Source organism: Flavobacterium sp. 22659, assembly GCF_052044235.1.
Lineage (GTDB): Bacteria > Bacteroidota > Bacteroidia > Flavobacteriales > Flavobacteriaceae > Flavobacterium > Flavobacterium johnsoniae.
On sequence record NZ_JBQEMU010000011.1, the window covers coordinates 91,564 to 149,234 of the forward strand.

Annotated in this window: 52 protein-coding genes and 3 tRNA genes (2 of these 55 only partly in view); 25 read left to right on the forward strand and 30 right to left on the reverse strand. The window is 34.2% G+C overall.

Translation table 11 applies throughout. The features are described 5' to 3' along the window. Nucleotides 1–35 (forward strand) — tRNA-OTHER (locus ACTJIW_RS12855); it begins 86 nt to the left of the window's first position. 147 nt (nucleotides 36–182) lie between these two features. Further along, nucleotides 183–563: a hypothetical protein gene (locus ACTJIW_RS12860; protein ID WP_012023800.1), complete on the forward strand. Its 381-nt coding sequence runs from the start codon at nucleotides 183–185 to the stop codon at nucleotides 561–563. Between the two features lie 119 nt (nucleotides 564–682). Here the strand turns inward: ACTJIW_RS12860 and ACTJIW_RS12865 are convergent, their stop codons facing one another. Next, nucleotides 683–907, reverse strand: coding sequence for a PG1828 family lipoprotein (locus tag ACTJIW_RS12865; RefSeq protein WP_012023801.1), 225 nt, complete (start codon nucleotides 905–907; stop codon nucleotides 683–685). 350 nt (nucleotides 908–1,257) lie between these two features. After that, the gene (locus ACTJIW_RS12870; protein WP_440714456.1) at nucleotides 1,258–2,487 is read right to left on the reverse strand and encodes a 3-deoxy-D-manno-octulosonic acid transferase; all 1,230 of its coding nucleotides are present in this window, start codon (nucleotides 2,485–2,487) and stop codon (nucleotides 1,258–1,260) included. A 135-nt stretch (nucleotides 2,488–2,622) separates the two neighbouring features. On the opposite strand from ACTJIW_RS12870, the gene ACTJIW_RS12875 reads away from it, so the two are divergent. From ACTJIW_RS12875 to ACTJIW_RS12895, 5 genes are all read left to right on the forward strand, one after another. Then, complete coding sequence (locus tag ACTJIW_RS12875) at nucleotides 2,623–3,756, forward strand: DegT/DnrJ/EryC1/StrS family aminotransferase (RefSeq protein WP_073407838.1); 1,134 nt, start codon at nucleotides 2,623–2,625, stop codon at nucleotides 3,754–3,756. A gap of 34 nt (nucleotides 3,757–3,790) precedes the next feature. Continuing rightward, nucleotides 3,791–4,807 (forward strand): UDP-glucose 4-epimerase GalE, encoded by a 1,017-nt coding sequence (gene galE / locus ACTJIW_RS12880; protein WP_440714455.1) that lies wholly within the window; start codon nucleotides 3,791–3,793, stop codon nucleotides 4,805–4,807. Between the two features lie 87 nt (nucleotides 4,808–4,894). Next, nucleotides 4,895–5,800 (forward strand): DMT family transporter, encoded by a 906-nt coding sequence (locus ACTJIW_RS12885; RefSeq protein WP_440714454.1) that lies wholly within the window; start codon nucleotides 4,895–4,897, stop codon nucleotides 5,798–5,800. 49 nt (nucleotides 5,801–5,849) lie between these two features. Beyond that, nucleotides 5,850–6,044, forward strand: coding sequence for a hypothetical protein (locus ACTJIW_RS12890; RefSeq protein ID WP_149208433.1), 195 nt, complete (start codon nucleotides 5,850–5,852; stop codon nucleotides 6,042–6,044). Then, a complete protein-coding gene (locus ACTJIW_RS12895; RefSeq protein WP_440714453.1) occupies nucleotides 6,029–6,355 on the forward strand; it encodes a hypothetical protein in 327 nt (108 codons plus the stop codon). The genes ACTJIW_RS12890 and ACTJIW_RS12895 overlap by 16 nt, the downstream gene beginning before the upstream one ends. Before the next feature lie 97 nt (nucleotides 6,356–6,452). Here ACTJIW_RS12895 and fabD read toward each other — a convergent pair whose 3' ends face one another. Together fabD and ACTJIW_RS12905 are read right to left on the reverse strand one after the other, a co-directional pair. Then, complete coding sequence (fabD, locus tag ACTJIW_RS12900; RefSeq protein WP_073407835.1) at nucleotides 6,453–7,325, reverse strand: ACP S-malonyltransferase; 873 nt, start codon at nucleotides 7,323–7,325, stop codon at nucleotides 6,453–6,455. Nucleotides 7,326–7,397: 72 nt separating this feature from the next. Continuing rightward, entirely contained in the window at nucleotides 7,398–7,760 is a 363-nt protein-coding gene (locus tag ACTJIW_RS12905) for a DUF983 domain-containing protein (protein ID WP_012023807.1), read from the reverse strand. A 96-nt stretch (nucleotides 7,761–7,856) separates the two neighbouring features. On the opposite strand from ACTJIW_RS12905, the gene ACTJIW_RS12910 reads away from it, so the two are divergent. Then, nucleotides 7,857–8,717, forward strand: a complete 861-nt coding sequence (locus tag ACTJIW_RS12910) for a helix-turn-helix domain-containing protein (protein ID WP_440714452.1) — start codon at nucleotides 7,857–7,859, stop codon at nucleotides 8,715–8,717. Nucleotides 8,718–8,869: 152 nt separating this feature from the next. Here ACTJIW_RS12910 and ACTJIW_RS12915 read toward each other — a convergent pair whose 3' ends face one another. The 5 genes from ACTJIW_RS12915 to ACTJIW_RS12935 form a co-directional block, all read right to left on the reverse strand. After that, on the reverse strand, nucleotides 8,870–9,403 hold the full coding sequence (locus ACTJIW_RS12915; protein ID WP_073407833.1) for a YceI family protein: 534 nt from the start codon (nucleotides 9,401–9,403) through the stop codon (nucleotides 8,870–8,872). A gap of 275 nt (nucleotides 9,404–9,678) precedes the next feature. Next, on the reverse strand, nucleotides 9,679–9,909 hold the full coding sequence (locus ACTJIW_RS12920) for a (4Fe-4S)-binding protein (RefSeq protein ID WP_440714451.1): 231 nt from the start codon (nucleotides 9,907–9,909) through the stop codon (nucleotides 9,679–9,681). 165 nt (nucleotides 9,910–10,074) lie between these two features. Next, a complete protein-coding gene (locus ACTJIW_RS12925; RefSeq protein WP_440714450.1) occupies nucleotides 10,075–10,791 on the reverse strand; it encodes a pirin family protein in 717 nt (238 codons plus the stop codon). Nucleotides 10,792–11,477: 686 nt separating this feature from the next. Then, nucleotides 11,478–11,837: a hypothetical protein gene (locus ACTJIW_RS12930; protein WP_440714449.1), complete on the reverse strand. Its 360-nt coding sequence runs from the start codon at nucleotides 11,835–11,837 to the stop codon at nucleotides 11,478–11,480. 6 nt (nucleotides 11,838–11,843) lie between these two features. Then, the gene (locus ACTJIW_RS12935; RefSeq protein ID WP_121362238.1) at nucleotides 11,844–13,325 is read right to left on the reverse strand and encodes an XRE family transcriptional regulator; all 1,482 of its coding nucleotides are present in this window, start codon (nucleotides 13,323–13,325) and stop codon (nucleotides 11,844–11,846) included. 197 nt (nucleotides 13,326–13,522) lie between these two features. Between ACTJIW_RS12935 and aceB the strand changes: the two genes are divergently transcribed. Next, nucleotides 13,523–15,124, forward strand: coding sequence for a malate synthase A (aceB, locus tag ACTJIW_RS12940; protein ID WP_440714448.1), 1,602 nt, complete (start codon nucleotides 13,523–13,525; stop codon nucleotides 15,122–15,124). 327 nt (nucleotides 15,125–15,451) lie between these two features. After that, nucleotides 15,452–16,732: an isocitrate lyase gene (gene aceA / locus ACTJIW_RS12945; RefSeq protein ID WP_440714447.1), complete on the forward strand. Its 1,281-nt coding sequence runs from the start codon at nucleotides 15,452–15,454 to the stop codon at nucleotides 16,730–16,732. Nucleotides 16,733–16,919: 187 nt separating this feature from the next. Here aceA and ACTJIW_RS12950 read toward each other — a convergent pair whose 3' ends face one another. Genes ACTJIW_RS12950 through purT form a run of 3 tightly spaced genes read right to left on the reverse strand, consistent with a single transcriptional unit; the run spans nucleotide 16,920 to nucleotide 18,978 of the window. Beyond that, nucleotides 16,920–17,495, reverse strand: a complete 576-nt coding sequence (locus tag ACTJIW_RS12950) for a Crp/Fnr family transcriptional regulator (RefSeq protein WP_066032734.1) — start codon at nucleotides 17,493–17,495, stop codon at nucleotides 16,920–16,922. Next, a complete protein-coding gene (locus ACTJIW_RS12955) occupies nucleotides 17,495–17,815 on the reverse strand; it encodes a DUF6370 family protein (protein ID WP_440714446.1) in 321 nt (106 codons plus the stop codon). The genes ACTJIW_RS12950 and ACTJIW_RS12955 overlap by 1 nt, the downstream gene beginning before the upstream one ends. A 2-nt stretch (nucleotides 17,816–17,817) precedes the next feature. Continuing rightward, complete coding sequence (gene purT / locus ACTJIW_RS12960; RefSeq protein ID WP_440714445.1) at nucleotides 17,818–18,978, reverse strand: formate-dependent phosphoribosylglycinamide formyltransferase; 1,161 nt, start codon at nucleotides 18,976–18,978, stop codon at nucleotides 17,818–17,820. A 579-nt stretch (nucleotides 18,979–19,557) separates the two neighbouring features. On the opposite strand from purT, the gene ACTJIW_RS12965 reads away from it, so the two are divergent. Next, nucleotides 19,558–20,343 carry a hypothetical protein gene (locus tag ACTJIW_RS12965; RefSeq protein ID WP_440714444.1) on the forward strand — a complete coding sequence of 262 codons (786 nt, stop codon included), beginning with the start codon at nucleotides 19,558–19,560 and terminating at the stop codon, nucleotides 20,341–20,343. A 40-nt stretch (nucleotides 20,344–20,383) separates the two neighbouring features. On the opposite strand, the gene ACTJIW_RS12970 is transcribed toward ACTJIW_RS12965, so the two are convergent. The 5 genes from ACTJIW_RS12970 to ACTJIW_RS12990 all read right to left on the reverse strand — a co-directional run bounded on the left by ACTJIW_RS12970 (nucleotide 20,384) and on the right by ACTJIW_RS12990 (nucleotide 26,314). Beyond that, complete coding sequence (locus tag ACTJIW_RS12970; protein ID WP_440714443.1) at nucleotides 20,384–22,252, reverse strand: peptidase U32 family protein; 1,869 nt, start codon at nucleotides 22,250–22,252, stop codon at nucleotides 20,384–20,386. Nucleotides 22,253–22,411: 159 nt separating this feature from the next. Beyond that, nucleotides 22,412–22,993, reverse strand: coding sequence for a hypothetical protein (locus ACTJIW_RS12975; RefSeq protein ID WP_440714442.1), 582 nt, complete (start codon nucleotides 22,991–22,993; stop codon nucleotides 22,412–22,414). A 143-nt stretch (nucleotides 22,994–23,136) separates the two neighbouring features. Continuing rightward, complete coding sequence (locus ACTJIW_RS12980) at nucleotides 23,137–23,592, reverse strand: ferritin-like domain-containing protein (protein ID WP_440714441.1); 456 nt, start codon at nucleotides 23,590–23,592, stop codon at nucleotides 23,137–23,139. A 360-nt stretch (nucleotides 23,593–23,952) separates the two neighbouring features. Continuing rightward, nucleotides 23,953–25,143, reverse strand: coding sequence for a pyridoxal phosphate-dependent aminotransferase (locus ACTJIW_RS12985; protein ID WP_012023823.1), 1,191 nt, complete (start codon nucleotides 25,141–25,143; stop codon nucleotides 23,953–23,955). 73 nt (nucleotides 25,144–25,216) lie between these two features. After that, complete coding sequence (locus ACTJIW_RS12990; RefSeq protein WP_012023824.1) at nucleotides 25,217–26,314, reverse strand: fatty acid desaturase family protein; 1,098 nt, start codon at nucleotides 26,312–26,314, stop codon at nucleotides 25,217–25,219. Between the two features lie 107 nt (nucleotides 26,315–26,421). On the opposite strand from ACTJIW_RS12990, the gene rsmG reads away from it, so the two are divergent. Then, on the forward strand, nucleotides 26,422–27,051 hold the full coding sequence (rsmG, locus tag ACTJIW_RS12995; protein WP_440714440.1) for a 16S rRNA (guanine(527)-N(7))-methyltransferase RsmG: 630 nt from the start codon (nucleotides 26,422–26,424) through the stop codon (nucleotides 27,049–27,051). A 59-nt stretch (nucleotides 27,052–27,110) separates the two neighbouring features. Here rsmG and ACTJIW_RS13000 read toward each other — a convergent pair whose 3' ends face one another. The 3 genes from ACTJIW_RS13000 to pruA all read right to left on the reverse strand — a co-directional run bounded on the left by ACTJIW_RS13000 (nucleotide 27,111) and on the right by pruA (nucleotide 30,379). Then, nucleotides 27,111–27,683: an SMI1/KNR4 family protein gene (locus ACTJIW_RS13000; RefSeq protein ID WP_440714439.1), complete on the reverse strand. Its 573-nt coding sequence runs from the start codon at nucleotides 27,681–27,683 to the stop codon at nucleotides 27,111–27,113. Nucleotides 27,684–27,768: 85 nt separating this feature from the next. After that, a complete protein-coding gene (locus tag ACTJIW_RS13005; RefSeq protein ID WP_440714438.1) occupies nucleotides 27,769–28,500 on the reverse strand; it encodes a hypothetical protein in 732 nt (243 codons plus the stop codon). Between the two features lie 253 nt (nucleotides 28,501–28,753). Continuing rightward, entirely contained in the window at nucleotides 28,754–30,379 is a 1,626-nt protein-coding gene (gene pruA / locus ACTJIW_RS13010; RefSeq protein WP_012023829.1) for an L-glutamate gamma-semialdehyde dehydrogenase, read from the reverse strand. Between the two features lie 191 nt (nucleotides 30,380–30,570). On the opposite strand from pruA, the gene ACTJIW_RS13015 reads away from it, so the two are divergent. The 4 genes from ACTJIW_RS13015 (at nucleotide 30,571) to pdeM (ending at nucleotide 36,652) form a co-directional block, all read left to right on the forward strand. Next, nucleotides 30,571–31,626: a ligase-associated DNA damage response exonuclease gene (locus ACTJIW_RS13015; RefSeq protein ID WP_440714437.1), complete on the forward strand. Its 1,056-nt coding sequence runs from the start codon at nucleotides 30,571–30,573 to the stop codon at nucleotides 31,624–31,626. A gap of 161 nt (nucleotides 31,627–31,787) precedes the next feature. Then, nucleotides 31,788–33,389, forward strand: a complete 1,602-nt coding sequence (locus ACTJIW_RS13020; RefSeq protein ID WP_149208413.1) for an ATP-dependent DNA ligase — start codon at nucleotides 31,788–31,790, stop codon at nucleotides 33,387–33,389. Nucleotides 33,390–33,553: 164 nt separating this feature from the next. Further along, nucleotides 33,554–36,013, forward strand: coding sequence for a ligase-associated DNA damage response DEXH box helicase (locus tag ACTJIW_RS13025; protein WP_440714436.1), 2,460 nt, complete (start codon nucleotides 33,554–33,556; stop codon nucleotides 36,011–36,013). A gap of 6 nt (nucleotides 36,014–36,019) precedes the next feature. After that, nucleotides 36,020–36,652: a ligase-associated DNA damage response endonuclease PdeM gene (gene pdeM / locus ACTJIW_RS13030; RefSeq protein ID WP_440714435.1), complete on the forward strand. Its 633-nt coding sequence runs from the start codon at nucleotides 36,020–36,022 to the stop codon at nucleotides 36,650–36,652. A gap of 1 nt (nucleotide 36,653) precedes the next feature. Here pdeM and apaG read toward each other — a convergent pair whose 3' ends face one another. From apaG to map, 6 genes are all read right to left on the reverse strand, one after another. Continuing rightward, nucleotides 36,654–37,040 (reverse strand): Co2+/Mg2+ efflux protein ApaG, encoded by a 387-nt coding sequence (gene apaG, locus ACTJIW_RS13035; protein ID WP_012023834.1) that lies wholly within the window; start codon nucleotides 37,038–37,040, stop codon nucleotides 36,654–36,656. A gap of 77 nt (nucleotides 37,041–37,117) precedes the next feature. Continuing rightward, the gene (locus tag ACTJIW_RS13040; protein WP_073407812.1) at nucleotides 37,118–38,377 is read right to left on the reverse strand and encodes a DUF5103 domain-containing protein; all 1,260 of its coding nucleotides are present in this window, start codon (nucleotides 38,375–38,377) and stop codon (nucleotides 37,118–37,120) included. 78 nt (nucleotides 38,378–38,455) lie between these two features. Further along, nucleotides 38,456–41,356, reverse strand: coding sequence for a DEAD/DEAH box helicase (locus ACTJIW_RS13045; protein WP_440714434.1), 2,901 nt, complete (start codon nucleotides 41,354–41,356; stop codon nucleotides 38,456–38,458). A 121-nt stretch (nucleotides 41,357–41,477) separates the two neighbouring features. Next, nucleotides 41,478–42,251, reverse strand: coding sequence for a class I SAM-dependent methyltransferase (locus tag ACTJIW_RS13050; RefSeq protein ID WP_012023837.1), 774 nt, complete (start codon nucleotides 42,249–42,251; stop codon nucleotides 41,478–41,480). Nucleotides 42,252–42,291: 40 nt separating this feature from the next. After that, nucleotides 42,292–42,696: a GxxExxY protein gene (locus ACTJIW_RS13055; RefSeq protein ID WP_440714433.1), complete on the reverse strand. Its 405-nt coding sequence runs from the start codon at nucleotides 42,694–42,696 to the stop codon at nucleotides 42,292–42,294. Nucleotides 42,697–42,765: 69 nt separating this feature from the next. Further along, nucleotides 42,766–43,584: a type I methionyl aminopeptidase gene (gene map / locus ACTJIW_RS13060; RefSeq protein ID WP_012023838.1), complete on the reverse strand. Its 819-nt coding sequence runs from the start codon at nucleotides 43,582–43,584 to the stop codon at nucleotides 42,766–42,768. 200 nt (nucleotides 43,585–43,784) lie between these two features. On the opposite strand from map, the gene ACTJIW_RS13065 reads away from it, so the two are divergent. After that, complete coding sequence (locus ACTJIW_RS13065) at nucleotides 43,785–45,038, forward strand: DUF445 domain-containing protein (RefSeq protein WP_012023839.1); 1,254 nt, start codon at nucleotides 43,785–43,787, stop codon at nucleotides 45,036–45,038. Between the two features lie 164 nt (nucleotides 45,039–45,202). On the opposite strand, the gene gpmI is transcribed toward ACTJIW_RS13065, so the two are convergent. Together gpmI and ACTJIW_RS13075 are read right to left on the reverse strand one after the other, a co-directional pair. Next, nucleotides 45,203–46,720, reverse strand: coding sequence for a 2,3-bisphosphoglycerate-independent phosphoglycerate mutase (gene gpmI / locus ACTJIW_RS13070; RefSeq protein WP_440714432.1), 1,518 nt, complete (start codon nucleotides 46,718–46,720; stop codon nucleotides 45,203–45,205). Nucleotides 46,721–46,861: 141 nt separating this feature from the next. Then, a complete protein-coding gene (locus ACTJIW_RS13075; protein ID WP_440714431.1) occupies nucleotides 46,862–49,288 on the reverse strand; it encodes a DUF5916 domain-containing protein in 2,427 nt (808 codons plus the stop codon). A gap of 302 nt (nucleotides 49,289–49,590) precedes the next feature. On the opposite strand from ACTJIW_RS13075, the gene ACTJIW_RS13080 reads away from it, so the two are divergent. Further along, the gene (locus ACTJIW_RS13080; protein WP_012023842.1) at nucleotides 49,591–50,316 is read left to right on the forward strand and encodes a murein L,D-transpeptidase catalytic domain family protein; all 726 of its coding nucleotides are present in this window, start codon (nucleotides 49,591–49,593) and stop codon (nucleotides 50,314–50,316) included. On the opposite strand, the gene ACTJIW_RS13085 is transcribed toward ACTJIW_RS13080, so the two are convergent. After that, complete coding sequence (locus tag ACTJIW_RS13085) at nucleotides 50,305–51,885, reverse strand: L,D-transpeptidase family protein (RefSeq protein WP_121362216.1); 1,581 nt, start codon at nucleotides 51,883–51,885, stop codon at nucleotides 50,305–50,307. The two genes, ACTJIW_RS13080 and ACTJIW_RS13085, sit on opposite strands and share 12 nt — an antisense overlap. Nucleotides 51,886–52,302: 417 nt before the next feature. Here ACTJIW_RS13085 and ACTJIW_RS13090 point away from each other — a divergent pair. After that, nucleotides 52,303–52,375: transfer RNA gene (locus tag ACTJIW_RS13090), tRNA-Gly, on the forward strand. Between the two features lie 95 nt (nucleotides 52,376–52,470). After that, nucleotides 52,471–52,543: transfer RNA gene (locus tag ACTJIW_RS13095), tRNA-Gly, on the forward strand. 111 nt (nucleotides 52,544–52,654) lie between these two features. Here ACTJIW_RS13095 and pepE read toward each other — a convergent pair. After that, complete coding sequence (gene pepE, locus ACTJIW_RS13100) at nucleotides 52,655–53,362, reverse strand: dipeptidase PepE (protein WP_012023844.1); 708 nt, start codon at nucleotides 53,360–53,362, stop codon at nucleotides 52,655–52,657. A 166-nt stretch (nucleotides 53,363–53,528) separates the two neighbouring features. Between pepE and ACTJIW_RS13105 the strand changes: the two genes are divergently transcribed. From ACTJIW_RS13105 to ACTJIW_RS13125, 5 genes are all read left to right on the forward strand, one after another. Then, entirely contained in the window at nucleotides 53,529–54,296 is a 768-nt protein-coding gene (locus ACTJIW_RS13105; RefSeq protein ID WP_440714430.1) for a carboxypeptidase-like regulatory domain-containing protein, read from the forward strand. Then, nucleotides 54,283–55,011 carry a carboxypeptidase-like regulatory domain-containing protein gene (locus ACTJIW_RS13110; protein ID WP_012023846.1) on the forward strand — a complete coding sequence of 243 codons (729 nt, stop codon included), beginning with the start codon at nucleotides 54,283–54,285 and terminating at the stop codon, nucleotides 55,009–55,011. The genes ACTJIW_RS13105 and ACTJIW_RS13110 overlap by 14 nt, the downstream gene beginning before the upstream one ends. Beyond that, the gene (locus ACTJIW_RS13115) at nucleotides 55,001–55,750 is read left to right on the forward strand and encodes a hypothetical protein (protein WP_012023847.1); all 750 of its coding nucleotides are present in this window, start codon (nucleotides 55,001–55,003) and stop codon (nucleotides 55,748–55,750) included. Before ACTJIW_RS13110 ends, ACTJIW_RS13115 begins: the two co-directional genes overlap by 11 nt. Next, nucleotides 55,750–56,256, forward strand: a complete 507-nt coding sequence (locus ACTJIW_RS13120; RefSeq protein WP_440714429.1) for a DUF6702 family protein — start codon at nucleotides 55,750–55,752, stop codon at nucleotides 56,254–56,256. The genes ACTJIW_RS13115 and ACTJIW_RS13120 overlap by 1 nt, the downstream gene beginning before the upstream one ends. Before the next feature lie 66 nt (nucleotides 56,257–56,322). After that, on the forward strand, nucleotides 56,323–57,671 hold the 5' portion of the coding sequence (locus tag ACTJIW_RS13125) for a M1 family metallopeptidase (RefSeq protein WP_440714428.1). It continues 889 nt past the right edge of the window; 1,349 of the gene's 2,238 nt are visible here — the first part of the coding sequence; the start codon lies at nucleotides 56,323–56,325; its stop codon lies off the right edge, out of view.

Below are 57,671 nucleotides of genomic sequence, written 5' to 3' on the forward strand. Positions count from 1 at the left end.
CAATGTTCGTGCGGGTTCAAGTCCCGCTCTGAGTACTAAAGCCTCTTCTTTTGAAGAGGCTTTTTTTATTGTGCAAACTCAATAGTTTGAAATTAATTTGTAAAGAATTAATTTTAAAAGAATCTGAAGATTTGAGGAGGCTTAAAGTCTAAAATCAACAATCTAAAATTTAAAATAAAAATATGGGTGCTTTTGTAATTAGCAAGCGGTTTAATGATGAATATAAGTTTGTGTTTACATCTAGAAAAGGGAAAGTTATTTTTACGAGTTTAAGTTATGAGTTGAGGTTTGAGTGTGAAGAGGATATTGAGAAATTTAAATCGACAATTGAGCTTGCTAGGTTTTTGAAGTTTAAAGGCTCAGGAGGGAAGTATTTTTTTAAATTGATGCTTGGTGATGTTCATTTTGCGACAAGTCGAAAATATACTACAGAATTGCTTCTTCAGAAAGGGATAAAGGAAATTGTAACGTATGCTTCAAGAGCTGAGATTCTTGATTTTTCTTCAAGTGAGTCTATTTTTGAAGATGAGGAGGTTTTTGAGGAGGAAGAAGTGGAAGAGTAGATAATAAAAAAAAGCGTTCATGAAAATGAACGCTTTTTTTATGGCTCAATATTGAGATTTGGCCAAAAAAAAAACCATCGATTTCGATGGTTTTAAAATTTTTAGAACTTAGGTTCTAATTATTTTTTTACTTCTTTAGCAGCATCTTCTACTTTTGCAGCAGCAGAATCAACTTTAGCAGCAGCAGAATCAACAGTTGCAGCAGCAGAATCAACTACAGTAGCAGCAGAATCAACAGCAACAGCAGTAGAATCTACAGTTTCAGTAGCTGCAGCGTCAGCTTTTTTACAAGATACAACAGTTAAAACAGCAACAACAGCTAAACTTAAAAATACTTTTTTCATCTTACTTTATTATAAAAGGTTAATTATTAATTCGTGGCAAAGATATAAATTTTTTAATATGTAAAATATTTTTTCACTTTTTTTTTAAAATATTTTCCTCTGCTCACGTTTATCTTATTTATCAAATAATATGCCAAATTTATAAAATTATCTTAAATTATCTAATGTTTTGTGTAAATAATTATTTGTTGAATATTCTGTCGAAAATTTGGCTGTTTTGATTGCCTCTGTTGCGTTTTATTTTGCTTTTTAAGGATAATTCTGTTTCCTTGTGTAATGAAAAAATGGTTCTTAAAATGAACTTTAATTAAATTACAGCTTCAAAACTTCAAAATTAAAGACCAGAATATTTATGAAACTATTTTCATAATCGTATTTGTGGCTCCTTTGTTGTTCTGAATAAATGACTTACAAATATGACTTTTTTCTGTTAGCAATTTCGGATCGTTAATTAAGCGGTCTAAAATCTCTTTTAGTTCCAGGAAGTTTGTTATGGAAATACAGCCTCCAAGTTCAACTAAAGATACAGCTTCTGCAAAATTTGAATAATTAGGTCCAATAACTATTGGGATTCCAAATGTTGCAGGTTCAAGAATATTATGGATTCCGGGATTTCCAAATCCTCCGCCTACGTAAGCGATTGTTCCGTAACTGTAAATTTTAGTCAGAATTCCAATTGTGTCAATTATAAAGACATTATAATTAGATAAATCTTTGTTTTCTTTCTCAGAAAATAAAATGGTTGACTTTGTAATTTGTGATTTAAGATTTGAAATTTGATCTGTCTTTATATTATGCGGTGCAATGATAAATTTTACATTTTCCGGTGCCTGATTAATATATTCTATTAATAAAACTTCGTCTTTCGGCCATGAACTTCCAATTACAATAGTCAGCTGATTGTTTTTAAAATTTTCAACATAGTCCAGGGTATTGTCTCTTTCCAAGATGGCATTTACCCGATCAAAACGAGTATCGCCGGAAACAATTACGTTTTTAAAACCAATCGCTTCGATTTTTTGTTTTGACCTTTCATTTTGAACAAAAAAGTAAGTGAAGGCGTTTAGGGCTTTTCTGTAAAATCCGCCATACCATTTAAAAAACATCTGGCTGTCTCTAAAAATACCTGAAATCAAATAAGTTGGTGTTTTGCTTTTTTCTAATTCGTTTAAATAATTCAGCCAAAACTCATATTTAATGAAAAAAGCAAATTCGGGATGAACTAATTTTAAAAATCTCTTTGCATTGCTTTTAGTATCAAGCGGTAGATAAATTGTCACATCGGCAACTGTGTTATTTTTACGCACTTCGTATCCAGATGGTGAAAAAAAGGTTACAATAATTTTGTGAGATGGATATTTTTCTTTGATTTTTTCAATTACTGGAAGCCCTTGTTCGTATTCGCCAAGTGATGCCGAATGAAACCAAATAGTTTTATCGTCTGCTTTGATTTTTTCTTCTAAAACAGAAAATACATTTTTTCGGCCTTCCACAAAAAGCTTAATTTTCGGACTAAATAGCGCTATGATTTTTAAGAAAAATCCTGCGATGTAAATGGTTAGATTGTATAAAAAAAGCATGTAATTTTTTTTGCAGCTAAATTACATTTCTTTCGACTATTTTCATTGGTTTGAAGCTATTAATAACTATTTTTGTTCCTCCTTTTAGAGATTTCTGTCTAAAATAGAGTCTTTAATTTTAAACATTATTCAAAAATGAAAAAAATACAAATGGTTGACTTAAAGAGTCAATACGAAAAAATAAAATCTACTGTAGATGCTTCTATTCAAGAAGTTTTAGACACAAATACTTATATTAACGGGCCATTAGTTCATCAGTTTCAAAAAAATCTTGAAGACTATTTAGGAGCAAAACATGTGATTCCATGTGCAAATGGTACAGATGCTTTGCAGATTGCAATGATGGGATTAGATTTAAAACCAGGTGACGAGGTAATTACTGCCGATTTTACTTTTGCAGCAACTGTTGAGGTAATTGCTTTATTGCAATTGACTCCGGTTTTAGTCGATGTTGATCTGCATAATATGAACATCGATATTGATGCAGTGAAAAAAGCAATCACGCCAAAAACAAAAGCAATTGTTCCAGTTCATTTATTTGGACGTGCGGCGAATATGGACGCGATTATGGAAATTGCTGCAGAACATAATTTATATGTAATTGAAGATAATGCACAGGCAATTGGAGCAGATTATATCTCTAAATCTGGAACAAAATCAAAAGTAGGAACAATTGGCCACGTTGCAGCAACTTCGTTCTTCCCGTCTAAAAACTTAGGATGTTATGGAGACGGAGGAGCAATTTTTACAAATGATGATAAATTAGCACACATCATCCGTGGAATTGTAAATCACGGAATGTACGAGCGTTACCATCACGATGTTGTAGGTGTAAATTCTCGTTTAGACAGTATTCAGGCTGGAGTTTTAAATGCAAAATTGCCGCTTTTAGATGAATATAATGCAGCACGTCGTTTAGCAGCAACAAAATACAATGCAGCTTTTGCTGGAAATGCAAAAATTATTACTCCGGATTTTGATGCAAACGAAAATGATCACGTTTTTCATCAATATGTGTTGAGAATTTTAGATGCTGATAGAAATGCTTTAATGCAGCATTTATTAGACAAAGGAATTCCATGTGCAATTTACTATCCAATTCCATTGCATTCTCAAAAAGCATACTTAGATCCTCGTTATAAAGAAGAGCAGTTCCCGGTAACTAATCAATTGGTACAGGAAGTAATTGCTTTACCAATGCATACTGAGCTTGACGACGAACAAATTAAATTTATTACCGATTCTGTTTTAGAATTTTTAAATAAATAATAAAAGCCAAAATAACCACAAAACAACCCAATAAATGAAAGTATTAGTAACAGGAGGATTAGGATTTATCGGTTCTCACACTGTAGTCGAATTGCAAAACGAAGGCTATGAGGTAGTGATCATTGATAATCTTTCTAATTCTTCAGAAGATGTTTTAAAAGGGATTACCGCGATTACAGGAAAAACGCCTTTATTCGAAAAAATTGATTTAAGAGAAAAAAGCGCCGTTCGGGATTTCTTTAAAAAACACAATGATGTTACTGGTGTGATTCATTTTGCAGCTTCAAAAGCAGTTGGTGAAAGTGTTGAACAGCCTTTGTTGTATTATGAAAACAACATTAGCAGTTTAGTTTATCTTTTACAGGAATTACAGCAAAAACCTGAAGCAAGTTTTATTTTCAGTTCTTCTTGTACGGTTTACGGTCAAGCCGAAAAAATGCCAATTACAGAAGATGCTCCGGTACAAACTGCAATGTCTCCTTACGGAAATACCAAACAGATGGGAGAAGAAATTATTGCTGATGCTGCAAAGGTTACTAATATCAGCGCGATTTTATTACGTTATTTCAATCCGGTTGGAGCACATGAAACAGCTGAAATTGGAGAGCTTCCGTTGGGAGTTCCTCAAAATTTAGTTCCGTTTATTACGCAGACTGGAGTTGGTTTACGCCAGGAATTATCGGTTTTTGGAAATGATTATCCAACACCGGACGGTACTGCGGTTCGCGACTATATTCATGTTGTCGATTTAGCAAAAGCGCACGTAATTGCTTTACAGCGTTTATTTAATAAAAAGAATGCAGCAAAAGTAGAAACCTTCAATTTAGGAACAGGAAAAGGAAGTTCTGTTTTAGAAGTCATTCATAGCTTTGAAAAAGTCAGCGGTAAAAAACTGCCTTATAAAATGATGCCTCGTCGTGAAGGTGATATTACTGAAGCTTATGCAAATACAGATAAGGCAAATAATGTCTTAGGTTGGAAGGCAGAACTTAGTTTAGACGAAGCAATGGCAAGCGCCTGGAAATGGGAACAAAAAGTGAGGAATAAATAAATTCTTTATTAGTTAAAATTATAAAATTTTAAGATCCCAAATTATAGCAGTATAGTTTGGGATTTTTTTTTTAACGTATTAATTATCATGAAACAAAGTTTAGACTATAAACTAATATTTGCCTTAGCGGCTGTTGGAATTATTTGGGGAACTACCTTTTTGGGTATTAGAGTTGCGGTTGAAACTATTCCGCCTTGGTTTGTAACCTCAATTCGTCAGGGATTGGCGGGAATAATCATGATGATGATTTTATTGTTTAAAAAAGAATTGAAATGGATTGGGTGGGAAAATTTAAAACACCAGCTGGTTCCTTCTATTTTGATGATTGTAATTGCAAATGGTTTTACAACTGTTGCTGAACAGACTGTGCCAAGCGGACTGGCTTCGGTAATTAGTGCTATGGCTCCTATACTTATTTTTCTGGGCAGTATTTTATTTAAATTACAAAAACCAAGTTTAAGAGGATTTATTGGAGTCATAATAGGATTTTCGGGAGTCGTTTTTATATTTAAAGACGGACTAGGATCTTTTTTAGATGCCGATTACAGAATTGGAATGATGTTTATGGGATTTGCAATTACTGCCTGGGCGGCCGGAACAATTTATACCAAACTTCATGGGAATAAATCTAAAAATATAGTTCTTAATTTATTTTACCAGTTTACAATGGCTTCGTGTATTCAGATTGTTTTGGCATTTATTTTTTCGCCCACTATTGATGTGAATTTATGGAGTACTAAAAGTATTTTTGCAGCATTGTATTTGTCAATTTTTGGATCTGTAATTGCTTTTTTTAGCTATAATTACGCTTTGAAACACGTTACTCCGGTTCAGGTTTCTATTTTGGCGTATATCAACACCATAATTGCGGTATTTTTTGGCTGGCTGATTTTGGATGAAAAAATCACCATTGATTTTATAATTGCAACAATCCTGATTATTTTGGGGGTTTTTGTTATTAATTACAAAAAGAAGGAGAAGAAAACTTTATAAATTTGATTTAGTTTATTTTGTAAATTTGTAAGATTAAAATGTAGGAATAATGAGTTCGGATAAAGAAAATAAAAAGAATAACAAGGTCGAAGAGCCAAGAGTAGAATACGAAGTTCAAAAACCAAAATTTAAAGGTATAGATCGTGAAACTTTTGATTTTGATGCTGAATTTGCAAAAGGATTAACGCCAGAGGAAGCAAAAGAGGAAGCAAAAAGGAGAATTAGAGAATGGTGGGGAAAATAGAAGTTGTTTTTACTCCATCAGTAATTAGTTATCTTGATGATTTGGTTTTAATCTTGTATAAAAAGGAATATTTTGGTTTTATAGAATCAGCTGAAGAATATGTTGATAATATTTATGACGCAGTTCCTGAAAAGATTAGAAAATCTCCACATAAGAAAACCTCAAAATCTCTTAAGCATTTAGGCTCAGAATATGTATTTTATAAACCCAACGCCAGAACAACTTGGTATATATTTTTTGAAAAGAGTAATCAAAATTATCTTATTACTGGAATCCTAAATAATTACAGCGAAGAAGCAAAGGAATTATAAAATAAAATCCTCATAAACTTATCAAAGTATATGAGGATTTATTGTTTTTTATACAGTTAACAACTGAAAACTGTCACTGCGACTGAACACTTAAAAATTAAGCATTAGCAACAGCAGCTTCTTTGTCAATTTTATTAATCAATCCAGTCAAGACTTTTCCAGGACCAACTTCAGTAAATAAAGTAGCACCATCAGCGATCATTTGCTGAACAGACTGAGTCCATTTTACAGGAGCAGTCAATTGAATGATTAAGTTCTTTTTAATTTCATTAGCATCAGAAACTGCATTTGCAGTAACGTTTTGATACACTGGGCAAATAGGAGCAGAGAAATTAGTTGCTTCAATTGCGGCAGCCAATTCTTCTCTTGCTGGTTCCATCATTGGTGAGTGGAAAGCTCCTCCAACAGGTAAAATTAAAGCACGTTTTGCTCCTGCAGCTTTCATTGCTTCGCAAGCTTTTTCAACAGCAGTAGTTTCACCAGAAATTACTAATTGTCCAGGGCAGTTATAGTTTGCTGCAACCACAACACCATCGATAGAAGCGCAAACTTCTTCAACAACATTATCAGCTAAACCTAAAACAGCAGCCATTGTAGATGGAGTGATTTCGCAGGCTTTCTGCATTGCAAGAGCACGTTGAGAAACTAATTTTAAACCATCTTCAAAAGATAAAGTTCCGTTAGCAACCAAAGCTGAAAATTCTCCTAATGAGTGCCCTGCAACCATTTCCGGTTTGAAATCTTCTAAAGTTTTCGCCAAAATAACAGAATGTAAAAATACTGCAGGCTGTGTAACTTTAGTTTCTTTTAGTTCTTCGGCAGTGCCTTCAAACATGATATCTGTAATTCTGAAACCTAATATTTCATTAGCTTTTTCGAATAATTCTTTGGCTAAAGCCGAATTTTCATAAAGGTCTTTACCCATTCCTGTGAATTGTGCACCCTGACCCGGAAATACGTATGCTTTCATTTGTCTAATTTAATTTTTACTTTTTTTAAAATTGAAAATTAGTTTCAATTGGAAGGCAAAAGTACTATTTTTTTAGCTCGAATAATCCTTAAACATATAAATCCATGCTAATCTTGAAAATCTAAGATTAAAAGGAGTAAGCAAAGTAATGGTTACGGCAATAATTGGAAGGATTCTTAAATCGAAATTTGTTTCAAAGAAAAACTGTGCAATACAATACGTTGCAATTCCCTGAGCCACGGTTAATCCATAGTTTACGTACATGGCACCAAAGAAATAACCAGGCTCTTTTTGGAATTTGTAATTGCAATGACTGCAGTATTCATTCATTTTTGGAAAACTGAAATTCAGAAAAATATTCTTGTCTGTAAAAACTTTTCCTTTATGACAAACAGGACATTCGTTTTTTAAAATATGAGTTAATGCGCTTGACATGATATTGTTGATTTTTGTTTATACAAAGGTAATTCAGAGCATTATAAAAGTCTTTTTAGTATCTTCGCTTATTATAGCACAATAAAGACATTTTTTATGAAACGATATCCCATTTATAGTGTTCAGAATTTTAGCTGTAACGATATTCACCGCGATTTTTACGTCAATACTTTTAAAGAGCATTTAAAAAGTCACAGTTTTGTCGAAGAACCGCACCGTCATGACTCGTATTTAATGGTCTTTTTTACAAAAGGTTCGGGATTGCACGAAGTCGATTTTGACCAATTTGAAATCAAAAGAGGAAGTCTTTTTGTGCTGCAGCCGGGACAAATGCACCATTGGAATTTATCTGAAGACATTGAAGGTTTTGTAATTATCTTTTCGCAGGAATTGTACAATTTGTATTTCGGACAAAAAAAGATCAACGATTATAATTTTTACCATTCTATTCAAAACCGACCAGAAATGGTTTTTGAAGAAAAAGAAATCCCGAAAATCCAGCCTTATTTCGATTTATTGATTCAGGAAAATAGCCAAGACAACAAATATCAATTAGATAAATTGTTGAATTTGTTAGATTGTATCCATATTGAAGTAGCGAGAAAATATGGTGAAACGTATTCACATCAAACGCATTCATACAATATCAAAATCAACAAGTTTGAATCACTTTTAGAAGAATATTTTAGAACCGAAAAACTACCTTCATTTTATGCAGAGAAATTAAATATAACGCTAAAACATTTAAACAGAATCTGCAACGAAATTCTCCAAAAAACAGCAACAGAAGTAATTACAGACAGAGTGATTCTGGAAATAAAAAGAATGCTGATCGATAAGCAATTAGCTGTAAACGAAGTCGCATTCAAAGTCGGTTACGAAGATTACTCGTATTTCTCCCGCTTCTTCAAAAAACAAACTGGAATGTCGCCGACTGAATTTAGAAATGTAAAGTAAGAAAGAGCTTCGACTTCGCTCAGCCTGACATATGATATCTTTAAGAATACGANTGAGCGAAGTCGAAGCCCCCGTTCTCAAAAGCAAAAAAGCCTGTACCCCGAGAAGGTACAGGCTTTTTAACCAACCAAATTAAAACCTATTATAAAGTATTAGGCTTGTTTTACAAATTGTAATTCAATGTTCAAGCGAACTTCTTCGCCTACCAAAACACCACCCGTTTCAAGAGCTGAGTTCCAGTTTAAACCCCAATCTTTACGATTTATTTTTCCTTCTATGCTTAAACCTACTTTTGTATTTCCCCAAGGATCAGTCATGATTCCACTAAATTCAACTGGGAATTTTACTGTTTTAGAAACACCTTTAATGTCTAAATCTCCAGTTAATTCATATTCACCATCATTGATCTTTTTGAAAGCAGAAGATTTGAAAGTTAATTTTGGATGATTTTCAGCGTCAAAGAAATCGCCACTTCTTAAATGTCCGTCGCGATCTGCATTTGCAGTATCTACTGAAGCGATATCAGCAGAAAAACTGAAATCTGCGTTATCAAAACTTTCACCTTCTGTGATTGCAGAAGCATCATAAGTTCCAAATTTTCCTGAAACATTCGTAAACATCATGTGTTTAACTTTAAAACCAATTTCTGAGTGAGTTGGGTCAATTGACCATTTTGTAGTTGCCATAATTTTATTTTTTAAATATTTTAAATAATTAATTTCATTTTGATAGGACAAAGTTACGGTGAGAGTTGTCCTGGAGCACTTAATCTAGATTAAGAAATAAAAAAGATGATTGTTTTTGCCACAGATTACACAGATTAAAAGGATTAAAAAAAATATATTGCCACGAATTACACGAATTTCCACGAAATAAATTGAATCAAAATTTGTGAAAATTTGTGGCGAAAAAAATCAATTTAATCCTTTTAATCTGTGGCGAAAAAACTAATGCTTAAAGCTTAGCTTTTGTTATTCATATAAAATGTCAGCGCTCCCGACGGACATTTATTAACAGTAGAAATTATTTTCTCAGTTGTAGATTGTTCTGGAGTAATCCACGGTTTTTCTTTTGGACGAAATACATCTGGATTGTTTTTGACACAATTTGCCGAGTGAATGCATTTTCCAGATTGCCACACAATCGTAACTTCTCCGTTTGTATATTCTTTAATGAGGTTATTTGGATTCATGGTTTAAAATTTTAAGGATGAATTTAATTTTAAAGTCAGACCAATTTTCTTATTTATAAAGTTAGTCTTTCTTTTTTGAAATGGGAAAAAAAAAAGAAACGATAATAATCTGATTTTCAGATTTATTATCGTTTCAAAGTACAGGTATTAATTTTTTTGTTTGAATTAATAATTCATTGGAATGTCCATTAATAAAAATTCAGCGTCTGTATTTGCTTTAATATTCAAAGTGTCAGTTCCTGAAATTCCAACCGCATCACGAGAATTTAATTCCTGACCGTTGATGGTAACATTTCCTTTCAAAACGAAAGCATAAACTCCGTTTCCTTCTTTTTTGATTTTATATTCAGCAGTAACTCCAGAATCGAAATTACCCATATTGAACCACGCATCCTGGTGAATCCATACTCCTTCGTCATCAGCATTTGGAGATAAAACTTGTGCTAATTTATTATGTCTGTCAGCAACATTTAAAGTAATCTGCTGGTAACGTGGTGTAACATTTCTTTTGTTCGGAAACAGCCAAATTTGTAACAATTTAGTCTGCTGATCTGCGTTCGGATTAAACTCACTATGCTGAATTCCTGTTCCTGCACTCATAACCTGAATGTCACCATTTTTGATTACTTCAGTATTTCCCATGCTGTCTTTGTGAGCCAAATCACCTTCTAATGGAATCGTAATAATTTCCATATTATCGTGAGGGTGAGTTCCAAATCCCATTCCCGCTGCAATTGTATCGTCATTCAAAACACGAAGTGCTCCAAACTGAATTCTGTCTGGATTGTACCAGCTCGCGAAACTAAAGCTATGATAAGCGTTTAACCATCCGTGATTCGCATTTCCTCTTGTGTCTGCTTTGTGCAATACTATATTTTCCATGATTTTGTCTTTTATTGATTTTGATAGTACAAAGATACAGCCGATGTAAACGAAAAGCACTTAATGTAGATTAAGAAAAGATTCTAAGGTTTTAAGGTGCTGAGATACTAAGTTTTTTCTGGAGCAGAAAGAATCGTTTTCAAAAGACGTTTAGTCCCGCTATCCGTTACAATCTTTTGTGGTGAACCCCACCACAAAAGGATTTCCACTTCTATCGGGGCTATGCGGGAAGTTTCATTTTTATAAGAAGGTTCAAAGGTGCAGAAGTTTAAACGTTTTACCTCAAAGGAGCCACATGGTTTGTCATTTCGACGAAGGAGAAATCTTCGCAAGTAGCTCTACAAAGATTGGAAATTATAAAGTTTTTTTATCTCAAAGTACCAACATGATTTGTCATTTCGACGAAGGAGAAATCTTCGCAAGTAGCTCTACAAAGATTGGAAATTATAAAGTTTTTTTTATCTCAAAGTACTAGCATGATTTGTCATTTTGACGAAGGAGAAATCTTCGCAAGTAACTCCGCAAAGATTGAAATTATAAAGTGATTTTTTGCTTCAAATTAATCGTATGGTTTGTCATCCTGAGGAACGAAGGATCACACAAGAAATTCCGCCTGCATAATCGCCAATCTTTGTTGACTTCCGAGTGTGATCCTTCGTTCCTTAGGATGACAAGATTGCGCTGAATTATTTAATCTTAATTAATTTCCCTTTCCCAACTACTTCGTCAAGATAATTCGAAGCAGAACTTTGCTTATCATGCATATAAAATAGAATCGTATCTTTTTCGATTTGATCTTTTGGAATACTTATAACTAAATCAGTATTAATGAAATTATCCAATAGTATTACATTGCCATAAGAAACTTTTCCTTTCGGTAGATATTTGTTGTCAAAGGCAAAAATGCTGTCCTTAAAAGTAATTTTATCTTTTTGGATGTAAGCATTGTCTTCTTCAATTAAATAATTGTAACGGCCGGTAAGTTTATCTGTTTTTTGAGTGAAGTTGATGAAAAACAGGGTGATTAGTAAAGTAAAATATTTCATGGCATTCTAACTATATTGATTCATAAACTGCTGTACAACAGCATCGGTATTCTCATGGCGTTTTTTTCTTTCTAAAACAATTGGCGGTGCTGCTCTTTCCAGACAATCCTGAACAGCACAGGTTTCGCAAGTTACACCAACAATTCGTTTCACCAAAGGTTTTCCGTCAATGACCTTGAATTTCTTTTTCATTGTTGGATTAATCAAAATTCCGACAGAAATACTTCGAATGGTATCATGCAGAAAAGGATCTTTTGTAGCCGATGAAAATACTAAATATTCGTTTCCGCTATTCGCATAACTTGAAATTTGCGCATCAAAAAAATGAGATTTATTTTGTTTGATGGCTTCGTCTATTGTTTTAACCGAAACCCATCTTCTACAATAATGCTCGTTGGTTTCGTTGGCGTGCGGTTCTTGCTGATGTGTAATGTGTAATTCTTTATTAATTTGGTAAACATCAGAACCAATTCGGTGTGATAGTCTTAAAAAGAATAAATTCTTCAGTTGAAAATCTTTTGGTAATAAATTGGTCAATCGCTGATAAAAAGATTCAGGCGAAACCTCAAAACTTTCAATTAATTGAACAAATTCTTCCGGTTTCGGATTCTCATTTTCTAAAAAAGAATTGATTTTATCCACCACTAATTTTCTTGGCAGTAACAAAGCACCAGCAAAATAAGAAGCATAAAAGTTGTGCAAAACCTGATCAAAATTTTCAAACTTAATCCAGCTGAAAGTCAATAAACGATCAGAGATTTTTAGGTAATTATAAGCTATTTCTTTAGCTAAAATAAATGCTTTCTGCGGAGCGTCAAGTTCTGTAGAAAGTAATAAAGTTTTGCTTTTTGGAACATAAATCGAGCGCAAATCGCCCAAAGCTTCCTGATCTGTAAAAACGATTTCTTTGATATGGTATTCGTATTCTTCTTTTAAAATCGCTTCCAATTCTTCAACGCTGATTTTAGAATCCAGGTTGATTTGAAACGACTTCGAAAATGCAATTACTTTTTCTTCTAAATCTTCAAAATAATTACTGTGCGCTTCCTGATACGAACGCAAAGCGGCTAAAAAGAAACTTTCGCGACTTAAATTATAATGCTGTGCAATTTCGATAATGGTGCTGATAAAAGCATTGACTTTTGCAGGTGCATTGGCAATAATATCAATTAAATCGGCTTCTTGAATTCCGAAAAGCTCTAGCGGAATCTCTTTTAAAATGCCTGATTTCAAGATTTCGCCAATTGGAGCGAGGTTGTTATCAAGTTTTAAAGACACCATTTGGTCATAAGTCACGTCCAAATGTTCGCAGAGCAATAAAATTTTATCTGTTTTTGGATATTTCTTCCCCTTTTCAATCTCGTTTAAATACGATTTTGAAAGATTTGTCAATTTGGCCAAGCCAAAAAGAGACAGATTTTTTTGCGTTCTGACTTGCTTCAATTTTAATCCGAAGATCAGCTTTATATAGTCTTTTTCGATATCCATGAACCAAATATAGGTATTCTAAAAATAATCGCCAAAAAATTATTTTTTATTTTTAGCGAACGTTCGCTTGTTTTGTAAAAAACTTTTTTCTAATATTGTGGTGTAGAAAATATTAATTATCAGTTTGTTATGGATTTGTGTTTTTGAAAAACATAGAATCGATTCAATTACTGCTAATGAAATTAAAAACCACAGCTATGAAAAACCAATTAGAAATTACCGAAACGGCAATGGAATTTTTAGCCGAAAAGAAGCTTCGTTATCCAAAGATCTGGACAGAAGAAGCCATTGTTTTTATAACTGAATTGCATAGAAAATTCGAATCACAGCGAAAACTATTGCTTTTACAGCGTGAGCAGAAACAAGTCACTTTTGATCAGGGAATTATGCCGGTTTTTATTCCAGAAACCAAAAGTGTGAGAGAAGGCAGTTGGAAAGCTGGAGAAATTCCGAAAGATTTACTGGATCGAAGAGTAGAAATTACTGGGCCGGTTGACCGCAAAATGATTATCAATGCGTTGAATTCGGGAGCAAAAACTTTCATGGCCGATTTTGAAGACAGCACTTCGCCAACCTGGCAAAATCTTATGGATGGTCAAGTAAATTTAATAGATGCGGTAAACAAAACAATTACGTATACTGATTTGGTGAAACAGAAATCGTATCATTTAAATGAAAAAATTGCCACGCTAATTGTGCGTCCAAGAGGTTTGCATTTGCCAGAAAAACATGTTCTAGTTGAAGGAAATGAGGTTTCGGGTTCTTTGGTAGATTTTGGTTTATATGTTTTTCACAATCATAAACGACTATTAGAAAACAATTCAGGACCGTATTTCTACATACCGAAATTAGAGCATTACCTGGAAGCGCGCTGGTGGAATAATGTAATCGATTTTACGGAGGATTATTTAAAACTGAACAGAGGAACGATAAAAGTGACGGTTTTAATTGAAACGATAACGGCAAGTTTTCAGCTGGATGAAATCATTTACGAATTGAAAGAACATATTGTTGGCTTAAACTGCGGACGCTGGGATTATATTTTCTCATACATCAAAAAGTTTAGAAAAAATCCAAAATTCATTGTACCAGATCGCGATCAGGTAACTATGACTTCGCCTTTTATGAATGCTTATTCAAATCTGGTAATTCAAAGATGTCATAAACGTGGAATTCATGCAATTGGAGGAATGGCAGCACAGATTCCGATTCGAAATAATGAAGAAGCCAATGCAGTCGCTTTCGCAAAAGTAAGAACCGATAAAGAGCGTGAAGTTAAAAATGGACACGACGGAACTTGGGTAGCGCATCCAGATTTAGTTTCAATTGCAAAAGAGATTTTTGATAAAGGAATGCCAACTCCAAATCAGATTCATGTAAAAAGAGAGCATCGAAAAATTACAGAAGCCGATTTGATTGAACCACCAATTGGGCTGATAACCGAAAACGGTGTTCGCAAAAATATCAATGTTGGAGTTCTATATCTGGCTTCATGGCTAAACGGACAAGGCGCCGCCGCTTTGCATAATTTGATGGAAGATGCTGCAACGGCCGAAATTTCAAGATCGCAATTGTGGCAATGGCTTCAGAATAAAGTGATTTTAGATAATGGACGAAAATTAGATTTGGCTTATTATCATGAATTGGCTTTAGATGAATTCAGAAAAATTAAGGAAGAGCTAGGAGAAGAAAATTATGAAAAACAACAATTTCCATTAGCCGAAAAAATGCTGGAAAGACTGGTTGTAAACCTGCATTTTGTGGATTTCCTTACTCTTCCATGTTATAAATACTTATAAATTTTTTAAAATCTGCTCAATCTGCCAGATCTGCGGGCTAATATTTTTTTCTCGCAGATTTAGCAGATCAGGCAGATACAATGAAAATCAAACTTAGACTTAAATTGTTTAAACACATAGAAACATAGATTTTATTTTTTCTGTAAAAAGAGAAAAGAAAAAAACTAGTTTTTCATGCATAGGTAACTATGTGTATTGAAACAAGTGAAACGCCTTTAACCACAAAGTATAACTATGTTTCTATGTGTTTAAAATCTTGGTTCAAACTGAAAACTGAGAAACGAGACTGAAAACTTTATTAACGAACCACTTTAACTAAACTATATTATGAAAACAACAGAAGACAGAATTCAGGAATTGATTAACGATTGGATTACGAACCCGAGATGGAAAGGAGTTGAGCGTCCTTACACTGCAAGCGAAGTAGTAACACTTCAGGGGTCTTATAAAATTGAGCATTCTATTGCCAAAATGGGTGCAGAGAAATTATGGAGAAAGTTAAAAAGTCAGGATTATGTTGCAGGTTTGGGAGCGTTGACTGGAAATCAGGCGATTCAGGAAGTCGATGCGGGTTTAGAAGCAATTTACTTAAGTGGATGGCAGGTTGCTGCTGATGCAAATCTGGCGGGAGAAATGTATCCTGACCAATCGCTTTACCCGGTAAACAGCGTTCCGATGGTGGTAAAAAAGATCAACAACGCTTTATTGCGTGCTGATCAGATTCAGACTGTAAATAATATTGAAGATAGAAAAGATTATTTAGTTCCCATTGTGGCTGATGCCGAAGCAGGTTTTGGCGGCAATTTAAATGCTTTCGAATTAATGAAATCTATGATTGAAGCAGGAGCTTCCGGAGTTCATTTTGAAGATCAATTAAGTTCTGCTAAAAAATGCGGACACTTGGGTGGAAAGGTTTTAGTTCCAACGCAAGAGGCAATTAATAAATTAATTGCAGCACGTTTGGCATCAGATGTTATGGGAGTTTCAACTTTAATAGTTGCTCGAACAGATGCCGATGCAGCTAATTTACTAACAAGCGATGCGGATCCAAGAGATAGAAAGTTTTTAACAGGTGAAAAAACGACTGAAGGTTTCTTCTACGTTAAAAACGGAATTGATCAGGGAATTGCAAGAGGTTTAAGTTACGCACCATACGCCGATTTAATTTGGATGGAAACCAGTAATCCAGATTTGGATTATGCAAGAAAATTTGCAAAAGCAATGAAAAAGGAATTCCCAGATAAAATGCTGGCTTACAATTGTTCGCCGTCTTTCAATTGGGCAGCAAAGTTATCAGTTGCTGAAATGGAAACATTCAGAGAAGATTTAGCAGCAATGGGATATAGTTTTCAGTTCATTACTTTAGCAGGATTCCACGCTTTGAATACGAGCATGTTTGAATTGTCTAAAGCTTACAAAGAGCGAGGAATGGCAGGATATTCTGAATTGCAGGAACGTGAATTTGCTTTGCAGAAAAACGGATTCAGAGCTGTAAAACATCAGGCTTTTGTGGGAACTTCTTATTTTGATGCCGTTCAAAATACGGTAATGTTAGGGAAATCAGCAATAACCGCAATGGAACATTCTACAGAGGTTGAGCAATTTTAATTCAAAAGAAAAGCCAGTTTAATGAACTGGCTTTTTTATGGCCACAGATTTCACAGATTAAAAGGATTTTTTTTTGCCACGAATTACACAAATTTTCACGAATTTCATTTTAATTTGTGAAAATTTGTGTAATTCGTGGCAATATTTTTTTAATCCTTTAATCTGTGAAATCTGTGGCTAAATAATTTTACTTTTTCAAAAGGCGAGCTTTCATTTTGCTGAAGAATTCAGGTGTTACACCAATGAAAGAAGCGATTTGTTTTTGAGGAACTTTGTGTACCAATGTTCCGTATTTTTTTGTGAATTTTTCGAAACGTTCTTCGGCGGGTAAACTCAAGTTGTCCATTAATCGCTGTTGGTTGGCAACTAAAGAGTTTTCGATTAAAATTCTAAAAAATCGCTCCAATTTTGGAATTTCAAGATACAATTGTTCCTGATTTTCTTTAGATAACGAAACCACTTCAGCTTCTTCCAGAACTTCAATAAAAAGCTGTCCCGGTTTTTGCGAAAAATAACTGTACATATCACTCATCCACCAGCCTTCGCAGGCAAATGATAAAACATGTTCAACAATATTATCGTTGATATTGAAACTTCTTAAAATACCTGAATTTACAAAATACGAATGTTTGCATACTTCGCCGGCATTTAATAAAAGCGTTTTGGCTTTGTAAGTGTTGGTTTCTAGTTTAGATAAAAAAAGCGCCTGTTCTTCTGGTGTCAGAGAAACGTGTTTGGCAATGTTTTCGAGAATTAATGCCATTATTTTTTATCGTCGATTAAAGTAAATGAAGTTGCTTTGAATCTGTTTCCTTTAATTTCTCCTGTAACTAAAGCTTTGCTTATTGCATTACAGAAACCTTTTTCTGAGTGTGCATCACCGTGATCGTGAATTGTAGTTCCGTCCACGAAATAGCTTTTTCCGTCGATGCGAACTGCTAAATCACAGCTTTTGCCTTTCATACCAAATTGGCATTCTCCACACGAAGCTTCCACGATTGTTGGTTTGTCAAATTTCTTTTTGTCTTGTGCCTGCACTGAAATTCCAATAAACAGGAAAATCATGAATATAAGTTTTTTCATTTTTAAGAGTTTACAGTTATTAATTTTGCCGTTTTTTTGGCACGTTCTGTTATTTCATTGATTGGAGTCGAAAGTGTATCGTGGCTTAAAACAACTCCCATTCTGCGGTACGGTCTTGAAGTTGGTTTTCCGAAAATCCTGAAATCGGTTTTTGGTAAAGCGGCTACTTTTTCGATTCCGGTAAAAGTTGGATTTGCTGAATCTTCAGATGCTAAAATTACAGCACTTGCTCCGGCTTTTTCTAAAGTAATTTCGAAAATTGGAAGGCTTAAAATGGCTCTTAAATGCAGTTCAAATTCATTAAAATTCTGTGTTCCTGCTAAAGTTACCATTCCGGTATCGTGAGGACGAGGGGAAAGTTCAGAGAAATAAACACCTTCTTTAGTAAGGAAAAATTCAACACCAAAAAGTCCAGCTCCGCCAAGCGCTTCGGTAATTTTTTCGGCCATATCCTGTGCTTCGTACAAATCTTTTTCTGAAACCAAAGCTGGCTGCCAGCTTTCCTGATAATCACCTCTTTCTTGTCTGTGACCAATTGGAGCGCAGAATAAAGTTGGATTGTCATTTTGAGTAATTGTTAAAAGCGTAATTTCTGAATGGAAATCTACAAATGCTTCAACAATTACTTCGATAACATCGCCACGCGAACCCGCAACGGCATATTGCCATGCTTTTTCAATATCGCTTTCTGTTTTGATAGTCGATTGTCCTTTTCCTGAGGATGACATTAATGGTTTTACCACGCAAGGAATTCCAATTTCTAGAACGGCTTTTTGAAGTTCTTCTGCCGAAGTTGCGTATTCATATTTTGCTGTTCTTAATCCCAATTCTTTTGCTGCTAAATCGCGAATAGCTTTACGATTCATGGTAAAGTTTGCCGCTTTCGCTGAAGGAACAACGGTGATTCCTTGTTTTTCGTAATCGTAAAAACGTTCGGTGCGAATGGCTTCTATTTCGGGAACTATAAAATCGGGTTGGTGTTTGGCTACGATTCGGTCAAGAGCTTCGCCGTCAAGCATATTGATGACTTCAAAACCGTGTGCGACTTGCATTGCCGGTGCATTTTCGTAACTGTCAACTGCAATTATGGTTTGTCCGATTCGTTGTGCGGCAATGACAAATTCTTTGCCTAATTCGCCTGAACCTAGGAGTAATATTTTCATTTTGGAGTGTTGTAATGTTTGAGTAGTAAAAGTAGGGAAAAAGGTTTTAACCGCAAAGTTCGCAATCCCGATAGCTATCGGGAGCGCAAAGAACACTAAGTTTTTGTTTTTAAGATAAAAAAAGCTCGCAAAGAATTTTTCACGCAGATTTTGGAGATTCGGCAGATTTAATTTAATAACCAACTTACGTTTTAGAAATAGTAACCACACAGTTTGTCATTTCGAGGAACGAGAAATCACACTCGGGATTCGACAAAGATTGGCGATTTTGATTGTGGAGTTTCTAGTGTGATTTCTCGTTCCTCGAAATGACAAGATTCTGGGAATTATAAATGTTAAAGTTCTTATGAATACGTTCGCGTGAGGGATAGAAGTGGAAAGCCCGCAGCCTGACGAAGGAAGTGCGAGGACTTGGAACGGATAGCCCGACCCGGAGGGACACGCCCAAATTTATATGTTTATGACGAAAATAACGCTTATAAATATTTGTAGAAAATTCAGGTTAAATTAATTCGGGAATTTTGATGCAGCCATTAGTATATTTCTATATTTGCCCGCAAAACAAATAATAATCATAAGATGAGAATAAATTTTATTTTAATAATGAGTGCTTTATGCATTACATCGTTCGTACATTCACAATCAGCCGGAATTACATTTAATTTTGGAATGGGAGAACAAAAAGCTAATGCTGTAATTTTTAAAAAAGATAAACAAAAAGTCAGCGGAATAGTTAACTTTCCTGGGCTTGCAGATAAAAAAGTAAAAATAAAAGTTGGCGAGGAGAATGAAAAGTACGCCAGCAGTGATATAGATTCTATTCAAATTTTAGACGACAATAAAAAATTGTCTTATACTTTTGTAAGAACAAAAACAAAGGTGTATAAAAAGAAGGGAACAGAATTTAAGGTTATTGATGAAAACTGGATTTGTAAAATTATTACAGGTAAGGCTTCTTTATATTTAGGTGGTGAAGAATACGGAATAAAAGAAGTGAAGGTTGAGGATGAAAAAACGAAAGAAAAGGTTAAAGTAAAGAAAATGCAGGTGGTTTCTAAAGAAATAAATCATTACTTAAAAAGAAGTAATGAAGATTATCCTGTGCTGGTTTCTGTGAGTTCAAACGCTCTTTCTGCAGGTTATAATGCTTTTTTTAAGGAATATGGAGTTTATTATTTTAGCGATAATCCTGAAATTGCTAAAAAAATTGAAGATAAAGAGTATAAATATGATGACATTGAAAAGGTCGTAGATTTATATAATGTAAAACGAGAGAAAAAAACAGAATCAAAATCAGCATTAAAGGCAACCAAAATAAAGATTACACCGCCTGATTCAAAAGCAAAAACTACGAAGAAGAAATAAACAAAAAAGCGATACCTAATTAAGTATCGCTTTTTTTATATTAATGAAAATGATCTTCTTCAATCTCAAATTCGGCATCTTTTTCCCAGATTTCCATTTCGCAGGGTTTGCAGTTGAATTTTAGTTTGTATTCTAATTCTCCCTGTTTTAAAACCAATGGTTCTTTTACCTTAACACCTACGATGTCTTTTTGGTGTATCGGACATTTTTTCAACTCGTATTTGATGCAGTATTTGGTTGTCATTACACGAGATTTTCCTGGATCCCATTGTAATTCGAATGCTTTTTCGATTTCAGTAACACCGTGGCGTTCGTAGAATTTACGAGCCGTTTTGTTCGAAACGTTGTACATGAAATCCAGTTTGGTTTCTGGGTAAGGATGTGACGTTTTTACCAATTGGTGTTCTTCGCGAACGTAGTTTGCCAAACGAATTTCTGATAATTGTTCGAAAACATTTCTTCTCATTTCGTTGATTTTTGAAATAGGAAGAAACCAGTTTTGAGAAAACATAATGTTGATTTCATCGGCGCTGTAAGGTGTAAAACCTGTTTTTGCCAATTGAACTTTAATGTTTTCTTCGATCGATTCACCAGTTTTAGTTTTTTCTTTTGCGTGTTCTAACTTTACTGTACTTACATTTCCATCTTCGTCGGTAGCGATTAATTCAAAACCGTTTTCGTTTTCAGTAAGCAATAATGTAGTTCCAATTTTACGGATGGCACTGTCTTCTCTTTCAACAATTTTGATGAAAGCAGCATCGTTATTTCTATAGATGAAAGTTCCGTCTTTGATTTCTTTTAAAACGTTTGGATATACTTTTCCGTTTTCGGCTTTGTTTACATAGATTCCGTCAGCTTCATTATTTTCGTTGATAAAGCAAAGTCCATCACCGTTGTTTAATAATTCACCGTTTTCGATTTCGTAAGCACCGCCAGCAGTTCTAATTAATTTACCAATATATTGACCTTTTGATTTTGGGCTTTCCCAAGAACCAATAGAACTGTGTCTTTCGTTTACGAAATAATCGGTATAACCACGGTTAAAAGTTCTGCTTAATGTAGAATCAAAAGTATACGTACATTTTCCAGAAGAGGCTTTGACGTATTTATCGCTTCCTTCAAGATAACTGTCTAATTTTTGACGAAGATAAGATACGTTATTTTTAACGTACGCAACGTCTTTTAAACGTCCTTCGATTTTGAAAGAAACAATTCCGGCTTCAATCAAATTTGGAATCTGATCTGAAACATCTAAATCTTTAATCGAAAGCAAGTGACTGTTTCTGATTAAAGTATCTCCGTTTCCGTCGATTAAGTTATAAGGTAAACGGCAGTTTTGAGCGCAAGAACCACGGTTCGCGCTTCGTTCTCCGTTTGCCACACTCATGTAACAGTTTCCGCTGAAAGAAACGCATAAAGCTCCAGTTACGAAAAACTCAAGTTCAACATCAGCGTGATCGTATATTGTTTTAATTTGATGCAGGTTTAATTCGCGTGCTAAAACGACACGTTTGATTCCGGCATCTTTAAGGAATTTAATTTTATCAGCATCACGGTTATTGGCTTGCGTACTGGCGTGAAGTACGATAGGAGGCAGGTCCATTTCCATAATCGCCATATCCTGAATGATCAATGCATCGACACCAATATCGTATAATTCCCAAATCATGGCACGGCAAGTTTCTAACTCGTTATCATACAAAATGGTATTGATAACCACAAAAACCTGTGCGTTAAATAAGTGAGCATATTTTACCAGTTCGGCAACATCTTCAATAGAGTTGTTGGCATTAGAGCGTGCTCCAAATTGTGGCGCGCCAATATATACAGCATCGGCGCCACTGTTTATGGCAGCGATTCCTCCAATTAAATCTCTAGCAGGAGCTAATATTTCGATTTTCTTCTTCATTTCTAAAACTTTAGACTTTTGTGGTATTCCCGAAAAAAAGTGTGCAAAGGTCTAATAAATTATTCGAGTTTGCTAGTGATGAAGCGATTTTTTTGAATTTGTTAACGCAATATGGAATGAAGATAAATGAAATTTTTAATTAAGAATTAAGAAATATAGTTAATCGAGCGGAAAATTATATCCAAGTGCAAATACGGCGGTAGACTGTTTTGCAGCTGGATGAAAATATCCAGAAATTCCGATTTCGAAATTATTATGTCTGCCGACAGCCAATCCAATACTAAATGGAATATGTAGTAAAACATCACTTTTATTAAAATTAACGTTGGGTGTAAAGGTCTCGAATTTACCAATAGACGTTCCGACACCACCTTCAATAAATGGAGCGACCCATGGAATTGGGGCACAAAGACGAACTTTCCCTCCCATCAAAAAAGCATTAGTTGTTACTTTATATTGAGGTTGATTTTGCAGATTTTGATTTTTATCAGCAGATTCAAAAATGGCACCGGCGTAAGGTCTTATACTAAACCATGATTTTATTCCTATAATATATTCTCCTTGAAGATAAAGGCCACCTCCCATAACATCTACTTCGTCTTGACTTCCATAATCTTCAATATAATAAGAAGAACTTGATCCGTAACCTATTGATGCCTTAATGAAGTTACCTGTTGCTTGTGCTCTTAAATGATTAGAAAAGTGGCTGATAAAAAGAACAAATGTAAATAGAAAGCGCATTATAAATTTCATTAGGTTTTATTTGATTAGTTAAGATTTTTTTAGCGCACAAATATAAGAATTGTTTTATTAAATAAACAAATAAAAAAAACCGCCCAATCCGAAGACCGGGCAGTTTTCAAAAAAAAGCATGAACCAATCGATTAATTTGCTCTCATTTTAATTTGTGATAAAGTATTCTGGATACCGTTTAGTTGTTTTGAAACGATATATACTTGATCATGTTCTAAATGGTTTTCTTCAAGTGCCTTTTTATATTTTTCGATTGCGGCTTCTTCACCCGTAATACAAGCATTTATAATGGCTTCTGTGTCACCGCCTGTAAAAGCTGATTTAATATCAATCCATGTACGGTGTAAAGCTCCAAGCGGACCTCCGCCTGAATTATCTGTTGATTTCCCTAGTTTGTTGATTTCGTCTTGTAATTCTACAATATATAAAGCTCTTTCTCTGGCATATTCCAGAAAATCGGTTTTCATTGCCGGGTTTTCTACATGTTCGGCAGCATTTGTATATCCTAGTTTTCCATCTTCGAGAATTGAAATTAATCCTTCTAAAGTTTTAACTGCTTCTTGTGTGGTTTCATCTGTATGTAACATGACTAATAGTTTTTAAATTAATACATTACAAAGTTGGCGATTTATAAAGTGTTATGTTTTACAGGATTATATTCAAGGTTTTATAATATTGTAGAATGGGAATTTTGTAATTTTTTTTGTTTCATGCAGATTTAGCAGATCTAGGAGATTTTTTTCTTTTGAAAATGAATGTTCTCGTTTTATGGTTTGCGTGAGGGATTGAGGCAGTATCCTTTTATGAAGCGGAGCGGAATAAAAGATATAGCCGAAAGCCCGACCCGAAGGGACATGCCCAAATTAAATGCATAAAAAAACAGCTTAAAGTATAAAAGTGATGAAACTTTTGAACCTTAAGCCGTTTTAGTAAAATTTAGAATATTGTTATGCAGTCAAAGCTTCTTTGATTCTGCGTAAAGCTTCTTTTAAAATATCGTTGCTTGTTGCGTAAGAGAAACGAATACAGTTTGGATTTCCAAAAGCATCTCCTGTTACTGTTGCCACGTTTGCCTCAGCTAAAAGATACATAGAAACATCGTTTGCATCTTTAATTTCGTGTCCTTTTAACGTTTTTCCGAAGAAAGAAGAAACGTCTGGGAATACGTAAAATGCACCTTCTGGAACGTTGATTTTTACTCCCGGAATTTCTTTTAATAATCCAACTACTAAATCTCTACGTCCGTGGAAAGCCTGAACCATTTCGTTTAATACGCTTGGATCAGCATCTACAGCTGTAATTGTAGCGCGTTGTGCTACAGAGTTTGCACCAGATGTTACTTGCCCTTGAATTTTTGTACATGCTTTTGCGATAAATTCTGGAGCTCCAATATATCCAATTCTGTATCCTGTCATTGCAAATGCTTTTGCAACTCCGTTTACAGTGATTGTTTTTTCTAACATTCCTGGGATAGAACCGATACTGCAGAAAGTTCCTGAGAAATTGATGTGCTCATAAATCTCATCTGCAACTACGTAAATATTTGGGTGTTTTTCTAAAACTTTTGCAAGTGCTGTTAATTCTTCTCTGCTGTAAACAGATCCTGAAGGATTACATGGAGAAGAAAACCACATCATTTTTGTTTTTGGTGTGATCGCAGCTTCTAATTGTTCTGGGGTAATTTTAAAATCTGTTTCTACAGAAGTTGGAACTTCAACCGGAACTCCTCCAGAAAGTTTTACGATTTCGAAATAAGAAACCCAGTAAGGTGCTGGTAAAATTACCTCGTCACCATCGTTTAACATTACCTGAGCAATGTTGTATAAAGATTGTTTTGCTCCTGTAGAAACTACGATTTGAGATGGTTTGTACTCTAAATCATTGTCTCTTTTGAATTTTCTGCAGATAGCTTCTTTTAAATCCTGATATCCATCAACTGGAGAATATGTACTGTAATTATCGTCGATTGCTTTTTTAGCAGCTTCTTTAATAAAGTCTGGTGTATTGAAATCTGGTTCACCTAAACTTAAACTGATAATGTCTTTTCCTTGTGCTTTTAATTCTCTTGCCAAAGCGGCCATTGCCAATGTTTGTGAAGTCGCAAGGTTGTTGATTCTGTCCGAAAGAATATGGTTCATTATAAAAATTTTGAAGTCCTTAATTTGCTGTGTGATTAAGGAAGGTTAATTATTAATAGATTTTTTTTAGTTTCTAAACTGCTAATTCAGGTTTCATTCCTAAGTCACGTAAATGTTTGAAGTGAGCAGCAACGGCGCTTCTCATTGTTTTGTATTCATAATACGGTAAGTTGCACTCCTTTGCGGTTTCTTTTACAATTTTTGCAATTTTACCATAATGAATGTGACTGATATTTGGAAAAATATGATGTTCGATTTGATGGTTTAATCCGCCAGTATACCAATTTACGATTGCGTTTTTTGGAGCAAAATTGGTTGTAGTATACAATTGGTGAATAGCCCATGTATTATCCATTTCGCCTAAATCATTTGGAGTTGGATTTGTAGTATGATCTACAACATGCGCCAGCTGAAATACAATGCTTAAAATTAAACCTGCTGTATAGTGCATTAGGAAAAAGCCAAGGAGAACTTTCCACCAGGTAATTCCAATTAAAATTGGTAAAACAATCCAGATTGACACATAAATCATTTTAGTGATAATAAGGGTTGTCCATAAAATTTTAGGACTTTTTGGTTCACCATAAGAAAGTTTTCTTTTAAGGTAATTACGCATTTGCTTAAAATCAGTAGTTAAAGCCCAATTAAAAGTTAGTAACCCGTATAAGAAAACAGAATAATAATGCTGGAAACGGTGAAAACGATGCCATTCTGCATGTTCAGTAAAACGAATAATTCTTCCGGCATCCAAATCTTCATCGTGCCCAGGAATATTAGTATAAGTATGATGAAGCACATTATGCTGTACCTGCCAGTTGTAAACATTTCCAGCCAGAACATAAATTGTTCCGCCCATGAATTTATTGATCCAGCTTTTATTAGAGTAAGAACCGTGATTTCCGTCGTGCATTACATTCATTCCTACACCTGCCATTCCAACTCCCATAATAATAGAAAGCAGAAGCATTAACCAAAAAGGCATATTAAGAGTAAGGATTAAGAAATAAGGAGTTAGAAAAACTGCAAACAGAATAACAGCTTTTAAATGTAATTTCCAATTTCCGGTTTTCTGAATATTATTCTCCTTGAAGTAATTGTTTACCCGAGAATTAAGTGTTCTGAAAAACTTCAGATTGTCTTGCCTTGCAAAAGTTGGAGCCGTGTTATTCATAATTGTTTTAAATAGGTTTCAAAGGTAATTATTATAAATTCTCAATTTGCAAAATTGAGTTAAATATTTCAATCGTAAAGTAGTACTTTTGTTAAAAATTTACAGCAATGGATGAGATATTGAAATATTTTCCCAATTTGACCGATCTTCAAATCGAACAATTTCAAAAATTAGACTTTTTATACCACGATTGGAATGAAAAAATCAATGTTATTTCACGCAAAGACATTGATTCATTATATACAAAACACATTTTACATTCTTTAGGAATTGCTAAAGTTATGAAATTCGAACCCGGAACAACAGTTCTGGACGTTGGAACAGGAGGAGGTTTTCCTGGAATTCCGTTAGCGATTCTTTTTCCGGAGACCCGTTTTTATTTGATTGATGTGATTGCTAAAAAAATAAAAGTGGTTCAGGGCGTTGTAGATGCATTAGAATTAAAAAATGTAAAAGCAGAACAAAAACGTGCCGAATTGGTAAAAGGTGATTTCGATTTTATTGTGAGCCGTGCCGTAACCAATATGCCTGATTTTGTTTCGTGGATAAAAGATAAAATCAAAAAGCAGCATAAACATAAATTAAAAAATGGAATTCTGTATTTAAAAGGCGGTGACTTAGCAGAAGAACTAAAAGATTTCCCTGCTGCAAACTTATATGATTTATCAGAGATATTTGAAGATGAATTTTTTGAAACTAAAAAAGTGGTGCATCTTCCTTTAAAGTTTAAGCCTTAAGGTGATAATAAAAAATAACCCGAAAAGATTTTTTTCGGGTTATTTTTTGAACTTATAATTCAATATATAGTACTTTTTGCATTATCCAAAAATTTTTGCATCTCTATATCATTTTTTATTAGTTCAGTTTTTTCCAGAAACCAGTTGTTATTATCTAAAGCAATTGCATTAGGATCAATTTTTAAAATGTTCTCTATCTGCGTTAAAAATTTATCCATGAATATTTTAAAAGATGATGCAACTAAATAGATTTTTCTTGATTCATAAATCGAATAATATCCAAAATAATGATCGCCAAATTCATTTTTTTTATCAAGATATCCAAATGTATTGCCAGCACTATCTCCAATACATGCCCAGTATTTTTGCGAAAGATTGTAATCAGTCATCCATAATTCACGATGGTTTTCATAAAGATTTATTCCTAGTTGGTTGTTTTTTAGTCCCAAAAAGCAATAGTCGAGAATTGAAGCACCATTTGTAATTTTTAAAAATTCAATGTATTGATTGTCTATCTCGCCAGTAATTTTGCCCATATGTTTTAGAACAATATCCTTTCCAAAATTTTTGTATAGTTTTATATAAGAATTGTTATTGGCTAGTTTTTCTATACGATCTAAAATGTTTTGCATTTTTATTATATTAAAATTGGTCGAGTACCCAACGAAGAATACTCGACCATAATAAATTTTTATCGCTTTTCAGCATATCTGTAACTTACGATGCCTTTCTTGAAAAATTTAAAAAAGGATTTGCTTTTATGTTTAAATTATCAATAAAATTGTGAATTGCATTTTCGGATGCTTCAACGCTGTATTTAAATTCAGAATCAAAGAAAAATTCTCGGCAGATCACAGGTTCATTTGAAGAATCGTAAAAAGCTTCGTCTGTTTCATCTAATTCATCATTTCTGTAAGGACAAGGGTGTGAATGCACCAATTCAGTTATAATTTGATTAAACCAATTATCAAATTTTTTCTTTTTCGGGGTGATATGGCGTGCTAATAATACTAATCCAACAAGTTCATGCTGTAAAAAGTAGGAACCTTTTCTGTATCGAACATCAATCATACGCACATTCATTAATGCAATCCATAAAGCACCATTTACTGAACCAGAAGCCGATACTTTAAAATCTGTGTCAAAAAGTAAAGGATTGGTCTGCTCACGATTATTTATAGAACACCAAAGTGCTTCAATACGTTTTTGAGTATCATTAACTGAATGGGAATACCCTGTAAAACGCCAGTAAACCCATTCTAAAAGTGCAGCAGTTAAGCCAACGGATCCTTTATGATTAATTTGTAATAAAATATTTTCCAGTTCTTCATTTCCTTCTAATGGATCAAGCAGCTGATTTATTTTCTTTTTTGTCCATTTAAAATCAATAGCGTGACCAATGCTTTTTGATTCTGAAATTATTTTTGGAACGTTATTTAAGTTTCTCATGACTCTAATTTTTTTTGTTATGATTTATTTTGATGCAAATTTAGAGGCATGCTTTTTCTTATTGTGGACGTAAAAGTTTTAAAAGTATCAAAATAAGACTTTTTTGAAGTGCATTGTACTGACAATTAAATACATAAGAAAAGTATTACAATTTTAATAAATAGAAAGAATGATTAATTTATAGAATCAAAAAAAGCCGGAAATTCAATTGAATTTCCGGCTTTTTTAATATTAAATGAACTCTAAAATTAGATTATCCTAAAAACGGATATCTGTAATCTTCTGGAGTTACAAAAGTTTCTTTAATAGTTCTTGGAGAAGCCCAACGCAATAAGTTCAATGCAGAACCTGCTTTGTCATTAGTTCCAGAAGCTCTTGCTCCACCAAATGGCTGCATACCTACAACTGCTCCGGTTGGTTTGTCATTAATGTAGAAGTTACCAGCAGCGTTTTGTAATTTTGTTGTAGCCACTTCAACAGCATAACGATCCTGGCTGAAAACAGCTCCTGTTAAAGCGTACTCAGAAGTAGTATCAACTAATTCTAAAGTTTCTTCCCATTTTGCATCTTCGTAAACATAAATAGTGATAACTGGTCCAAATAACTCAGTTTCCATTGTAGTATATTTAGGGTTTGTAGTTACAATAACCGTTGGCTCAATAAAGTATCCAACAGATTTATCGTAATTACCACCAACGATAATTTCAGCATCAGCATCTTTTTTAGCCTGATCGATATAACTTGCTAATTTATCAAAAGAACCTTCGTGGATAACTGCTGTAATAAAGTTTCCGAAATCTTCCGGAGAACCCATTTTCATAGATTTTACATCAGCAATTAACTGCTCTTTTACAGCTGGCCATAAACTTTGAGGAATATAAGCTCTAGAAGCTGCAGAACATTTTTGACCTTGGTATTCAAAAGCACCGCGAGTAATACCTGTAGCAACTTGTTTTACGTTTGCGCTTGGGTGAGCAATGATAAAATCTTTACCACCAGTTTCTCCAACGATTCTTGGGTATGTTTTATAGTTGTGGATATTTGCTCCAATTTTAGACCAGATATCTTTAAATACGTGAGTAGATCCTGTAAAGTGAATACCAGCAAAATCACGGCTTGCCAATACAGTATCTGTAATCATTAAAGCATCTCCAAAAACTACGTTGATAACTCCGTCTGGAACTCCCGCTTCTTTGAAAACATCGATAATAATTTTTGCAGAAAATACCTGGCTGTCACTTGGTTTCCAAACCACAACGTTACCCATCATAGCAGCACTTGCAGGAAGGTTAGCAGCGATAGCAGTAAAGTTAAAAGGAGTAATAGCGTAAACAAAACCTTCAAGCGGTCTGTATTCTACACGGTTCCAAACAGTAGAATCTGATTTTGGCTGATCGTTGTAGATTTGAGTCATAAACTCAACATTGTAACGCAAAAAGTCGATTAACTCGCAAGAAGAATCGATTTCTGCCTGGTGAATATTTTTAGACTGTCCAATCATTGTAGCAGCGTTAATACGAGCTCTGTATGGACCAGCGATAAGTTCAGCAGCTTTTAAGAAAATAGCAGCACGCTGTTCCCATGCCATATTTGCCCATTTTTGTCTTGCTTCAAGAGCATTGGCAATTGCTTTTTCAATATGTTGTTTTTCAGCTAAATGATACTTTCCAACTACGTGTTTGTGATCATGAGGAGCTGTAATATTTTTTGTGTTTCCAGTTTTGATTTCTTCACTTCCAATATATAACGGAACATCAATTTGAGAGTTCCACATTGTAGTGTAAGCTGCCTGAACAGCTGCTTTTTCTGGTGAGTTCGGTGCGTAGCTCTTTACAGGCTCGTTTACCGCTTTTGGTACATGAAAGAATCCTTTTAACATGGGATAAATTATTTTAAAATTTACGAATTGTTTAATTTTTTACAAAAGTACAAATGATAATTTGATTATATCACAATACAATATTAAAAAGTTGTAATTTAATAAACTAATTACACGAAGTTGTAAAATATAATTTTTTGTAAAGGTTTAAATTTGAGGTACTTCTAAAAGAATGTTTTAAATACACCAATATGAAAATACCGCTTTTAGCTTTTAATGATAAAGGTATTTACTGTCAGCAGGCTGATGTTTATCTTGATCCGTGGCGTCCTGTAAAGAACGCCATAATTACGCACGGACATTCTGATCACGCACGCTGGGGACATCAAAATTATATTACGCATCATACCAACATTCCCATAATACGCCATCGTTTGGGCGAAATAAATGTAACCGGAAAAGAGTGGGGAGAAACCTTTGTTATCAATAATGTAAAATTTTCACTTCATCCTGCCGGACATATTATTGGAAGTTCGCAGATTCGAGTAGAACATAAAGGCGAAGTCTGGGTTTTTACCGGCGATTATAAAACAGAAGACGACGGAATTTCAACGCCGTATGAAGTTGTAAAATGTGACACTTTTATAACAGAATGCACCTTCGGGTTACCTGCTTTTAACTGGACACCGCAGGCTGAGGTGATTTCGGAAATCAATAATTGGTGGGCAGAAAACAAAGCCGAAGGCAGAACTTCAATTCTGTTTGGATATTCTTTAGGGAAAGCACAAAGACTTTTAAAATATTTAGATACTGATATTGGAAAAATATACACACACGGTGCAATCGAAAACATGACAAATGTTTTACGGCCAATGGTTTATTTTCCTCCAACAGAATTAATTACCAGAGAAACCAAAAGAGAAGCGCTTTTAGGAAATATTGTTCTCGCTCCGCCAAGCGCACACGGAAGCATTTGGATTAGAAAAATGACACCTTTTGTGACCGGTTCAGCAAGCGGATGGATGGCTTTTCGCGGTGCAAGACGCCGACGTGCCATTGACAAAGGTTTCGTTTTAAGTGATCACTGCGACTGGCATTCTCTATTAGAAAGTGTAAAAGCAACAGGAGCAGAACGCGTAATCTGTACGCACGGTTATACCGACATTTTCGCCAAATACTTAAGAGAATTAGGATACGATGCCAGAACTGAAAAAACACAATACGAAGGCGAAACTGCCGAGATGGAAAAAGAGGATAAAGAAGCAGAAATAGATCAAAATGACACTTCGATTATTTCTGAAAATTAATTATTGGAGAATAAATAATTTAACACATAGATACATAGGTTTAAAATCCGATAAAAAAGGTTAAAAAAGAAAACCAGTTTTCCACACATAGCTATGTGGATAGCAAAGGGAAGCTATGTTTCTATGTGTTAAATAAATTATGCGGTTTAAAAGAAATGTAAATGAAAAATTTCGCTCAACTTATAAAAACACTCGACAGTTCTAATAAAACGAACGTAAAAGTCGATGCGCTGACGACGTATTTTAAAAATGCATCGCCGGAAGATAAAGTATGGACTATTGCTATTCTTTCGCATCGTCGTCCGGCAAGACCTGTCAATACAACATTATTGCGTCTTTGGGCAAATGAACTGGCGAATATTCCGTTATGGCTTTTTGAAGAAAGTTACCATATTGTAGGCGATCTGGCAGAAACTATTGCTTTGATAATTCCAACAACCAAAGAACATTCCGATAAAAGTTTAACCGAATTTCTACAGGAAATCATCGCCTTAAAAAAGAAAACCGATCCAGAGAAAAAGGAATATCTGCACGAAAACTGGATGGCTTTAAATTATTACGAACGCTTTGTATTTACCAAACTAATTACTGGAAGCTTCAGAATCGGCGTAAGCCAAAAATTAATGACACGAGCTTTATCAAAAGCAGAAGGTGTAGATGAAGATGCGCTGGCTTATAAATTAATGGGAAATTGGAATCCCAATACAATTACATTTCAAGAATTAATTTTAGACGAAAAAAGTTCCGATTATTTATCAAAACCATATCCATTTTATCTTGCGTATCCAATTGAAGGCGATATCGAAGATTTAGGAAATCCAGAAGATTGGTCCATTGAACACAAATGGGACGGAATCCGATCGCAGACTATTATCCGCGATGACGAAATTTATGTTTGGTCAAGAGGAGAGGAGCTGGTTACCGATAAATATCCTGAGTTTAAATCCTTTGTAGGACTTATTCCAAACGGGACAGTAATCGATGCAGAGATTTTAGCTTTTCCCGGAAATGAAATAGGAACTTTTAATGATCTACAAGCCAGAATTGGACGTAAAACCATATCGGCAAATCTGCTGGAAAAAGTTCCCGTAATTCTAAAAGCGTATGATATTTTAGAATGGGAAGGAAAAGACATTCGAAATTTACCGTATATAGAAAGAAGAAAATTATTAGAAGATTTATACAACGAGATTAAAGACTTAACAAGATCATTTCGACTTTCAGAAAGAGTTTCCTTAACTTCATGGAAAGATGTTGCGAAAGAAAGAGAACGAGCCCGCGAAATGAAAAGCGAAGGTTTGATGCTGAAAAGAAACACGTCGCCATATCAGGTGGGAAGAAAAAAAGGAGATTGGTGGAAATGGAAAATAGAACCTCTGGTAATTGATGCCGTTTTAACTTACGCCATGCGCGGTCACGGCCGACGCTCAAATTTATTTACTGATTATACTTTTGCGCTTTGGCAGAATAATGAAAATGGCGAAAAAGAACTTGTAACTTTCGCAAAAGCCTATTCTGGTTTAACCGATGCCGAATTTAGAAAAGTGGATGATTTTATAAAAAAGAATACTTTAGAACGTTTTGGTCCGGTTCGAAGCGTAACACCAAAACTGGTTTTTGAAATTGGTTTTGAAGGAATTTCACTTTCGAAAAGACATAAAAGCGGCATAGCTACCCGTTTTCCAAGAATTCTAAGATGGCGTCAGGACAAAAAAATAGAAGAAGCCAATTCTATTGAAGATCTAAAAGATATGATTTCATAAATACGTTACAATTTTTAAACACATAGAAACATAGGTTAAATGTGTGTAAAAAGAATTTAAAAGAAACAAGTTTCCACTCATAGCTATGTTTGTTAATGCAAATGAAATGCCTTTATGCGTTCTAAAAGCTATGTTTCTATGTGTTAAAATTAATTATATCATGAATGAATAGGAACGAATTATATGTATTAGCCGAAAACTGGTTTAAAAGTCAGGGTTGGAAATCTTTTCCATTCCAGACCCAAACCTGGACTGCTTTTTTACAGGGAAAAAACGGTTTATTAAACGCTCCAACCGGAAGCGGAAAAACCTATGCCTTGTGGTTTCCTGTAGTTCTCGATTACATTAAAAAAAATCCCGATTATAAAACCAAGCACAAAGCCGGATTAAAAGCCATTTGGATTACGCCTTTGCGGGCGCTTTCTGTAGAAATAAAACAAGCAGCAGAACGAATTATTACCGATTTAGATCTGCCGTTAACCGTAGGAATTCGTTCAGGAGATACTTCGCAAAGCGAAAGAGCCAAACAGAAAAACAAAATGCCCGATCTTTTAATTACAACGCCCGAAAGTTTGCAGCTTCTGTTAGCATCAAAACAATATGAAAAAACGTTTGCCAACTGCGGTGCAATAATAGTTGACGAATGGCACGAATTAATGGGAACTAAACGAGGCGTTCAAATGGAATTAGCGTTATCGAGATTAAAATCAATTGCGCCAAAAATGCGAATATGGGGGATTTCTGCCACTATCGGAAATCTCGAATTAGCACAAGAAGTTTTATTAGGGCATGATACGGAAGCCTATAAAAATTCGGTTTTGATAAAAGCACATATCAATAAAAAGATTAAGATAGAATCAATTCTGCCTGAGAAAATGGAAACTTATCCGTGGCGCGGACACATGGGTTTGCATTTAATTGATGAGGTTGCCAAAATCATCCGAAAGAGCAAAACGACTTTAATTTTTACTAATGTTCGTTCGGCCTGCGAAATTTGGTTTCAGGCCATTTTAGAAAAATATCCGGAATTTGCAGGAGAAATGGCGATGCATCACGGAAGCATAAGCAGAGAAACCCGTTTGTGGGTGGAGGACGCCATTCGAAACGAAGAATTAAAAGTCGTGGTCTGCACTTCGAGTTTAGATCTTGGTGTCGATTTTGCGCCTGTTGAAACCATTATTCAGGTTGGCGGACCAAAAGGCGTTGCCAGATTTTTGCAGAGAGCAGGACGAAGCGGACACCAGCCGGGAAAAGAAAGCGTGATTTATTTTCTTGCCACACATGCAATGGAATTAATTGAAGCTTCGGCTTTAAAAAAAGCAGTTGCTCAAACCGTTGTCGAAGATCGAATGCCGTATTTAAACAGTTGGGACGTTTTGGTTCAATACTTAAATACGCTAGCCGTTTCTGACGGATTTTTTCCGGATGAAATTTATCAAGAAGTTAAAACAACTTTCTGCTATCAAAATATAACCAAAGAAAACTGGAACTGGGTTTTAAACTTTATTACCAACGGAAGTCAGAGCTTGCAGGCTTACGACGAATTTAAAAAAGTAGAAATCGAAGACGACGGACGTTATAAAATCAACAGCCGTTTTATTGCCATGCATCACCGTATGCAAATGGGAACAATTGTGGGCGATGCTGTTTTGAATGTAAAATTTTTAAGCGGCGGTTTTATTGGTACAATCGAAGAATGGTTTGCTTCAAAACTGCAGCGAGGCGATGTTTTTACTTTTGCCGGAAGAAGGCTTGAATTGTTTCAAATTAAAAACATGCAGGTTTTAGTACGAAAAGCCGATCCTAAAAAAACAGCCAGAGTGGTAAGCTGGATGGGAGGCAGAATGACTTTATCGGCACAAATGAGTGAACTGCTTCGGGAAGAATTGTACGCAGCTAATACAGATCACTTAACTCCCGAATTAAAAGCTTTAAAGCCTATTTTTGACAGGCAGAGAAAAGAAAGTATTGTACCCGATAACAATGAATTTTTAATCGAAACGTTTAAAACAAGAGAAGGTTATCACGCTATTTTTTATCCGTTTGAAGGACGTTATGTTCACGAAGCTATGGCAAGTTTAATTTCGTATCGAATAAGCTTATTGTCGCCAATTACGTTTTCACTGGCCTATAATGATTACGGATTCGAATTGCTTTCTGATCAGGAAATAGATATGCAGGCTGTTTTTGATAATAATTTATTTACGACAGAATATGTTCATCATGATTTACAGAAAAGTTTAAACGCAACCGAAATGGCGCGCCGAAAATTTCGTGATATTGCCGTAATTGCTGGTTTGGTTTTTACGGGAATGCCCGGAAAACCTGTTAAAACAAAACATTTGCAAAGTGGTTCGCAATTGCTTTTTGAGGTTTTTAGAGATTATGAACCCGATAATTTATTATTACAGCAGGCTTATACAGAAACCTTTGAACATCAGTTAGAAGAAGGACGTTTGATTCAGGCAATGGAAAGAATAAACAATCAGGCGATTGTCTGGAAACAATGTAAAAAGCCAACGCCGTTTAGTTTCCCCATAATTACAGATCGTTTACGCGAAAAAATATCTAGTGAGACCCTGCAGGAAAGAATAAAGAAAATGACCGCGAGTTACATGAAATAAATTAATATGAGAATAAATATCAACAATCAAAATTTCGTTTTGCATCAGTCCGGTGCTGCTTTTTGGGAAGAAAAGAAAATTCTTTTTATTTCTGATTTGCATTTGGGGAAAATTGCGCATTTTAGAAAACACGGAATGGCAATTCCCGAAAAAGCTCTTTTTGAAAATTTTACAAGATTAAATGAAGTGCTGGATTTATTCGATTCTGAGAAGATTATTTTTCTTGGAGATTTGTTCCACAGCAAAATCAATAACGAATGGGAATTTTTTTCAGATTGGACTAAAACTGTTTCGCAGCAGATTATTTTGATTGAAGGCAATCACGATATTATTGCAAAAAAATACTATGCCGATTTGAACGTTGAAATTTATGAAGAGTTGATAATCGATGATTTTCTGCTGACACATCATCCTACAACACGAGAAAACTTTTTTAATTTTTGCGGACACATTCATCCCGGAATAAAACTAAAGGGATTGGGCAGACAATTTTTGAGTTTATCTTGCTTTTTTAGGAAACCACATCAAATGATTTTTCCTTCTTTTGGAGAATTTACAGGTAATTTTTACTTAATCCCCGAAGAAAATGATCAGGTTTATGCTATTACAAAAGAAGAAGTAATGGAAATAAAACGTTAGATTAATTTAATGCAAACGGAGCGCACATTCTAAAAGTAGGAACAATAACTTTGAATGTTTTGGTTGTAGTAAAATTGATCATATTAAAATGACCTTTCATAGCACCGTAAGGAGATGATAGTAAACAACCAGAGCTGTAAGTGTGGTTTTCACCTGGTTTTAAAACCGGTTTTTTACCAATGACACCTTCACCGTCAACAATATCTAAATCGTTTAACGAGTCGAAAATTTCCCAGTGGCGGGAAGTTAACTGAACGGAATCTTTACTGTGATTTTCGATTGTAACTACGTAACTAAAAGCAAAGTGAATCTTATAGTTCTTGAAGTAAGTTCCTTCAAAACTAGTTAAAACCGATATTTTTATGCCTCGTGTAATTTGAGAAACCATACTAACCTAGTAAATCTGTGTGTTATAGGTACAAAGCTACGAAAAAAAACTATGAAACCTAAAACCTTAACAATGTTTTAATTAACGATATTTATAGAGTTTGCATTGCCTTTTCCAATAACTCTTTGATAACGATCTATACTTTCTTTGTAATAAACTAAAATAGTGTATTCATTTTCTGTTTGATAAAAATTACCGTCTATGGCATTTTCCAAATCAATATTTCCTTTTTTATCAGCAACTGTATATTGATAATTAGTAAAACCCTGTTTGATCATTACTGCTTTTTCAAACACTGCTTTATCAGTATTATAATCCATTTTGTATTCGGGCGAAAGGCTGTAATTATTGAACATTCCCGTAATATAAATGTCTTTGTTCATTCTAAAAGCAGGTGCCGAAAGTGTAAAATAAACCCAGGCATAATCTGCCTCGATGCTGTTGTCTGCCCCGTTTATATTTTTTACAACAAAATTTCCGTTTACATCCTGATAATTGGTATAAATCTGATTTCCTCTTGCAGCATTTGTATATAAATAAGCATTGTAAATATCATTGTTAGAGCCAATTCGGCCTACGTTATTATTTGCTGCGCGAATGTCTTTATTTTCAAAATATAAAAATTCATTACCGCCCCAAAACTGGGTTTCAGCATCATATTTATAAACCAGCTGGTTTCCAATTGTATATTGTGGTGGAATATTTTTAATTGCGGTATTAAAATTTCCGTTTTGCAGCAAAAGAACTTTTACGTTTTGAGTTGGAGTCTGAAACGTAATATCGTTTGAGGCAATTGTAAAATCAAGATTTTGCTTATAGTTGATATTGCTGAGGTTTCGGGTTCTTTTTACCTGTGCGCCAACTGTACAATGTTCTTCATACACAATAAATTTTCGGGACAAAACCACTTCTTTATCTTCATTTAAAATCTTCAAAATATAATTTCCGGATAATCTGATTTGTGTTGTAAACTGATTTGGAAACGGAAGTCGGTAATGTGAATAAACCTGAAGTGTATTAAAAGAATTAGAATAATCCATAATTCTCTGGCCGTCAAAACCTCTTAAATAATCCGTTTTTGGAATATCGCTTGGTTTCCAGTTGTAATCGCAATGTGTGATTTCGAAATAATAATTGGCTTCATTTCCAAACAAATCATCAAACTGAAATTCAAATGTAGAATTCAGTTCAAATATCGGAACGACATTATTACCATTCTGAACAAAAGTTACAGTTTTAATATTATATGGAGGAACTACTTCAGTTTGTATTTCCTGGGCTTTCGCCGAAGTAAAAATTAAAAGCGCAATTAGGCTTTGATATAAAAATTTTGGCATCTTATTACGTTGTAAGATTGTAAATATAAGAATTTTATTAAACGTATTAAGATGCCATTTATTAGATTGCGTAATTTATTAAGAATTCAAAATGTATTCTAAATTAGCTTCGATCTCATCATTGATATAGCTTTCTTCTAAAAGTGAATCAGATAAAAGCTTTTTGTTTTCCTGCAGTTTGATGATTTTTTCTTCTACAGTATTTTTAGAAATAAAACGAACAACGTTTACTTTATTCAACTGACCAATTCGGTGCGCCCTTCCAACTCCTTGTTTTTCAGCAAACGGATTCCACCACGGATCTAGAAATAAAACATAAGAGGCTTTTGTAATATTTAAACCAACGCCTCCCGCTTTCAGCGAAATAAAAAACAATAAAGGTTCTTCTTTTTCCTGAAACAGTTTTACCTGCTGTTCTCTTTTGGCGGCCGGAGTTTCACCTGTAATTTCACAATACGTTATTTTATTTTCCTTACACCAATCGGTATAAAAATTCAGGTTGGTAACAAACGAACTGAAAATAATTACTTTTTGTTTTGCTTTTACTAAATTTTCCAGATAATTGGTAACCGCAATATATTTTCCTGAATCAATTTCAGATTCCTGATCTACCATTTTTGGGTGGTTACTCAATTGTCGTAACTTCATCAGCGTGTTAATAATACTGATTTTATCAGGACCTGAACCATCGGTTTTTAAAAGGAAATTTCGAGCTTTTGATTTTTCCTGTTCGTATAATTTTTCCTGGTCAGGATCCATGTCGCAATAGTAAATCTGCTCTGATAATTCTGGTAAGTCCTTTAAAACCTGTTCTTTGGTTCGTCTTAAAATGTAAGGCTGAACAAGGTTTTTCAATTCAGATAAAACATCTTCATTCTGTTTTTTCTCAATTGGGTTTTTAAAATTATCAACAAAAAAATTATAACTGCCCAGAATATCCGGATTTATAAACTGCATCTGCGACCATAAATCGTCAAGCGAATTTTCGATTGGCGTACCGCTCAACGCAATTTTATGCCCCGTACTTATTTTGTTTATGGCTTTAAAAATCTTTGAATTTTTATTTTTGATGTATTGGCTTTCATCCAGAATCAAATAACGGAAATCGTATTTTTCTAAAACCGAAATATCACGATGAACAATGCTGTAACTTGTAAAAATTAAATCAGTAGCGGCCAATCTGCTTGCTAATTGTTTTCTGTCGTTGCCCACATACTGCATTCTCGAAAAATGCGGTGTAAATTTCCCGGCTTCGTTAAACCAGTTAAAAACTAATGAAGAAGGCAAAACAATCAAAGCTTTAAGCGGTTCTCTTTCGATCGTGGTTTCGTTTGCAAACAAATCAAAATTGGTTGTTTTCTTCGTGAATCCCAGTTGTTCCTGAACAGCAACTAAAACAGCCAAAGTCTGCAATGTTTTTCCAAGTCCCATATCATCAGCCAGACACGCACCTAAATTGGAATTAAAATGTCCTAAAAGCCATTTTACTCCGTCAATTTGATACGGTCTTAAAGTAGCTTTTAATAAATCAGAAGCAATATATTCTGCCTTATACGTTACATCGTCCTTGATTTCTGGAATGGCATCCAGAGCTGTAAAATTGCTTTTTCGTAAAAGCAAAGTACCGCTTTCTATTTTTGCCAGTTTTGCCAGCGAACCGTATTTGCTGAACCATTCCAGCGGAATTAAAAAGTAGTTTCCGTCTGGCAGAGGAAAAAGCCTTTCCTTGCTTTTTATATTCGGAATAATTTCGCTGAAATTGATTTTATACGATCCAACCGTAATAATTATTTTAATATCAAACCAATCTCCATTTGTGTCTTTTGAAGCCGAAATAGTATGGTTTTCTGTAATGATTTCTTTGCTTTCGAGTTTTAAATTCTGAATATCAAAACCTAAACTTTCCAGCTTTTCTTTATTGTCAATAATCAATTGGATATTGATATAAGGATCAGAACTTTCGGCTTCAGAATTCAGTCCAAATAGTTCATTTTTGATTTTTACTAAACCAATTTCGGTTAATTTGTCTACATATACATTTTCGTCTGCATTTCGTTTAAACTGAATAATTTTAGGTTCATTTGCCACGCTGAAATCTACAAACGAATGTGTTTTTTTTGTTTTGCCCGCATCAAATGAATAACCGTTATAATCAAAATAAAGGTTGAGGTAATAACAGTTTTTAAAGAAATCATAAACGGGCTGAATCGTGCAGGAAACCAATTTGTCGCGAAGTTCGATTTCAAAACCATTGGCGTCAATATCGATTTTCTTTGCAATTTCCGGAATAAAACTTTTGAAATAATCATCTACTAGTTTAGATGGAATTTCAATTGATTTTTTCTTTAAAAAAGGCATCAGTTTTTTAGCGTTCAGTTCTTTAAGCTGTCCTAATTTTTTGTTGATAATTAACCAGCCCGGTTCGTCTAAAAGAATATCTGCATTGCTGTCCATTGGCAGAAAAGCTTTTTCATTTTCTTTTAGCGAAAGAGTATAAGTGATACCTTCTGCATGTTTGTCAAACTGGATCTGCGGTTCAAAATAAAGCGGTTCGATGTTTACTTTTGAACGATAAAAATCTTTTTCCGGTCCAAGATTTAAAGACAAAGGAAATTGCTCTTTTACAATTAAATCGTAAAATGAGCTTAAATGGAATTTTAAATGCTGGCGGATTGCAAATTCAATTTTAGAATCTTTTTGCAGATCAGCAATGGTTTTAGCCGATTTGATTTTGGCACTGAATTTTTTGAAGATAAATTCAGGTTTCAAAGAATCACAGGCCGTTAGTATTTTTTTTGTATTTGAATCTAAATCTTCAAAAATAATCCCGAAACTCTGCATTACGCCGGGACTTGCTTTTTTGTCCAGATATTTGATTTCTTCTGTATTCTCAACAATGTAGGCAGTTGGAATATAAGTATTGAGGTTTTTTTCTAAACTGATGTCAAAGCAAAATTGAAATGGTTTTGTAGGTTCCAAGGTTTAAAGATTTGGTTGGCTTATAGTTTTAGGGATTGGGCTGAAAAAACAAAGAGTTTTCAAATTATTGCTATTTTGAAAACTCTTTTTAAATGAACTTATATCACTTATATGGTGAAAATTAGTTTTCCTGTTTAAAGCAAAGCGGAATAATTTCTCCTTTTGCTAAACAGTACTTTTCTACTAATTCTGGTGCAATTTTGTTAGTGTAATCTTCTTCAATTACAATAAATCCAATACTTCTTAATTTGTCGAAATAATCGCGCCCATAAACACGAACGTGATCGTACTGTCCGAAGATTTTAGCACGCTCTTTTTGATCTGTAATTGAATCGTCTGCGAAAGTAACTTCACGGTTTAAATCCTGCGGGATTTGAAGAATAGCCATTCCGCCAGGTTTTAAAACACGATATAATTCCTGCATTGCTTTTGTATCATCAGGAATATGTTCTAAAACGTGATTACATAAAATCACATCATATTCGTTGTCTTTAAAAGGCAGGTTACAAATATCAGCTTTTACATCAGCCAAAGGCGAAAGTAAATCAGTTGTAGTGTAATCAAGATTTTTCTGCTTGCGGAATCTTTTATAAAAAGCTTGTTCCGGTGCAAAATGAAGTACTTTTTTTGGTGCTGTAAAAAAATCAGTCTGATCGTTTAAATACAGCCAAAGCAAACGGTGTCTTTCTAAAGAAAGTGTACTTGGCGAAAGTACATTATTACGCTGTTTTCCGTATCCGTAAGGTAAAAACGATTTAAAGCTTCTGCCATCGATAGGATCTGTAAATTTATCTCCCCTTAATGAGAAAGCTAAAATTGGGCGCGCCACATAACTCAAACGAATTAATAATGGACGCGGGATAGTATTTAAAACTAATTTAAAAAGTTTTTTCATAGGACTGTTTCGCAGAGTTACACAAAGGAGACACAGAGTTTCACAAAGTGTTTATAAATCTTTTTATGTTGTTTTTTAATATTTTTGAATCAAAATTAATGAGCAATCCTAATGGATAATTTCCGAGTTTCAGATATGTTAGTATTTGTGCAAAATGTACATCGGTAAAAGCTTCAACTGTTTTTAACTCGATGACAATTTTATTTTCAATCAGCAAATCAATTCGATATCCGTGATCTAATTTTACATCTTTATATACAATTGGTAATGCTTTTTGTCTTTCAACAAGTAAACCAGAATTTACAATCTCATAATGTAAACATTCCTGATAAGCAGATTCCAGTAAACCCGGACTTAATTGTCTGTGAACCTCAATTGCTAAACCAATAATCTTATATGATATAGCATCTAGTTCATCTTGAGATACTAATTTTTGAGAATGCATTTTTAAAAGGCGTATAAAATTTTTTTTTGTGAATCTTGGCGTATATCTTAGTGAATCTCTGTGAAATAGCTACAGTACTAATGGAACTTGTCTGAATTCGTCTTCTTCATTGCTTTCGATTCCTAAAGCTTTGTAGATGTATTGGAAAGTCGAAAGTAACTCTGGTTTACCATCGATTAAAGCCACATCGTGTTCGAAATGCGCGCTTGCTTTTCCGTCTGCAGTTGTAATCGTCCAGCCGTCTTTATGTTGTTTAATGTTTCTTGTTCCAAGATTAATCATTGGTTCGATTGCCACAACCATTCCTTCAACGAAAAGTTTCCCGCGTCCGCGTTTTCCGTAGTTTGGCATTTCTGGTTCTTCATGCATTTTTTGACCAACACCGTGACCAACTAATTCACGAACCACTCCGTAACCGTGTGCTTCAGTATATTTTTGAATCGCATTTCCAACATCTTCAACGCGGTTTCCAGCTTTAAATTCTCTGATTCCAACGTATAGAGATTCTTTAGTTACCTGTAAAAGTTTTTTAACTTCAGGAGCAACTTCTCCAATTTCGAAACTATAAGCATGATCTCCGTGATATCCATTTTTGAACGCACCGCAGTCTACAGAAATTACATCTCCGCTTTGTAAAGGTGTATTATTCGGAATTCCGTGTACAACCTGAGAGTTTGGGCTCATACAAAGTGAATTCGGGAAACCGTACAATCCTAAGAAACTAGGAACTGCACCGTGATCACGAATGAATTCTTCGGCTAATTTATCTAGATATAATGTAGTAACTCCTTCTTTAATTTCAGAAGCAATCATTCCTAATGTTTTAGATACGATCAAAGCACTTTCGCGCATTAATTCGATTTCTTCTCTGGTTTTTTGGATGATCATATTTTTCAGATTTTCAGTTGGCAAAAGTACAATTTTTATCTCATTTTTTAAGTAATTTTTTTGTCACGAATTTGACGAATTCACACTAATTGAAGTGCATTAAATTGTAATTCGTGCTAATTCGTGAAATTCGCGGCAGACTTTTTTAATTTAATATCCCGGAAAAAAGCCCTAAATTAGTAGTAAAAACGTGTACAATCATGAAAACTACAATAGATCAGGATATATCAAAAGTAAAAGCACTGCGCAGAATGCAGCGAAACGCTTTGGCACTTCTAGGTTTTGCGGTGCTTCTTTTTATAATCGCTATTTATTTTAAAATTCCAATGCTGCAGGCTTTCAGCGAAGCTGCTATGGTAGGTGGAATTGCCGATTGGTTTGCTGTTGTGGCTTTGTTTCGCCATCCGCTTGGAATTCCGATTTGGCATACGGCTATTATTCCAACCAAGAAAAATGAAATTGGAGAAAATCTTGGGAATTTTGTTTCGGAAGAATTTCTAAACCGTGAAAAACTGGAAATCAAGCTGGATGAATTCAACTTTGCCACAAAAGCTTCAGATTGGCTTTCGCAGGAAGAAAATGCAGATAAAATTGCCAATGTTGTGGCAGTAAATATTATTCCGGGAATTTTAAAAACAATTAAAGATGAAGATATTAAAAGGTTTATTCAGGTTCAATTTAAAGAAAAATTAGAAGGAATAAATTTTGGAAACTGGGTTGCGGTTGCTTTAGAGCCTTTGCAAAAGGGAGATTTAAAGAATCAAATGCTGACAAATCTTCTGGAAGTAATGAGCAGTGAATTGACTAATAATAAAGATTTGATAAGGCAAAAAGTAAAAGCGTCAACCCCGCTTTTAAGTTTTGGACTTGCTGATAAAAGCATTACAGAAGGCGTTTTTAATGGTTTACAGGATTTTTTAAATGAAGCTAAAAAACCGGAAAGTGCAGTTCGTTTAAAAATTGACGAGTATATTTTCGATTTTTTAGAAAAAGTGAGAAATTCTGAAGAAATGAGAGTTAAAATTAATGATATGATTTTAGGTTTCGTAGGCAAAAAAGAAGTTCAGGATTACATCAACGGAATTTGGGATGAAATAAAACTTTCGATAACTAATGATTTAAATAAAGGCGATGACTCGTCTATTAAAAATAGTATTTCGAATTTAATTCAGACTTTTGGGAATGGCATTAAAGAAGATTCTATTATGATTGATAAAATCAATAATTTTATCAAAGATGATCTGCTTTCGGTTCTTTTAAATAATAAAAAAGTAATTGGAGATCTGATTTCTTCGACTGTAAAAAGCTGGGACGGAAAAGAGGTTTCAGAGAAACTTGAACTGGAAATTGGAAAAGATCTTCAATACATTAGAATAAACGGAACTTTGGTTGGTGGAGTTATTGGGCTTATTATTTATGGTGTTGAACAGCTTTATCATTATTTTGTTGTTTGATATTGAACAATAGACACGAATGTCAGGCTGAGCGAAGTCGAAGCCTTTTTGAACTTTAAGTGTTATGTGCCTTCGACTTCGCTCAGGCTGACAAAAAAAATACACAAAAATAAAAAGGGACTAATTTTAAAATTAGTCCCTTTTTTATATTGAAAATCAGCTTTCTATAATAACGAATGACAAGTCATTGCATTTGGCTGCTGTACTCCCATTAATTCTAAAATAGTAGGAGCGATGTCACCAAGAACACCATCCTGAATATTTTTCAATTGTTTGTCAACTAAAATAATCGGCACTGGGTTTGTTGTGTGTGCCGTATTTGGGCTTCCGTCAGGATTAATCATGGTTTCGCAGTTTCCGTGGTCAGCAATAACGATTGTTGTATAATCATTTGCAAGAGCAGCTTCGATTACTTTTTTCGCGCAGGCATCAACTGCCTCACAAGCTTTAATTGCAGCTTCCATAATTCCAGTATGACCTACCATGTCTCCGTTTGCAAAGTTTAAACAAACGAAATCTACTTCACCTTTGTTCAATTCAGGAACAAGAGCATCAGCTAATTCGTAAGCGCTCATTTCCGGCTGTAAATCGTAAGTCGCTACTTTTGGAGAGTTTCTCAAGATTCTTGATTCGCCTTCAAAAGGAATTTCTCTACCGCCAGAGAAGAAGAAAGTAACGTGCGGGTATTTCTCTGTTTCAGCAATACGAATTTGTTTTTTACCTGCTTTTTCTAAAACTTCACCAAGAGTTTCAGTGATGTTGTCTTTATTGTAAACTACTTTTACGTTTTGGTACGTTTCGTCGTAGTTGGTAAGCGTTACATAATACAAGTTTAGTTTGTGCATATTCTGCTCGTGGAAATCATGCTGAGAAAGCGCTTCAGTAAGTTCACGGCCTCTGTCTGTTCTAAAGTTAAAGAAGATCACAACATCACCTTCTACAATTGTAGCAAGAGGTTTTGCATTATCATCAACTATAACAACAGGTTCTATAAATTCGTCGGTTACGTCTTTTTCATAGCTTTCTAGTACGCTTGACACAGGATTTGTAGAAGGAGTTCCCACTCCGTTTACTACTAAATCATAAGCCAGTTTTACACGTTCCCAGCGTTTGTCACGGTCCATTGCATAATAACGGCCCACGATAGAAGCAATTTTTACAGGAGTATCTTTGATATAATCTTGTAAATCATGAATGTATTTTGCTCCAGATTTCGGGTCAACATCACGTCCGTCTGTAAAAGCATGAACATAAACCTGATCTAAACCATACTCTTGAGATGCGTCGATTAAGCCGCGTAAGTGAGAAGTATGAGAGTGTACACCTCCATCAGAAACTAATCCTAAAAAGTGTACTTTTTTATTGTTTTCTTTAGCATAAGTAAAAGCATCGATTAATACTTGTTCTTTAGCAAGTGTTTTGTGGGCTACTGCTAAATTAATTTTTGCTAAATCCTGATATACAATTCTTCCGGCACCAAGGTTCATGTGTCCAACCTCGCTGTTCCCCATTTGTCCTTCTGGTAAACCAACGTTTAAACCATCGGTGCGAAGCTGTGCGCTTGGGTAATTTTTGTAAAGGCTATTTATAAATGGAACATTTGCATTGTCTATTGCAGATACTTTAGGGTCAGGAGATTTTCCCCAACCATCTAAAATCATAAGGATAACTTTTTTGTTCATTACATTTTTGTTTTCTACAAAGATAAGGCATTTCTAAAATTTGGAGAGAAAGCTTTATGACATTTATGTTTAATAAAATGAAGTGTAACAAAAAATACTAATTTAATTATAGAACTCTTTATTTTTTAAAATTTATTCACGCTAAGCTCTTTTTCTGATCTTATTTTTGACAGCGTTATAGTCTATAAAATATTTTACGCTGATTGAAAAAACATGTTTTAGAGCATCATTGTTTAATAGATTGGTTACACTGCGTTTGAAGTCTTTATAAATAACACGTTCAAAATTAGAAGCATTGTTACGATATAAAACCGAAAGCTGGCTTCCGGGAGCAAACCACCATGAGTACGATAAATCTGCATTCCAGGAATAAAAATTTGAATTTTTATTTTCTGTATATTGAGAATAAGGGGCTAAAGTCCCGTCCTGATCCAGTTTGAGTATATTTTTGTTTTCTGCTGATGACCAATATTGACGAACAGCCAAATTAAGTGTCATCGTGCTGTTAATGGCATATTTTCCTGATAAAGTATTGGCATAAGTAATGACATCGCGATTAGCAAAAACAATCGTTTTCGGCGTGTTTTCGTTATCATCATCGTCATAGCTGTCAATATATCCTTTGTTATTATTTCTTTTAAGAAAACTAAAAGTATAAGTCAGCAGGAGTTTATCATTAAAACGATATCTGGGACCAATATCAACTCCAAATGCGGCTCTTCCGGGTTCATCGACAACTGATATAGACGGATTTATGTCTATTGCAAATTTATGATTGTAATTTGTAGACACACTTGCCCATGCATCTATTTTTCTTGGAATAATAACATATCGTCCGTCAGTTCTTGGCTCATAATAATCACATATTTCTACAGGATAAACCGTGATTCCCATTCCGTAATAATTGTTTTTTACGGTTGTTAAATTCACATTGGCATTAATACTGGCATCTTGTGTTTTTCCTGAATCTTTATTGAATTCAATATAGTTATTAAGGTTAATCCTGAAGCTGTTAAAAAGTTTGGTTGGGTTTAGGATTCTGTAATTAACGTTATTGAAAAAGTTATAATAATTGGTATAGAAATTAATTCCCAAATCATTTGGGTTAAAATCTTTGGTTACAAAATCAGATCCAAAACTGTAACGGTATTTTCCGGCCGTTTCAGCAAAACCAAGCGTGGCATACATTCCTCTTTTGTCTTCTTCGGCATTTATGGTGCTGTATTTTACATTTCCTGATAAATTATAAGTATTGGCTTTTGTATTTAAATCCCAAACTAAACCTGTTACATTGGCATCTCTAAAATGTCCGTTTCTGGTAACATTTGTATTTATAAAAGTAACGGATGAGTTTTTGCGAAAACGCTGATCGAGAACCAATACATTATAATTGGTAAGCGGTTCTACAACTACACGTCTGGTATCGCCGGTAATGGTATCTTGTATGGTTGCAAAAGTTTTCTCGGTAACGGCGTTTAAAATTCCAACCCCTAAACCGTTTTTAGTTCTTCCTGAAAGTTTTAAGGCATTAATTAAATTTACGTTTTGAACCTGTTCGATAATTTTTTCATTATCATTTAGATCTGGTTCAGAAGGTCTTCCGCCAATTCTTCGGGAATAAAACATTTTACCTTTATTAAATAAATCTGTTCCTTCGGTAAAAAAAGCTCTGTTTTCGTTAAACTGCTGTTCAAACGGACCTAAATTCAATATCTGATCGTCGTATTTCGTCTGCCCAAAATCAGGAATTAAAATAGCATCAACAGTAAAAGCATCGTTAATTCCGTATTTAATATCCATTCCGCCTTTTACGGTTCCATACGTTTTTTGACCTTCTCCGGCATTTAAATAATAAGAAGCATAAGGCATAAGAAACAATCGGGTAGGAGGTTTTATGTTTTCAATTCCTTCCAGAGTTCCGGCCTGCTGCGTAAAAGTGCCTATTTTTCTATCAACAAAATTCCAGGTGTATTTGTATCGTGTTCGTTTTATTTCGCGGAAAAAATTAATTCCCCAGATTTGTTTGTTTTCCTGCGAAAATCGTAATGCCGAATACGGAATTTTTATTTCAACTGTCCATCCGTTTTCATTAACAACGGCTTTGCTTATCCAGACAGCATCCCAGGAGTAATCTTCGCCGGTTGCATCTGTCATGATGCAGTCGCCCTGAACATCTGCTGCCGAAACATAAAACATAAAATCCTGCTGCCCGTCGTTAAAACCATTAATAAAAACGCCAAAAAGATCTGCTGTTCCAAAATTGTCTCGCTGCGAAATCTCTTTTAATATTTTATCCGGTTCGTCATCAAACATTTTTGCGCCAATATATATGGCATCATTATCATATAAAATTTTGACTTCTGTTTTTTTGCCTTCAGGAACTGGTTTTCCGTTGTCGGGTTCAAGTGTGATAAAATCTGAAGCAATCGCAGCATTTTCCCATGCATTTTCATCCAGCTTTCCATCAATAGAAATGTTTTGCGAAATAGATTTCGCCTGCAGCGCTTTTTTCTGGCTGTAACCAAAAAAAACAGATAAAAACAAACTAAGAAAAATAAGCTTTTTCATCGAATTTTAGAGAAAATAATGGTTTTTAAGTACTTTAATATAGAACAAATAGACTTCATTTTCTTTTACTTGTTACAGATTTTGTTTCAAAATTTCCATTTTCTTTTGCTTTTTTTAAGAAAATCGGTCCAAATGTTATGATTTTTAGCATAGGAAATAATCTTACAGAAACATCATTTTTATGTTAATAATGTTAAAATTTAAGCAAAAAGTGCCTGATTTACAGGGTTCTATTTTGCAAGGGGTGATTTTTTTATAATTTTGCCTTACCCAAATTTTTATTATTAACCTAAAGAAATTCAATGATTTACAAAATTTATCCGCTGCTTGTGTTTTTGTTATTGTCTTTTGGTAAAGATTCAAAAAACACCTCCGAATTAAAAACTGCAACGACAAGAAGTATTGCTAAAGTTGAAAAAAAGCTTACTGTTGATGCGAAAATTGAAAACATTTATTACTCTTTAAATTCCAACAATTTTAAGCTTCCGGAATTAAAATCTTTTTCTGAAGCATTGAAAGGATTTTATCTTTTGAAAGAAAGAGGAATTATTCAAAAAAACATTTTAACATTGGTTGATTTTAGTTTGTCATCAAATACCAAACGACTTTGGGTAATTGATATGACTACTAATACTATTTTGTTTAATTCTCTAGTGGCTCACGGAAGAAACACCGGAGAAGAATTTGCGACAGCATTTTCAAATTTAAATTCTTCTTTTAAAAGCAGTTTAGGCTTTTATGCAACTGGTGAAATCTATCAGGGAAAACACGGAGCTTCATTACGTTTAGACGGTCTTGAAAGAGGTGTAAACGATAATGCCCGCGAAAGAGGCGTTGTAATGCATGGCGCTGATTATGTTTCTGAATCTTTCATCAGAGATCATAAAAGATTAGGCCGAAGCCAGGGCTGTCCTGCGGTTCCGGTTGAATTGACAGATGAAATAATAGAAACAATAAAAGACAAATCATGTTTGTATATCTATCATCCGTCAAGAAGCTTTACAATGGAAGAAAGATTAATGTCTTAATTTCGAATACAAATCTGAATCTAAATTATAAATATCAGCTCTGAAAATGAGCTGATTTTTTTTGCTCCAAGCTGTCCAATACCACTGATACAAAGCGTATTTTTTTGTGATTTTAAAACTCATTGTTTTTTTAGACGCGATTATAGTATCGATTTTGACTTTAGAAAAGCGTATCGAATCATTTAAAATATGCTCTGCTAATTCCAGCGGATTTTCTACACGAACACAGCCTGAGCTTAAAGAACGGTTGTTTCGTACAAAATAATTCCTGTGATTGGTGTCGTGCAAATAAACACTATGATGATTTGGAAACAAGATTTTCATTAATCCTAAAGAGTTGTTATAACCCGGACTTTGAACGTACCTGTAATTATTCGGTTTGTTTTCGTTCCATGCAGAAGGTTCAACTACATTTCCTGAAGTATCATAAATAGTGATATTTTTCTTTGCCAGATAATTTCTGTTTCGTTTCATGGCCGGTACAACATCTTCTTTTAAAATAGTTGGCGGAACTGTCCATGTTGGATTAAAAACAACTGTTTTTAAAACAGAAGTAATAATAGGTGTTTTTCTTGAACTGGTTCCTACTACAATATTTCTAACTAATGTTGTGTCTTGATTTTCGACTACGTGCAGGCTGTAATCTGGAATGTTAATGATGAAATAATTTTCTGCTAATTCAGTTGGATACCATCGCCAGCGTTCTAAATTGGCAATAATCTGCTGTTTTCTTCTTTCTTTCGAATAATTTAAAGCACTAATAGTACCAATGCCAATAACTCCGTCATCGGCAAGGCCGTGTCTGGCTTGGAATTTTTTAACTGCTTCAAAAGTCTTTTCATCGTATTTGTCAGTCAAACTGTCTTTTCCAGACATGTCTTTCCAGAATAAAAGTTTCTTTTTAATATTGATTAAAGCATTATTAGTATCCTTTAAAGTAATTTTTTTGACATTCTCGATGGCTTGAATATCTTCATCCGGAAAAGAATTAATAATTTGAAGTGATTGCAGTAATTGCTTGTAAGTCTCAGATTTTGGCTGAATATTATCGACAACACTGTCTAATTTGTTTTTATTGAATGCCTTGATAAGGACATTATTTACGTCAAATGTTTTTTCATCCAAATCCCAATCGGTATATAATTTTTTAGGATCGAGTTTTCCTTTATATAAATGATTAAGGTATTTTTCGAAATTATAGGTTAGGAGTATATCATAAGTTGCCAGTTCAGAATCGTTTAATTTACCGATTCTGTTTTCGAATTTTTTCAGCTGTGCGGCTTTATAATCTTCCGGATCTAAACCTAATTCCTCTGATTTTTCCAGCTGAGACAAAACATAAGTCCTTTTTTTTAGATTTCCCCAAACAGTTTTGTTTTCAGATGCAGTATAAAATTGTTTTAGTGTTTCACTTTTAAAAGTGCTTAAAAGAGCAGTGTCAACTTCTACTGTTCTTTCATCAGTAAGTATAATTGCCGGAGCTTTTTTTACAATAGGAACAATTTTAGGTTCTTCTTTTTTACAACTAATAAAAATACAAACTGCTAAAAGAAAATAAAGTTTTCTCATTCTATAATTTTTTAAACATTCAATAATGCTTCTTCAAAACCCTTTTATGATGATTATCTAAAATCGTCATGATTAAAATCTGAACCTGATTTTTTTTCGGCAAATATAAGGTTGCTTTGTTTGAATAACGAAATAATTCCTATTAATTTTTTATCATTGAATAAATTATAGTATAAGTTGGAGTCTCAAGATCATCTTAACCATTCGATAAATTTGTTTTTCTCAGCAATAGCTGGTGTGTATGATAAGTTTCATTTAATGGGATTTCCCGAATTATATTCATGATTTTTTAAAAATAATTGATTTTATAACTTTTTAATTTTAAATGTGTTATAAATAAATGTTGTTTTTATTTAATTTTTTTTCAAAAAAAGCTTGTTTTGAACTTAACTTTCTTTCTATATTTGCACAACCAATGCGAAAGTAGCTCAGTTGGTAGAGCTCCAGCCTTCCAAGCTGGTTGTCGCGAGTTCGAGCCTCGTCTTTCGCTCTAAAACAAACTTTAAGTTTTGTTTTGTGAAAATAAAATTTTTGATTTTGATTTTTTTTTAAAGATTAAATTTTTTAAATTTGCACCCGGTTAATGCGAAAGTAGCTCAGTTGGTAGAGCTCCAGCCTTCCAAGCTGGTTGTCGCGAGTTCGAGCCTCGTCTTTCGCTCTTCAAAAGCCTCAAACATTGTTTGAGGCTTTTTTGTTTTTTACCATTAAGATATTAAGAAAATAAAGTTCAACACTTAATAGGCTTAATATCTTAATGGTAATATATAAATTACTTTAAACTGCTCAAATCGCTTTCGGTTTCTAATTCCTGCGGGGCTTCATTTTGTTTAAAAAGTCTCGCTTTCAAAGCGCCTTTCAGGGTTATTTTGTTTCCTTTAACTTCTAACCAGCTTCCTTCTCTTAAGCCTAAAACCGGAATTGCGTTAAATGCATGAAATTCCTTAATTCTTGTTTCGCGCGTTTCTCCCATGTGCTGCGAGTTTGCGTCTGGATCTAAATAATGCGGGTTTAGGTTAAACGGAATCAATCCCAGGGTTTGAAAGCTTGGCGGATAAATTATAGGCATATCATTGGTTGTCTGCATTGATAAACCGCAAATATTACTTCCGGCACTTGTTCCCAAATATGGAGTTCCGTTTTTTACTTTTTCAGCAAGAAGCTGCATGATTTTGTTTTTGTATAATTGCGTTACAAGTAAAAAAGTGTTTCCTCCGCCTGTAAATACGCCTTCTGCATTTTGTATGGCTTCTTCCGGATTTTCAAATTCATGAATTCCCTGTACTTTAATATTTATTGAAGCAAAAGCCTGCGCTGCTTTTTTTGTGTATTCGTCATGCGAAATACCGCTTGGACGTGCGTACGGAATAAATAAAATGGTGCTGCAATCCTTAAAATGAGATTGCAATGTGGGTAATAAATACTCTAAATAATTGCCGCCGTGTAATGTTGATGTGCTGGCGATGATGATGCTTTTCATAAATCTAAAACTCAAATTCTATCTGCTAAAGATATTAAAAAATGTGTCTCTCTTGAAATTACTAAAATGATAGTTTAATTAACATATTTTTACCAACTCGTTAATACTATATTTGGAAGACATTAGGATATTTTTACCTTTTTAATAATTTTCTAATTTATTCATTTTGACAAAGAGTATTGTTTGTTTTTTGGTAGCTGTTATAAGTCAGAATTCCTGGTCGCAAAATCAGGAACGTACTGTTATTAGCGGAAAAATTACTTCAAATACAAATGATTTGGAAGGGGTGTATGTTGTAAATGCTCAAACAGAAGCAATGACAACAACCAATTCCTCGGGAGCTTTTTCAATTTTGGCTAAACCAGATGATGTACTTGTATTTTCTTCTATTCAGTTTAAAGAAAACAGGGTTTTGCTGACTTGTGAAAATTTTACTGATTTAAATTTTACAGTCAGAATGAATTTGGTTATGCATCAATTACAAGAAGTTGTAATTAAAAGATACGATAATATTAATGCTGTGGCTTTGGGAATTGTGCCTTCTGGACAGAAGAGTTACACTGAAGCCGAAAGAAAACTTCGTACGGCTACAGCGCTCGATGCTACTGCAAATGCCGGAACGATGGCTGGCGGATCTATCTCGGCAGATCCGTTATTAAACTTTTTATCAGGCAGAACAGCAATGCTGAAAAAAGAAGTTGAAGTAGAAAAGAAAGAATTTTTTATGAAATTATTAGAGAGAATGTTTAGTCTGGAACATTTTGTTGAGCGGTTAAAAATTCCGGCAGAATATGTAAAAGGCTTTGAATATTATGCTGTCGAAAATAAACAGTTTACTACTATTTTAAATTCTAAAAATAAAACTTCGACTGAATTTTTATTGGGCGAATTGGCTGTAAAATATAAAGAAATCATTGCAGGTGAAGGGAAATAATATTTTTTATATCGCCTTATTTTTGTTTTTTGCGCAGTTAAGTTTTGGGCAAAAAGCTTCTTCTAAAGAAATTTCAGGTCAAATTTTCGAAAAATCTACTTCGGTTACCAGCGTAAATATTATTAATAATGACACACAGGTTTCGACTGTTTCAGATAATGACGGCAGGTTTTCTATTGTTGTGAAAGAAGGAGATGTTTTGGTTTTTTCGGCAGTAAATTTAGAGCCGCTTAAACGCAGGATTTCGGCAGAAGACATGAATTTGAGCCTGCTTGTAATTAAAATGGAGGCTAAAGAAATTGAGTTAAAAGAGGTAGTTGTTAATGATAATTACGGAATTACAGCAGAAAACTTAGGAATTGTGCCCCGCGGGCAAAAAACATATACACCAGCAGAACGAAAGGTTTATACAGCGACTTCAACATCTGTAGATAAAATCTTAAATGGGATTTCCGGTCGTACCGCAATGCTGAAAAAAGAGGTGAATGTTGAGAAAAAAGAAGCTCTTTTTAGAAAAATAGAATATCTTTTTGATGAGAATTATTATACTGAAAGATTGAAAATTCCGGCAGATGATATTAAAGGATTTCAATTATATTGTGTGGATGATGCCGATTTTGCCGTATCTTTGAATACAAAGAACAAAACAATGAGTATGTTTTTGATAACAGATTTAGCCCGAAAATATCTAATAATTCTCGAAAATGAAAAATAAACTAGGAGTATTCGTTGTTTGCTTATTTTGTCAAATAATGCTTGGACAAAACGGTACAAGAAAGTCGCTGCACGGTCAGGTTACGAACAAATCACTTGCTATAGAAAGTGGTTATGTAATGAATATTAATGCAAAATCCAGAACTTTTATAGGTCCGGGCGGATTGTTTGATATTTTGGCTCAGCCAAAAGATACGCTGCTTTTTACCGGTATAGCCTTTCAGTCTAAAAAAATTGTTTTAACAGAGAAAGACTGCTCGCAGATTCTTTTTTCTGTGTCTTTAGATTTGGTTAGTAATGAATTAAAAGAGGTTTTAGTTCGTAAAGACTTAAAAGTAAAATCACTTGACAGCAACACTCAGAAATATGTTGATATGCAGTTTGAAGATGACAGACAATCGACTGCAAAAAATACAGTAATGTATTCTGATCAAACGATTAAATATGGAACTGATTTTGTCCGAATTTTTAAAGATGTTAAAAAACTTCTTTCTAAAAATAATGAAAAAGAAGAAGTGATTTCAGATATTGCTTTTGTTGAATATTCTAAAGCAAATTTTAAACCCGATTTTTATACTAAAACACTGGGTTTAAAACCAGATGAAGTTGATTTGTTTTTGATGTTTTGTTCAAACGATCCAGAATCAAAAAGACATCTTAATGAAGATCAGAAATTTGAGCTGATTGATTTTTTAATCAACAAAAATGCCGAATTTAAAAAAGTGAATGCCGCTCAATAATGAAAAAAAAATGGTTTTATCCTTTACTGGGAATATTGTTCTTATCGCTTTCTGCTTTTGCATTTCATAAATTTTATGTGGGTGTTTTTCAGGTAGAATATGCTGCAGAAAAAAAGATGATTCAAATTACATCACGCATTTTTATTGATGATTTGAATAATGCAATGGAGAAAAAATACCATAAGAAAACCTTTGTAGGGACAGAAAAAGAAACACAGGCTGACCTTGATTTATTTAAAAAATATCTCGCAGAAAATTTTACTATAAAAATAAACGGACAGACAAAACCTATTACTTTTTTGTCTAAAGAAGTTGAAGCCGGGGATGTACTGGTTTGTTATTCCAGAATAAAGGATGTTGATAAGTTTAAAACTATCGAAATTTCAAATACCATCCTGGTTGACTGGAATGGCGAACAGCAGAATATTACACATATTTCAGCATTTGGCACCAAAAGGAGTGTTCTTTTTACAGAATCTTCAAGGAAAGAATTGTTAAAGTATTAATTAATAAGCCAAATTAATATTTTAATTATTATTTTCACAGCCTGACAAAATTACCATCAAAATTTTATGAAAAAAATTTCATTATTATTGCTTTTTCCTGTAATGTTAATCGCTCAGGAGAAAACTACTGCGCCTAGACAGCAAGGTAAATACGATACCAACAAATTCAGCCAGATGTACGATTTGCTGGCTACACCAAACATGTTCCGTACAGCATCTGGAGCACCTGGACCTGCTTATTACCAGCAGCAGGCCGATTATAAAATTGATGTTGAATTAGATGATAAAAATTCAAAATTAACAGGTGCAGAAACCATTACTTATTCTAACAATTCACCAGATACTTTAGAGTATTTATGGATTCAGTTAGATCAAAATCAGGCAAGAGCAAATGGACAGACTGTTTTAGCTGAAGGAGAAAAAATCAATCAGGTTTTACCACTTGAAGGTTTTTCAACAAAATATTTGAAAAAAGATTTAGAGCGCGGTTTTAATATTGAGCAGGTAAAAGATGCAAAAGGAAATCCAATGTCTTATACCATCAACGAAACTATGATGCGTATCAATCTGGCTTCACCTTTAAAACCGGGAGAAAAAATTTCATTTTCTATAAAATGGTGGTATAACATCAACAATTACAGAAAAGAAGGTGGACGTTCTGGTTATGAATTTTTCGAAAAAGACGGTAATAAATTATATGTAATTGCACAGTTCTACCCAAGAATGGCAGTTTACAATGATGTTGAAGGATGGCAGAATATGCAGTTCTGGGGAAGCGGAGAGTTTGCTCTTCCTTTTGGAAATTTTGATGTAAATATTACAGTTCCTGCAGATCACGTAATCGATGCAACGGGAGAATTAACAAACAGAAGCGAAGTTTTTACTGCAGAACAGGTTAAACGTTACGAGCAGGCTCAAAAATCATTTGATAAGCCAGTTGTAATTGTAACTCAGGCAGAAGCAGAAGCAGCTGAAAAAGGCTTTTCTGAAAAGAAAAAAACCTGGAAGTTCAGTGCTAAAAATGTTCGTGATTTCGGAATTGCTTCTTCTAGAAAATTTATCTACGATGCAATGGCTGTAAAAATTGGAAACAGAACGGTTATGGCTGAATCTGTTTATCCAAAAGAAGCAAACCCGCTTTGGGGAGAAACTTCTACATTGGTTGTAGCACATACTTTAAAAAGTTATTCTTCTCATACTTTCGATTATCCTTATCCAAAAGCGGTTTCAGTTTCTGCTGAAGACCAGGGAATGGAATATCCAATGATTTGCTGGAATTTTGGCCGTCCGGATGAAAACGGAGTAACGAGCAAAGAAGTTAAAAACGGAATGATTGGGGTTATTATTCACGAAGTTGGGCATACTTTCTTCCCAATGATTGTAAACTCTGATGAGCGTCAATGGACCTGGATGGA

Bases quoted from the DNA above. Each gene is read 5' to 3' on its own strand.
- pdeM (WP_440714435.1), top strand. From the start codon at position 36,020: ATGAGAATAAATATCAACAATCAAAATTTCGTTTTGCATCAGTCCGGT.
- ACTJIW_RS13015 (WP_440714437.1), top strand. From the start codon at position 30,571: ATGAAAATACCGCTTTTAGCTTTTAATGATAAAGGTATTTACTGTCAG.
- ACTJIW_RS12965 (WP_440714444.1), top strand. From the start codon at position 19,558: ATGAGAATAAATTTTATTTTAATAATGAGTGCTTTATGCATTACATCG.
- ACTJIW_RS12985 (WP_012023823.1), bottom strand. From the start codon at position 25,143: ATGAACCATATTCTTTCGGACAGAATCAACAACCTTGCGACTTCACAA.
- rsmG (WP_440714440.1), top strand. From the start codon at position 26,422: ATGGATGAGATATTGAAATATTTTCCCAATTTGACCGATCTTCAAATC.
- pruA (WP_012023829.1), bottom strand. From the start codon at position 30,379: ATGTTAAAAGGATTCTTTCATGTACCAAAAGCGGTAAACGAGCCTGTA.
- pepE (WP_012023844.1), bottom strand. From the start codon at position 53,362: ATGAAAAGCATCATCATCGCCAGCACATCAACATTACACGGCGGCAAT.
- ACTJIW_RS13080 (WP_012023842.1), top strand. From the start codon at position 49,591: ATGATTTACAAAATTTATCCGCTGCTTGTGTTTTTGTTATTGTCTTTT.
- ACTJIW_RS12930 (WP_440714449.1), bottom strand. From the start codon at position 11,837: ATGAAATATTTTACTTTACTAATCACCCTGTTTTTCATCAACTTCACT.
- ACTJIW_RS12990 (WP_012023824.1), bottom strand. From the start codon at position 26,314: ATGAATAACACGGCTCCAACTTTTGCAAGGCAAGACAATCTGAAGTTT.
- ACTJIW_RS12890 (WP_149208433.1), top strand. From the start codon at position 5,850: ATGAGTTCGGATAAAGAAAATAAAAAGAATAACAAGGTCGAAGAGCCA.
- ACTJIW_RS12915 (WP_073407833.1), bottom strand. From the start codon at position 9,403: ATGGCAACTACAAAATGGTCAATTGACCCAACTCACTCAGAAATTGGT.
- ACTJIW_RS13115 (WP_012023847.1), top strand. From the start codon at position 55,001: ATGAAAAATAAACTAGGAGTATTCGTTGTTTGCTTATTTTGTCAAATA.
- ACTJIW_RS12865 (WP_012023801.1), bottom strand. From the start codon at position 907: ATGAAAAAAGTATTTTTAAGTTTAGCTGTTGTTGCTGTTTTAACTGTT.
- ACTJIW_RS12885 (WP_440714454.1), top strand. From the start codon at position 4,895: ATGAAACAAAGTTTAGACTATAAACTAATATTTGCCTTAGCGGCTGTT.
- ACTJIW_RS12980 (WP_440714441.1), bottom strand. From the start codon at position 23,592: ATGTTACATACAGATGAAACCACACAAGAAGCAGTTAAAACTTTAGAA.
- ACTJIW_RS12975 (WP_440714442.1), bottom strand. From the start codon at position 22,993: ATGCGCTTTCTATTTACATTTGTTCTTTTTATCAGCCACTTTTCTAAT.
- ACTJIW_RS12895 (WP_440714453.1), top strand. From the start codon at position 6,029: ATGGTGGGGAAAATAGAAGTTGTTTTTACTCCATCAGTAATTAGTTAT.
- ACTJIW_RS13025 (WP_440714436.1), top strand. From the start codon at position 33,554: ATGAATAGGAACGAATTATATGTATTAGCCGAAAACTGGTTTAAAAGT.
- ACTJIW_RS13000 (WP_440714439.1), bottom strand. From the start codon at position 27,683: ATGCAAAACATTTTAGATCGTATAGAAAAACTAGCCAATAACAATTCT.
- ACTJIW_RS13055 (WP_440714433.1), bottom strand. From the start codon at position 42,696: ATGCATTCTCAAAAATTAGTATCTCAAGATGAACTAGATGCTATATCA.
- ACTJIW_RS13085 (WP_121362216.1), bottom strand. From the start codon at position 51,885: ATGAGAAAACTTTATTTTCTTTTAGCAGTTTGTATTTTTATTAGTTGT.
- ACTJIW_RS12950 (WP_066032734.1), bottom strand. From the start codon at position 17,495: ATGGCATTAATTCTCGAAAACATTGCCAAACACGTTTCTCTGACACCA.
- ACTJIW_RS12905 (WP_012023807.1), bottom strand. From the start codon at position 7,760: ATGTCAAGCGCATTAACTCATATTTTAAAAAACGAATGTCCTGTTTGT.
- aceA (WP_440714447.1), top strand. From the start codon at position 15,452: ATGAAAACAACAGAAGACAGAATTCAGGAATTGATTAACGATTGGATT.
- apaG (WP_012023834.1), bottom strand. From the start codon at position 37,040: ATGGTTTCTCAAATTACACGAGGCATAAAAATATCGGTTTTAACTAGT.
- purT (WP_440714445.1), bottom strand. From the start codon at position 18,978: ATGAAAATATTACTCCTAGGTTCAGGCGAATTAGGCAAAGAATTTGTC.
- ACTJIW_RS13075 (WP_440714431.1), bottom strand. From the start codon at position 49,288: ATGAAAAAGCTTATTTTTCTTAGTTTGTTTTTATCTGTTTTTTTTGGT.
- ACTJIW_RS12920 (WP_440714451.1), bottom strand. From the start codon at position 9,909: ATGAATCCAAATAACCTCATTAAAGAATATACAAACGGAGAAGTTACG.
- ACTJIW_RS12910 (WP_440714452.1), top strand. From the start codon at position 7,857: ATGAAACGATATCCCATTTATAGTGTTCAGAATTTTAGCTGTAACGAT.
- ACTJIW_RS12970 (WP_440714443.1), bottom strand. From the start codon at position 22,252: ATGAAGAAGAAAATCGAAATATTAGCTCCTGCTAGAGATTTAATTGGA.
- ACTJIW_RS13120 (WP_440714429.1), top strand. From the start codon at position 55,750: ATGAAAAAAAAATGGTTTTATCCTTTACTGGGAATATTGTTCTTATCG.
- ACTJIW_RS13065 (WP_012023839.1), top strand. From the start codon at position 43,785: ATGAAAACTACAATAGATCAGGATATATCAAAAGTAAAAGCACTGCGC.
- ACTJIW_RS13005 (WP_440714438.1), bottom strand. From the start codon at position 28,500: ATGAGAAACTTAAATAACGTTCCAAAAATAATTTCAGAATCAAAAAGC.
- ACTJIW_RS12870 (WP_440714456.1), bottom strand. From the start codon at position 2,487: ATGCTTTTTTTATACAATCTAACCATTTACATCGCAGGATTTTTCTTA.
- ACTJIW_RS12935 (WP_121362238.1), bottom strand. From the start codon at position 13,325: ATGGATATCGAAAAAGACTATATAAAGCTGATCTTCGGATTAAAATTG.
- ACTJIW_RS12955 (WP_440714446.1), bottom strand. From the start codon at position 17,815: ATGAAAAAACTTATATTCATGATTTTCCTGTTTATTGGAATTTCAGTG.
- ACTJIW_RS13050 (WP_012023837.1), bottom strand. From the start codon at position 42,251: ATGAAAAAACTTTTTAAATTAGTTTTAAATACTATCCCGCGTCCATTA.
- map (WP_012023838.1), bottom strand. From the start codon at position 43,584: ATGATCATCCAAAAAACCAGAGAAGAAATCGAATTAATGCGCGAAAGT.
- ACTJIW_RS13020 (WP_149208413.1), top strand. From the start codon at position 31,788: ATGAAAAATTTCGCTCAACTTATAAAAACACTCGACAGTTCTAATAAA.
- ACTJIW_RS12860 (WP_012023800.1), top strand. From the start codon at position 183: ATGGGTGCTTTTGTAATTAGCAAGCGGTTTAATGATGAATATAAGTTT.
- ACTJIW_RS12925 (WP_440714450.1), bottom strand. From the start codon at position 10,791: ATGGAAAATATAGTATTGCACAAAGCAGACACAAGAGGAAATGCGAAT.
- galE (WP_440714455.1), top strand. From the start codon at position 3,791: ATGAAAGTATTAGTAACAGGAGGATTAGGATTTATCGGTTCTCACACT.
- gpmI (WP_440714432.1), bottom strand. From the start codon at position 46,720: ATGAACAAAAAAGTTATCCTTATGATTTTAGATGGTTGGGGAAAATCT.
- ACTJIW_RS12875 (WP_073407838.1), top strand. From the start codon at position 2,623: ATGAAAAAAATACAAATGGTTGACTTAAAGAGTCAATACGAAAAAATA.
- fabD (WP_073407835.1), bottom strand. From the start codon at position 7,325: ATGAAAGCATACGTATTTCCGGGTCAGGGTGCACAATTCACAGGAATG.
- ACTJIW_RS13040 (WP_073407812.1), bottom strand. From the start codon at position 38,377: ATGCCAAAATTTTTATATCAAAGCCTAATTGCGCTTTTAATTTTTACT.
- aceB (WP_440714448.1), top strand. From the start codon at position 13,523: ATGAAAAACCAATTAGAAATTACCGAAACGGCAATGGAATTTTTAGCC.